Here is a 54,947-nt window from a genome sequence, read left to right as displayed (position 1 = left end):
CTGGGCCAGTTGCCTTGCGCGGCGGCGCCGAAGGCCGCGGGGGCCAGGGCGCCGGTGGCCAGGAGCGAAAGCAGGGTGCGTCGTTGCATGGTGGCTGTCTCCTCGTTCGTTGGAATGTCAGGCCGCGAGATCGCGCTGCAGGATCTTCGCGAAGGCCGCCGCGAGCTGGCCGCGCGCGCTGTCGCTGCGGCCCATGGCGCGCCAGGCCACGTGCTGGTCGGGCCGCACCAGGATCGCACCGTCCGACGAGACACCGCGCAGGCAGCGCCAAGTGCCTTCGATGTCGCGTACTGCGGCGGTGTCGTGGATCTCGACGATGTCCACCGGCAGGCCGGCACCATGCGCCAGCGTGGCCGCGGCGTCGGCCCAGGCCGAGCCCTGGCGGCCGGTCAGCAGCGTGAAGCGGCCCGGGCGCACCAGGTCGAGCGTGGAGATCTTCCTGCCGTCGCGCTCGAGCCAGGCATGCGGCAACCGATGGCCGGGCCGGGTGGTGGGCACGTAGGTCTGGCCCAGCGGATCGCGCTCGGGCGTGGGCGTGCCGTCGGGCATGACCGCGCCGAGGTCGTAGTGGTAGCCCAGCTCGATGTCGTGCGCCTGCCATTCCATGCGCTGCACTTCCATGATCTGCGCGAGACGCGCGCGCCGCGTGCGGCCCTCGGCGTCGTCGGCGAAGTAGCGGCGGAAGTTCGCCTGGCTCAGCTCGGCGTTGCCGCGCACGAGGCCGATGCCGGCATCGGTGAGCTGGTGGTTCTGGAAGGTCATCAGCGCCCACTGGATGTTGAACGCGGCCACCGGGCGGCGTTCGGCCTCGTAGCTGTCGAGCAGGCTGTCGTGCGCCTCGCCCTTGAGCACGGCCGCGAGCTTCCAGGCCAGGTTGTGCGCGTCCTGGATCGCCGAGTTCAGGCCCAGGCCGGTGGTCGGCGGATGGCGGTGCGCGGCATCGCCCGCGAGCAGCGCGCGGCCCCAACGGTAGCGGTCGACCAGCACGCCCTCGACCGTCCAGTGGCCGATGCCGATGATGTCCGGATGCAGGTCGGGGATCTTGAGCAGCTCGCGCATGCGCGGCAGCAGCGACGACTCCTCGAAGCGCGAGGGATCGTCGGGTCGGAAGCTGAAGTGGAACATCCACTCCTCGGAATGCCGGCCGAAGCGCGTGGGCCCGAGCTGGCCCAGCACGCCGCTGGCCCAGGAGCCGCCCTCGGGATTGACGAACCAGGTGGTCATCGAATGGTCGTCGTCCCAGTACTTCGAGAGGTCGGCGCGGAAGTAGACCGTGACCATGTGCGCGAGGTCGGTCGCGCCGCTCATCACCGCGCCCAGCGCCGGGCCCACGGTCTTGCCGCCGTCGGCGCCGATCAGGTACTTCGCGCGCACGCGGTATTCCTCGCCGCTGTCGCGGTCGAGCACGCGCGCGGTCACGCCGTTGTCGTCCTGCTCGAAGGACTGCAGCTGGTGGTGGTAGCGCACCTGCGCGTTCGCCTCGGCCGAGGCCAGCTCGCGCAGCAGCGGCTCCATGCGCACCTGCGGGTAGAGCGTGGATTCGCAGGGGCTGTCCTTCGCATAGTGCTGCGCGAGCGAGCCGCCGCCGAAGGATTCGATGCGGTAGAAGGTGCGGCGGTCGAGCTCGCCGTCGCCGGCCAGCGTGGTGCACCAGCGGATGTGCGAGATGTGGGCCAGCGGCATCGATCGTTCGTAGACGCGCTCGGCCACCTCGAACTGGCGCAGCAGCTCCATGGTGCGCTGGCTGATGTAGCGCGCCTTGGGCAGCCGGCCCGGCGCCGGATGGCGTTCGATCAGCAGGCTGGCGATGCCCTGGCGCGAGAGGAACAGCGAGGCCGCGAGGCCGCAGCCTCCGCCGCCGACGATGAGAACGGGAACGTCGATGTCTTGCATGGTCATTTCTGGAGCGTGGGATCGGGGCAGGAGGTCCGGGCGGTGATGCGCGCGAACAGGGCCCGGTGGCCCTGCGTCATCGCGGCATCGGTGTCGCCGCGCTGGCGCGCGAGTGCCTCGGCGAGTTCGCGCCAGTCGGCGGGCGAGAGGTAGTCGGCGGCCACGGGCAGCACATAGCTTTCCTCGACCTCCATGTGGCCGAGGTAGACGGTGGCATGCGTCTGCAGCAGCAGCTGGAAGGATTCACGGTGCACCTCTCCCATCAGCTCCCAGGCGGTCAGCGCATGCTCGAGCTCGCGCACCGACGATTCGCCGCGCTCGTGCTCGGCCTCGAGCCGGGCCAGCACCGGGCGCAGCGCCGGGCAGCGCTCGCGGATCTTCGGGAACAGCAGCTCGCTCTCGCTCGCGTGGTGCATGCGCGCGGGCATCTCGTCGAGGTAGAACAGCATGGCGCGCAGCTCGTCGAAGTCGGGCCGGCGGGCCGAGCGGCGCGCCTGCTCGACGCTGTCGCCCAGGGCCCGCAGCACCGTCGCGAGGGCCTGGTGATCCTCGAGGATCAGCTGAACGGCGGAAGGTTGGAGCAGGGGCGGCATCGGTGCGACTCGGGCATGGCCTCATTGGGGCACAGCCGGGCGCCGGGGTCAGTCCCGCTGCAGGGGACGCGTGACGTCGCGCGCTAGTGCAGCGCGCGCGAGGCCATGGTCTGGAAGCGCTCCGCGCTCCAGCGGCCCCAGCGCGCGAGATACCAGGTCAGCAGCTCGCGTTCGCTGCCGATCACCAGCCGCTGGTAGGCGCGCTTGCGGTAGGTCTTCACGGTCTCTTCGCTCACCGCGAGGTCGAGCGCGATGCCGACCGACGACAGCCCGTAGAGGATGCGCGCGCAGACCTCGGCCTCGCGCCGCGGCAGCGGGCTGGTCGCCACGATGCAGTTCTCGATCTCGTCGAGCGTGGTCAGCGCCTGCGACACGTCGGGCCGGCTCTGGCAGACGTCGGCGTGCTTCGAGAGCATCGCCAGCAGCAGCTCGGCCGCCTGCGCGAGGCGCTCGATGCCATCGTGCGCGAACGGCGTGTGCGGGTCGGCGCGCAGCACGCTGAGGCCGAAGGCGCCGTTGGTGCCGCGGCCGCACAGCAGGATGCGGTCGCGCACGTGCGGGTAGACGCGCGGGCGCAGGTCGTCGTATTCGTGGTCGCTGAAGTCGACGTGGATGATGGTCGCGGCCGCGCCGTCGACGCGGCGCTGCGCCTCTGTCATGGCCGGGTCGTGCTTCCACAGGCCCTGCTTGACGTAGCTCTCGACGCGGTCGCGCGCGGTGCGCTCGGGCTGCACGCAGCAGGCCGCCACTTCGCGCAGCTCGTCCTGGCCAAGGCGAAAGGCCGCGAAGTGATCGGCGCCGCACAGCGCATGCAGGTAGTTCGCGAGCGCGGGCGCGAAACGCTCGCTGCCCATGCCGTCGACCAGGCGCGCGAGCTGCGCTTCCGAGGTGGAGGCGACCGGGGGCCGGTCCTGGATCGTCACCGTCATCATCGTTGTCTCCTGGGGTGCTGCCATGCGCCTTCGAGGGCGCTCGCTGCCCGGACTTCTGTGTTCCGGGCAGGTTTCAAATTCCGTAATCAGATTACGCTCATCGAAATCCTGACTGTGTGAGGAGAAACCCTCCGCTGCGCTGCGGCAGGCGGTTTCAGCCCCAGCCCATGCGGCGCGAAACGTCCTCGGCGCGCGCCGACAGCACGGTCGCCACATGGCCGTCGAGCCGGGTGTCGATCAGGCCGGCCGAGCCCATCACGGTGATCACGCCGGCCACCGCGCCCGCGTGGTCGAAGATCGGCGCCGACACGCCGTGCAGCCCCGGATTGAGGTCGCCCTGGATGCGCGCGAGCTTGCGTTTGCGCACCGACTCGAACAGCGCGTCGACGTCGGCGCGCGTCATCCTGCCGGCCGCCGGGTTCGGCGTCGCGCCCGGATGCGGCACGCCCGACAGCTCGCGGTCGATCAGCGGTGCCGTCACCGAGGCCGGGAGGTAGGCGCCGAAGATGCGGCCGGTGGAGGAGGTCAGCATCGGCATCACCGAGCCGGGACGGCCGCTGATGATCAGCGCGTCGTTGGTCTCCTCGAAGCGCACGAAGGTCGGGCCGGCCGCGCCCCAGACCGCGAGGCCGACGGTGAAGCCGAGCTCGTCGCGCAGTTCGCCCAGCGTGGGCGAGGCCACCTGCACCACGTTGAGCCGGCGCAGCGCCGCGAGGCCCAGCCGCACCGCCAGCGGCCCGAGCCGGTAACCGCCGCTGGCGGCATCGCGCTCGGCCAGCCCGTTGCGGCAGAAGCTCACGAGGTAGCGGTGCGCCTTCGGCGGCTGCATCTCGGCGCGCTCGGCCACGGTCTTGAGCATCAGCGGCGCGCCGGTGTCGATCAGCGCGGACAGCACGCGCACCGCGGTGTCGACCGCCTGTACGCCACCCGCGTCGTCGTCGCCGGCACCGTGGCCCGCGCCGGTCGTCTCGTCGGCGCCATGGCCGGACTTCGCATCTTTCAGGGGGGAGGGCGGGACCATCCGCACGAGACTAGCACGCGCATAGTCGCTGCCTGCCCCCCTGCGGCGGGACAGACAGCCGCCGCGCCATGGCTATGGTGGCGGCCATGATCCATGAGCTGCGCCTTTACTCGGTGGCACCGGGCCGCATGGCCGACGTGCACGACCGCTTCAACCGCCACTTCCCGGCCCTGTTCGAGAAGCACGGCGTCGACTGCGTCGCGCGCTGGCAGGCCGTGGCCGGCCCCGACGCGCCGCGCTTCGTCTACCTGATGGCCTACCGCGACTACGCGCATCGCGAGGCCGTGTGGGCCAGCTTCTATGCCGACGCCGAGTGGTGGCGCGTGCGCGCCGAGACCAATGCGGGCCACGAGATGGTGGAACGCCACGACCTGTTCTTCCTGAAGCCGAACGCCGCCTGGCCGGCGCTCGCGACGGCCGACGCCGCCGTGCCGGTCGGTGGCCTACACGAGCTGGTGCAGCAGCAGATCGCGCCCGGGCAGAACGCCAACGCCAATGTCTTCCTGCACGAGACCTGGCTGCCGCGCGTGCGCGAGGCCGGCGCGCGCGTGCTCGCGGTGTGGGATATGGCGGCCGGCGCCGGCATGCAGAAGATCGTGCTGCTCTACGCCTGGCCCGATGCCGCGGCCTGGCACGCCGGCCGTCAGCGGCTGGACCGCGATGCCGCGGTGCAGGCCGAGTTCGCCGCGCAGCGCGCGCGGCATGGCACGGCGCTGTTCCAGCGCGCCGAGGTCAACCTGCTCGAGCCCGCGCCGGGCGCGACCCTTCGCGCCGGGCTGGGCCGCATCGCCTGATGCCGCCGCTGAAGATCGCGCTGGTGGGTGGCAGCGGGCGCGTCGGGCGCCATGTCGCGCTCGAGGCCGAGCGGCGCGGCCACCTGCTGCGGTCGTTGCCGCGCGCCGAGTTCGACGTGTTCGATGCGGCGGCGCTCGCGCGCGGGCTGCAGGGGCGGGACGTGCTGGTCAGCGCCTATGGCGCGCCGGCCGAGCTGGCGCAGCTGCTGGTGCGCGCCACGGCCTCGATGCTGGAGGCCGCGCGCACGGCGGGCGTCGCGCGCATCGTCACCGTGGGCGGTGCCGGCGGCCTCGCGGTGGCGCCGGGCCGGCGGCTGGCCGACACGGCGGACTTCCCGGCCGAGCTGTTGCCCAAGGTGCGGGCGCACGAGGAGGCGGTGGCCCTGCTCGCGGCCTCGGGGCTCGACTGGACCTGCCTCGCGCCCGCCGCGCGCATCGTGCCGGGCGAGCGCAGCGGCCGCTACCGTTGCGCGGTCGGTGCGCTGGTCAGCGATGCGCAGGGCCGCAGCGGCATCTCGTATGCCGACTTCGCCTGCGCGTTGGTCGACGAGCTCGAGGCGCGGCGGTATCCGCGGCAGCTGGTGGGCATCGGCGATTGAGTCTTCGTCCGCGGCGGGCTATGCCGGGCGCTTCGCCTTCGCCGCCTTCTTCGTCACGTTGAGCGCCACCGCTTCCTGGAACAGCGCCTTGAAGGCCTGCGCATCGACCGTCTCGCCTTCGCCGATGTCGATCGCGCGCCGCGCATTGCCCTCGAGGCTCGCGTTGAACAGGCCGGCCGCATCCGCGAGCGAGGCGCCCTTGGCGAAGGTCAGCTTCACCTTCCCCTTGTAGGACTCCCCGGTGCAGACGATGCCGTCGTGCGACCAGGTCGGCGTGCCCATCCACTTGAGCTCCTCAACGATCTCCGGATCGGCCTCCTTGATCAGTTGCCGCATCCGGCCCAGGGTCTGGGTGCGCCAGTCGCCGAGCTCGGCGATCTTCTGGTCGATCTGCGCGGAGATCGCGGGGTCGGTGGCCGACTCGGATTTCTTCATGGGTGCTCCTGGCTTTTTCCATGAGGCCCGGCGGATCCGGCGCCCCTGCGTGGGAACGCATTCTGCATACGCGTAGCGCATGCCGGAAAAAAGCACCGCAGGCGCGCGACTTCAGCCGGCCGGGCGCGGATTCGCCGCCGCCCGCTGCCGCAGGCTCAGCGCGAAGCCCGCGCCGATCGCCAGCAGCGCCACCGCGCAGGCCAGGAACACCGGCCGCGTGCCGATGCGGTCCACCGCCGCCGAAGCCACGGCCACGCCGAGCGCGATGCCGAGGAACATGGTGGAGGCGAACAGGCTCACCGCGGTGCCGCGCAGCGCCGGCACCATCTGCGTGGCATGGGTCTGCAAGGTGCCATGCAGCGCGTAGAAGCCCAGGCCCGCCACCAGGCAGGCCGGCAGCGCCAGCGCCCAATGCTGGCCGAGCGCGAGCGCCAGCCAGCCCAGGCCCAGCGCGATGCCGCCGCCCAGCACCAGCCCGCCTTCGCCGAACACCGCCAGCAGCCGGCGTGCCGCGAAGGCATAGAAGAAGCCGCCCACGCCATAGAGCGCCACCACGCCCGCCGCGCTCGAGAGCCCGAGACCGTATTCGCGCACCAGGAAGGCCGGCAGGAAGGCCAGGCCCGAGAAGGCGAAGGCGCCTTCGGCCATCACCACCAGCAGCATCCAGCGCGCCCAGGGTTCGGCCAGCACGCGCAGGATGTCGCGCAGGTGCCCATGGCCGTGGCCGGAGGGCGCGCGCACCGGCTCGGCGCGCACCTCGCGGTTGAGGCTGATCGCGAGCCCGCCGACGCAGAACACCACCGCGAGCAGCGCGAACACCGCGCGCCAGCCCAGCCATTCGGTGAGCACACCCGACACCCACTGCCCGGCGATCATGCCGCCCAGCGACAGCATCAGGAAGCGCGCCAGCACCGGCTGCCGCTCGGCGTAGGGCACGGTGTCGCCGACCCAGGCCAGCACCAGCGCGATGATGCCGGCCGCCGCAGCACCGGCGAGGAAGCGCGCCACCACGAGCATCTCGAGGCTCATCGCCGCCAGCGCGAGCAGGTTGCCGGCCACGCAGCCCAGCGCCGCGAAGCCGATGGTGCGGCGCTTGCCGAAGCGGTCGCCGAGCGGGCCGAACAGCAGTTGCAGCAGCCCATAGGCGACCGCGTAGACCGACACCGTGAGCGCCGCGCGGCCGGTGGTGATGCCGAAGTTCTGCGCCAGCGCGGGCAGCATCGGATCGCAGACGCGCATCATCGCGCTGCTGCAGCAATGCACCGTGGCCAACGCCGCCAGGCCACCGGGCCGCACGCGGGTCATCGGGCCTGCGCGTCCTGCTTCTCGAAGCCGGGGCGGGGAATCAGCGACAGCCAGGCGGTGCTGAGACCGCCGTCGACCAGCAGGTCCTGCCCGTTCACGTAGCCCGAGCGCGGGCTGGCCAGGAAGGCCACCACCTCGGCGATGTCCTTCGGTCCGCTGATGCGCCCGGCCGGCACGATGGCCTCGCGCCTGGCGAGCACCTCGGGCTGGGCATAGATGCCCTCGGTGAGCGGCGTGCGCACCATCGCCGGGCTCACCACGTTGCTGCGGATGCGGTGCTCGCCGAGCTCCACCGCCAGCAGCTGCGACAGCATCTTCACGCCGGCCTTGCTGATGCTGTAGGGGCCGCTGTAGGGCTGCGGCACGCGGCCCGAGATCGAGGCCACGTGCACCATGCTGCCGCCGCCCGCGGCGATCATCTGGCGGCCGAAGGCCTGCGCGCACAGCAGGAAGCCGTCGAGGTTCACCGCCATCAGCCGGTGCCAGCGCTCGATGTCGATGTCCATCAGCGCCGCGGCGTAGATCGTGGCCGCGTTGTTCACCAGCACGTCGCAGCGCCCGAGCTCGCGCTCGACGGTGGCCGCGGTGCGTTCCACGTCGGCCTTGTCGGTGATGTCGCAGCCCAGCGCGATCGCGCGCGCGCCGCCGCTTTCCGCGATGTCGGCGGCGGCGCGGGCCGCGCCCGCCTCGTCGCGGTCGAGCAGCGCCACCCTGGCACCCACCGACGCGAGCTCGCGCGCGATCTCGATGCCGATGCCGCCGGCCGCGCCGGTGACCACGCAGACCTTGTCTTCCAGTTGCAGCCAGTTCGCGGTCATGGCGTCAGACCTGCGGGTTGGCGATGCGCAGCACCAGGCCGTCGAGCGCCGCGCTCATCACGAGCTGGCACGAGAGACGGCTCGTGGCCTGGCGCGGCGCGGCCGTGTAGTCGAGCATCTGGTCCTCGGTCGAGGCCATGGCGGGCAGTGCGTCCGCGGGGCCGTCTTCCACGAAGACATGGCAGGTGGCGCAACTGAGCGAGCCGCCGCAGTCGCCGACGATCTCGTCGATGCCGTGGTCGCAGGCGGCGCGCATGAGGTTGGTGCCGACGGGAACGTCGACGTCGCGGCGGGCGCCGTCGGCGCAGATGAAGGTGGCCTTGGTCATGGCGCCACTGTCGGGCGCGCTCGCCCCGGTGTCAGTCCCCTCGGAGGGGACGGGCGCGGCGCGGGACTCCTGCGCACACTCGCGGCATGCAATCCATCGCCATCCATCGCCACGGCGGGCCCGAGGTCCTCGAAGCCCTGAACCTCGAACTGCCGCCGCCCGCGCCGCGCCAGGTGCGCGTGCGCCACACCGCCATCGGCCTCAACTTCTCCGACATCAACGTGCGCAACGGCGGCTTCTACCTCGGTCGCGGGCCGCGCTTCCCCGTCATCCTCGGCAACGAGGCGGCCGGCGTGGTGGAGGCCGTGGGCACCGAGGTGACCGAATGGCGCGCGGGCGACCGCGTCGCCTATGCCGGCACCGGCGGCCTGTTCTTCCAGGACACGGGCGCCTACGCCGAGGCGCGCAACCTGCCGGCCGATTGCCTGGTGCGCCTGCCCGATGACATCGACGACCGCCAGGCCGCCGCCATGCTGCTCAAGGGGCTGACCGCCTCGGTGGTCATCCACCGCTGCCACCGGCCGCAACCCGGCGACACCATCCTCGTGCACGCCGCCGCGAGCGGCGTCGGCAGCCTGCTCGCGCAATGGAGCCATCACCTGGGCGCCACCGTGATCGGCACCGTCGGTTCGCAGGCCAAAGCCGAGTTCGCACGCGCGCACGGCTGCGACCACACCATCCTCTATCGCCAGGAGGACTTTGTGGCCGCCACGAAGCAGCTCGCGCCGCAGGGCCTGGCCGCGGTGTTCGACGGCGTCGGCAAGGACACCTTCATACCGTCCTTCGACTGCATGCGCCCCTTCGGCGCCGTGGTGAACTACGGCAACGCCTCGGGCCCGGTGCCGCCCTTCGACCTGATGCTGCTGGCGCAGAAGGGCTGCCTCGCGCTGCACCGGCCCGGCTTCGGCTTCCATGCCATCACGCCGGAGACGCGAGCCCAGGCCTGCGGCGAACTGTTCGACCTGGTGCGCAGCGGTGCGCTGAAGGTCGAGGTGAGCCGGACCTACCCGCTGGCCGATGCGGCGCTGGCGCATGCGGATGTGGAGCAGGGGAAGACGGTGGGGTCGGTGTTGTTGATACCGTGAAGTGATCGTCCGGGCTGAGCTTGTCGAAGCCTCGCGCAGCGCTTTGCCGCATCGACGCGGCGGTATTCTCCTTTCATGAACTACAAGGTTTCGACCGATCGAACGGTGACGTGGCAGGAGTTTGGTGTCCTGATGGAATCGGTGGGGTGGGGCTCGGGGTACGACGAAGCGGCGTTTGCCAGTACGAGCCGGGCCTATCCGTTGATTGCCCATGCACGTTCTGAAGAGGGGATGCTTCTCGGCTATGTCTCGGCGTTCAGCGATGGCGCATTCAGCACCATGCTGGGTGAACTGCTCGTGCATCCTTCGGCACGGAGCTCCGGCATCGGACGATCCCTGCTGCGTACGGTCGAGGCCGAGTTTCCCGGCATTCCGATCTACGTGAAGGCACTGGGCGAAGCCAAGCGGTTTTTCGAGGCATGCGGCTATCGCAGGCCGCGGACCGAGATGACGGTTTTGTTCAAGGTGCCGGGTCCATCTCTATAGATCCTGGAGGCCTCGCGTCAAGCATCGCTGTTGAGCCGGTTCGAATCGGTTCCTATAGTCAAGCTCGATCGGGGCGCATTCGACTTGTCGCAGTCGAGGCCCGCGTCTAGCATGCCGTTCGTCCGCAACCACACAGCCCCGGGGAGGCACCATGGAACTTCACACCGCGCGAATCTTCGTCCAGGACCTCGGCGATGCCGCCCGTTTCTACGAACAGACACTGGGCCTGCCGCTGAAGGCCGACGGGCGCGAACATGGCTACTGCGTGTTCGGCTCGGGGCCGTTGAGCCTGGTGGTCGAGCGTGTCGACGAGGACGCCCCGACGGAGGACCAGGTGCTCGTGGGACGCTTCACGGGGTTGTCCTTCGACGTGAAGGACATCGACGCGAAGTACAAGGAACTCTCGTCGCTCGGCGTCGCGTTCAGCGGGCTTCCCGAGCGGCAGCAATGGGGCGGGATTCTCGCGACGCTGCGCGACCCGGCGGGCAACGAAATCCAGATCGTGCAGCAGCCTTGAAGGCCTGACCCAAGGAAAGAAAACGTGCCGAAGAAATTCTTCAACCTGCGCTTCGACAGCGAATCTCCGCAGGACTCCGTGGGCGGTGCCTATCTGGCGCCCGAGGGTCAAGGGCTGCCGTGTTGCACCCAGTGCGACCGGCAGATGATTCCCTTCCTTCAGTTCACGCTGCCTCGCGCGGCCGAGCTTCCGTTTGTCGACGGAAGCAGGCTGTCGGTGCTGATGTGCCCCGAGCACAACGAGATCCCGAGCTTTGAGTCCTTCGAAGCGTTGCCACCGGCCTACTGGGACCAGGGCGAAGGCCACTGGTTCGCATCGCTCGAGAAGCCGCGGGCCATGCATCGCGTGCCCAGTCCCCCGGTTCTGCAGACCGCCGAGCTCGTGGTGGTCGATGCGCCGGCCGACGAGTACTACCGCATCGCGGTCGGTGGCGAGCCCGAGTGGGTGCAGGACGAAGAAAGCTTCACTTGTTCCTGCGGTTCGCCGATGGAATTCGTGTGCCAGGTCAGCGACAGCTTCCAGTTTCTCAAGCTGCCCGATGCACCCGAGCAGCCCGACGGTTCTTCGGCCCGAGGCTATGTGCTGTTTCTGGGCAACGAGGTCTACGTGTTCGCATGCGCGCGGCAATGCGATCCGCGGGCCGTTTGGATCACGGTGCAGAACTGATCGCGCCCTCTCTGCGCTTGCGCGCAGCCGTGGCCTCTGCCTAGCTCCCCGAGCGCCATCGTCCTACCTGCTCGTCGCCCCTGTTTTCCTAGAGTGCATTCACTGCAGCCGCACAGGGCGGCTCGGTGACAAAGACACTCAACCAGACAGGGGCCTTCTCATGAAAAAACATCTTCTCGTTCTCGCCATCGCATCGTCCTTCTTCGCCATGGGCGCAGCCAACGCGGCCGACGGCATGACCAAGGACCAGTACAAGGTCGCCAAGGAAAAGATCGAGGCCGACTACAAGGTCGCCAAGGCCCAGTGCGACACGATGAAGGACAACGCCAAGGACGTCTGCGAGAAGCAGGCCAAGGGCACGGAGAACGTGGCCAAGGCCGAACTCGAACAGCAATACAAGCCGACCGCCGGCCACGCCAAGAAGGTCGCGGAGGAAAAGGCCACGGCCACCTACGAGGTCGCCAAGGAAAAGTGCGATGACCAGTCGGGCGACGCCAAGAGCGCTTGCGTGAACCAGGCCAAGGCCGATCACGACAAGGCCAAGGCCGACATCAAGGCCATGAAGGGCTGAGAAAGCCCATGAAGGTGCCCGCGCAAGCGGGCGCCTTGCAGTGGCCGCAGCCGCTGCAGGCCTAGCGTTCGCCGGGCCAGATATCCCGCATCCGCTCGGCTTCCTGCGCGAATTGCTCGGCCAGGAAGTCCAGCAGCGCCCGCACCCGCGGGACCATGTACTGCGTGGCATGCCGTATCGCGTACACACCCGGTTCCTTCGCCACGTAGTCAGGTAGCAGGATCCGAAGCCGGCCGCACCTCACATCCTCGGCCGCATCCCAGATCGTCTTGCGCGCGATGCCTCGTCCCGCCAGCGTCCAGGCGCGCACGAGTCCTCCATCGTTCGTTTCCCATGCATCGGCCATCGGCACCGTGTGCTGCCAGGTCTCGCCGTCTCGCGCGAAGTGGAATTCGTTGAGCGGCCCGGCCGCGGTCACCAGCACGATGAAGCGATGGCCCGCGAGCGCCTCGGGCGTGCGTGGCGTGCCGTGGCGCTCCAGGTAGTCGGGCGAGGCGCAGAGCACCCGGCAATTGGGTGCGAGCCGCCGTGCGACCAGGGCGCTGCTCTCGGGCTGCCCGAAACGGATCGCGAGGTCGACGTTGTCCTGGTGGAGGTTCGACACCGAGTCGGTCAAGGTCAATGCCACCCGTACGCCGGGGTGAAGGCTCGCGAACATGTCCAGCCATCGATCGAGCACCTGCCGCCCGAAGTCGGTGGAGGCCGAGATCCTGACCTTGCCCTGGACCATGCCCTGCCCCTCGCGCAGCAGGGCTTCCACCTCATGGATGCTCTGCAGCGCGACCTCGCAGTGCGCCAGATAGAGCCGGCCTTCCTCGGTCAGCCGCAGGTGCCGGGTCGTGCGGTCGAGCAGCTTCGCGCGCAAGGCCGTCTCCAGCTTCTTCAGCCGGGCGCTCGCCGCCGCGGGCGACAAGCCCAGCTTGCGTCCGGCGGCGGAGAGGCTGCCCGTCGAAGCCGTCTCCGCGAACAGGCGCATGTCGCCCCATCGATCGGCTGCCATCTTTCACTTGGATTTGAAGTTCATTCAATTTTCCGCCCAATTCTCAAAGTTGGAGCGCAGCCACACACTGCCCGCTTCCGTCCTGGCTGGCCAGGACCCCGCACACAGGAAGCATCCGACATGACACGAGCCATCGGCGCCGCGGCGCGCCCCAGCGACCTTTCCTCCGAGCCGGATGCGGCCACGCGGCTGCCCTGGGCCGCGCTGCTCGCGCTGACCCTGACCAGCTTCATGGCCACGGCGAACGAGGCGGTGCCCGCGGGCCTGCTGCCGCAGATCGCGCGGGGCTTGGGGGTGTCCGAGGCCTGGGCCGGACAGTTCGTCACCCTGTGCGCGTTCGGCGCCGGATTGGCCGCCATTCCGCTCACGGCGGCCACCCGTGCGTGGTCGCGCCGCAAGGTGCTGTTGCTCGCGCTGGCCGGGTTCTGTGCCTGCAATGCCGTGACCGCGCTCTCCACCCACCTCGCGCTCTCGCTGGCCGCGCGCCTCGTCGTCGGCCTGGCGACCGGCCTGGCCTGGAGCGAACTGGCGACCTGTGCCCGGCGCCTGGTGCCGAGCCATCTGCAAGGTCGCGCGCTGGCGATCGTCATGGTCGGCATCCCGCTGGCCTTGTCGTTCGGCGTGCCGCTGGCCGCGTGGCTCGGTCGTCAGATCGGCTGGCGCTGGATATTCGGCGGCATGTCCGCGATCGGGCTGGTGCTGGTGGCCTGGGTGCGCGCGAGCGTTCCGGACCTGCCGGGCCGTGACAGCGGCGAGCGGGCGGACTATCGCCGGGTGCTGGCCACGCCCGGTGTCGGGCCGGTGCTGCTGATCGTCATGCTCTGGATCTTCGCGCACTACCTGCTCTACACGTACATCGCGCCATTCCTTGCGCAGCGCGGCCTGCTCGACCGGCTCGATACCCTGCTGCTGAGCTTCGGGCTGGCCACGGCCATCGGCCTCTGGGGCGTGGGCTGGCTCGTCGACCGTCATCTGCGCGCGTTGCTCCTGGGGTCGCTCGGCACCTTCGCGGCGGTCGGCGTGGCGCTTGGGGAGGCCGGTTCATCCTTCACGCTCGTGTTCATCGGCGTGTGCGTGTGGGGATTGAGCTTCAGCGGCGCGCCCACGCTGCTGCAGACCGCGCTGGCCGATGCGGCCGGGGACGCGTCCGACATCGCGCAGTCGATGCTGGTCACGGTCTTCAACCTGTCGTTCGCGGCCAGCGGACTGCTGGGAGGCGTGCTGCTCGGCACCGTGGGCAGTGCGGTGTTTCCCTGGCTCATGGCGGCGTTGGCATGTGCGGGAGCATGGGTGGCGTGGCGTTTTCGGGCCAGTGCGTTCCCTTCGAATCGGCGTCGCACCTCGACGCGCTGAGATCGGGACCTGGCCCGGTGCTGACGGCGCGGCGGTCCGGAACGGGCACCCGGCTCTATGGCACGATGCGCGCCAAGAAACCCGAAGACGAGGAGACGGCCATGTCCTTGCTGCGACGCTTGCGCGGAGAGCCCCGATTCGCGATGCCCTGCCTTGGCAGAACCTTGACGCTGTATCGGCAGGGCTCGCAGCTCGGATTGCTCACCGGTCTGGGGACTGTCGCGCTGTTCAATCTTCCCTGGCATCTGGTGGCGGGAGGCGAGGAAGTGGCCCGGCCGTTGGTCGCCGTTGCCGGGGCCTATCTTGCTGCGACGCTCATCGCGTCGCGTGCGCCGGTCGAGATGGATGCGCGTGACGCCGCGTCTCGCTGGCTTTGATCACCGCTGCCGCCCTGAAGCCGGCTCTTGGATCATGAGCAACTTCGAGATCTACACCCCAACCGCTGAAGAGGTGCACTCGGGCGAGTTGGGTCGCCGCATGCGGCAGTTCAACTATCGGGTTGTCGGCGAGTATGGGCAGGTGCAGCCGGTCTGGATCAGCGCAAAGGACGACACGGGTGGGCTCGTGGGTGGGTTGCGCGGATTCGTGTTACTGCAATGGCTGAACGTGGAGTTGCTGTTCGTGGATGATGCGGCTCGGCACCGAGGCCTGGGGCGAAGGCTGCTCGAAACGGCGGAAGAGAAAGCCCGCGAGCTGGGCGCCCGCAATGTGACGTTGAATACCTTCGAATGGCAAGCGCGTGAGTTCTATCTCAAGCAGGGCTATGAAGAGTTCGGGCGGATCGATGATTACGTTCAGGGCTTTTATGTGGCGTACATGAAGAAGGCGCTCTAGTCATGGTGCTTGCTGACCATGGTGGGAATTCATTGGATGAGCGAGCGTGAAGCACATAGGGCCGGTCGAAGTGCGGGTTCCACTTCGATAATCTGGACTTCAATGTGAAGGAAGCGGCTGCTTCGATTGCCTTGATCGGCCGTAGAAAGCTTCCAGGCTGATGTGACCGGTGTCCGCTTGAGACTGCTTGCAGACCTTCGATCTGTTGCAGCTACAGGTCTGCTTCGTGGTCACTAGCAGACGAAGCTTATCGTAACATCGCGGTACCGCGCAGGTCGCTTCGACCAGGACGACCCCGGTAAGTCGCGCCAGCTCCGTCGGCGCACGGGGCCTCTGGCAAGATGAGGTGATTCGTCATTGGTTGGTACGCATGTCAACAATCCGCATTTCGGAACGCACATCGGTTGATGAGGTCATTGGCTGGGACATGTCCAGATGCCAGGCGGCGCGCATTAGCAAACGGAGCAGTTTTGAAGCTGGCGCGCAGGGCTTGGCTCTTGCCTCGTTGGCAGGGTTGTCATCTGACGGCGAAGATTTCCTCCTGGATTGCGACTTTGAAGAGCCTCGTACACCTGAAGAGCTGAACGCGACGTTGTTCTCCAGCGCCTTCGGATTTGCAATCTCCCGTAGGGCGAAGCGAATTCACTTCATGGGGAAGCCGGCAGCTCCTGATTTCAAGCCGGCTCTCGCGGATTTGTACAAGAGCAAAGGAGGAGTACTCGGCCTCGGAGCGGCTCGCTCCCTAGTCTGCGTGGACCCAATTTTCCCTCTACCCCCTGAGCTTGCTGAGGCTGGGATGGAGCAGACCGACGAAGGCTTTCCGGCCCCCTCGGTGTTCGGCGCGATGCTTCAGCGAACGGTCCAGGCAATGGGTTTTCGGCGCCTGCTCGGTTCAGCTGGTGAATCGAGCGTTGTGTCGTTCATCTACGAAGCACTCCGCAACAGCCTTGAGCATGGCATCCCATCCGACTTCGCGCGCCGCTCGAGGAGTACGCGCGCTCTGGTGGTCGAGAAGGTAGTGCTCCAAGGCTCCGACGTTGCCAGCCGCCGCCTCTCCCCCGAGTTGAAGGAATACTTGGCACGAATCTCCGAAGGCAACAAGGATCTAGGACTCGGCGCTGCATGCTTCACAGTAGCCGACCAAGGAAATGGCATTCAATTTACTCTGCCGGCAAAGCTGGAGGAGTCGGCTGAGCAACGGCTCGCACGCGCGTTCCAGCCAGGCGAGAGCCGGAAGCCTTCTGGCGTTGTGAAACGAGGGCTCGGCTTGCCTGCGGTTGTCTCGGCCGCCCATCACCTTCAGGCGCTTGTGCGTATTACGTCGGGCAATCTCGACCTCACGCAAGACTTTTCGACCGGCGAACACAAGTACCCGACGCTGGAGTTCAGTTCGGTGCGTGCGCTTCCCTCGACGTTTCTTGCTGGAACGTGCGTCTCCATCTTCGTGCCCGAGTTCTCTCGTGACCTTGACCAAGGCTCTTTGTTTGGACGATAGCTCTTCGAAACAGAATGACACTGGCGTTCGGCACCGAAGTAGTTCGCAAAGTCTCGGATATTGAGCACGTTGTTGCTCAAATTCCAGACGCTGCGCTCGTGGGTGCGAATGGCCTTGTACTTCGCTTTGATGCGGAGTTGTGGCTTTTCCTCATGACAGATGTCGGTCGAGCGGTCGAACTACTTCGCGAGCAGGCAGAGGCTGTTACGAGGCGTGCGCCCCACGTTGACATCTATGTCCTTCCTGACGGGCACTCATCGGCTTCGGCAAACCCTCCTTACGTAGCGCGTCACGGGCCGCGTTTGCTTCTCCGGGGAAGCGACGGCGAGATCGCCTTCAACACTGAGGTGGATGGGGCGCTGCTGCAATCCATACGCGAGAAAGACCTTCACGAGGTCGTCGCGGGAGCTCAGAGTAGGTGCGTTGTCTGCGCAGCGTCGAGTTACCACTTTGCCTTGCCATCTGGTGCGCACGCGTCTCAATTTGTGCGGCTCTCGGAAGCGCTGGTCGACATGCAAACCGTCGACCGTATTGCATATTGGCTGGCGCACAGAATAGAAGCGCAACTGACAGAGCTCCAGGGGAAATCGAACCTCACTCTCCTTGTTGACCATCCAAGCATGCTCGTACTCGCCGCACGAGTACGCTTGCTCGTATCGCAGTCTCTTTCCATTGCTACCTTCCCCGGCTACCCCTCGGATGTGGAAGCGCGTACATCCACGTTCTCATTCTTGAGCAAGATCGCGTCAGCGCAGACGGCGGTATTTGTTGTGGTAGGGGTCGCATCGACAGGAAGGCTAGCCAGTTTCGTTGACACATGGGCTAACGAACGCCCTGGGCTAGTCATCAAGTCCACCACACTCTATGCGGTTCAGGACATCCATGGAACCGAACCTCTTTGCCGTCTTAGCCTTCCCAATTACGAGCACTTTGAAACTGAGCAAGGATGCGGCTTGTGTGCAAACCACAGCGAGGCCATCGCCATCCACTCGACCAATTACATGATCGGCGTGGCGACTCCGAGGGCGATTCCTTTACCCCCTGAGTTATTCATGCAGCAGCGCGAATTCCTTTCGCGCTGGGGTAACAACGAGGGCGTGCTGCGCGTCCACTACGATGACCCGAACGAATCGACCGCGCGACATCATGCGTTCTATGTGGACGTAGGAACGTTGCTTGCTTTCGGGGCTTTTCAGGAAGAATTGCTTGAGAAGGTCGGTTCTCTTGATCCGAGGCCGGACGCTGTTGCGGTGCCAGAGCATCCGACGGCCGCCCGCCTTGCGAACCTCATCGCTGAACGACTAGGTGTTCCCGTCGTTACGCTAAGCAACCAGATGCTGGCGCGTCGCCAGGGAGTGCAGGACCCAATTCTCGCAACTGCAAGGTCCTTGCTGGTGGCGGACGATGTGTTCATTTCAGGTACACGCCTCGATACCATCAATCGATTTCTCCGTGAGACGAAGAACGAGTTAGCACCTGCTCTGCAGCACATTCACTTCTTCACGCCGCTGGCTACGCCATCCTCTGAACAGAAGTACTTAGAACGTGCGCGTGGTCTCGCATCAAGGCACGGCTGGGTGTCGCAACTCAGTCATCTCTACAAGTTCTGTCTTCCTGACTGGCATGACCCAAAGTCGTGCCCGTGGTGTCGGGAGCGAGACGCTCTCGGTCGGCTTGCGCAGTTGTCCGGGGTTCTTGATGGTCCTCTTGCGGACCGCGTCACCCACCTGAGCAACCGGACGGCTGGTCTCACAAACCATGTGTTCCACCTCGCCACCGGTGTGGCACAGGTTCCCGATCTAGGTGCGGAGTCTGTAATCTTGAACGGCGGGGCGACGGCCCTCCAGGTGCTATTTGCTTGCGCGAGCGCGGTGCAGCAGCTTCGGCAAAAGGCAACTGACCCATTGAATCCTGCTCAGTTCCCAACGCCGACAGGCTTGGCGGCCAGAGTCTTCTCGACGAACTACACCGAGCGCACAGTCTGGCTCGGCATCCTTCGTTCGCTTCGGAGTACTGAGCTCCATAGGGACCTAGTGCAGTTCCTAAGAGGGGCCGCGCTAGACCGGGCCGACGGCCAGCATTCGCTGGTGCACGCAGAGCTGGCGGTTGCCGTCCTCACAGGCAAGCTTGGGAGCCCAGATAGTTCAGAAGCGGGGCGTGAGCTGTTTGAAGAACTCGGAATTCCATGGCAAGCGCTGTTCGACGCTGCTTATGTATACGTGAGGTAGCCCTTTTCCTAGGCCCCTCCTCGGGGGACCAAAGGTCGACGATGGATGACCATTGCAGCAGACGAATGCGCCGTGTTGCCCAAGCTTCAGCGCGTGGCAGGAATAGCCTGCAGAACACGTTCCGCGGACGCGATTCCACACTGGCGGCGCTATGCTCCAACACCTGAACAAATTCGGACACCCCATGTTTGATCGCGAGCGGCTTTTTCAGATGCTCTTTGCCAAAGAGTGGGATGGACTTTCCGAGCAGCTCTATCTTCATAGGAATCTTCTGGGCCAAGATCCAGTTCTCCAGCAGGTTGCCCAACTTTTCGACTCTGAGTTTGTCGGTCATCTGAGAGGCCTGCCAGCATCAGAACAAGTCAAGACCACCCGCCACATCTCGATGCTGATCGCATCGAAGCGTAGCAGCTTCAAGGAGTCTTTCTGGCGGCCAGTAATCGAGATCAAGCTTGAAGCGATGTACGAAGTCAAAGACATAAGCCTGTCGGGCGTGGCATCCGAGTGGGCCAATGAAATCCCCCTAGCACGAGATCTGCTTGTGCGCCTACAGCAGGAGAGACCTGAGGAGCTCGCAGACGCTCGCAGGAGCGCTCTGAACATCAAGGCGGTGACGGCAGCACCAAGGGCCAAGCCGATTCAGCATGTCACATCGATCTTCAAGTCTCCTCAGGAGCGAGCTTTCTACTTGGCCATGCTTGAAGCCGTTCCGAAACTGCTGCCTTGTCCGAACTTGGCCATGAGTGTTGCACTGGACTACCCAGCGATCGAACCAAAAATTTCGGCCGCCGCGAGGAGCTACTTCTTCCGAGCCCAGTTCGATTGCGTCGCTGTTGATCCAGCGCAGGACTACCGACCATTGCATTTCTTTGAACTCGACAGCACGTTTCACGATACGGCTGAGGCGATCGCCCGTGACCGCATGAAGGACGAGATCTGCTCCGCCGCTGGGATCAAGCTACTGCGGTTGCGTGCCTTCGAGCAGATGGAAACAACACAGGCTGCATTTATGCAGCTGATTCGAGAGGTTCTTCCGCCTGTGTTTTCTCGAAAGTCCTCCGGCGCCTGAACCTGTTGCGGCTCTAAGATGCGTCGCGAGTTAACGTTTGAGCGATCGAATGGGTATCGCTCATGGTCCACGCAGCGCTTGGAATGTGCTTAATGCAATCGCGCGCAAGGGTAGTTGGCATGCGCCCGCATGCAAGATTGACCCTCATGCGCATTGATAGTGTAGGACCTCTACCGAGACTTCAGTTCGATGTAGATTTGGGCCCGCTTGTGGCCCCAAATGAGCCGCCGCCGCGAAATGGCGGCTGTCCGCAAACGCTGCATAGCCTCCATCATCAAACCAACGTCAAACGCCCGCAACGGGTCGACTGCGTAATTCACAGCCCAACGCAGCAGACATTTGGCCAGCGTTGACCATGCGCCAAGCAAACCAAGGCAGACAGAGCCTCCATCCACAGCCACCCGAAATCGCGCAGCAACGGAGGCTCTAGTTGCCATCGAGCCGCAGTGGCCCGAGTCGCTGAGCTCCTATCTGTCTTCGGTCAGTAGGCACCCATGTAGTCGCGCTTACCGACCTCAACACCGTTGTGGCGCAAGATGGCATAGGTGGTGGTCACGTGGAAGAAGAACTGCGGCAGGCCGTAGTGCAGAAGATATGCACTTGCGGTCAGTTTCTTTTCCTTGGGGGTGCCGGGGCGCAATACGATCTCGCGGCTCTCGCTTGAATCAAATTGCTCAGGCTTGAAGGAGCCGATGTGGGCTAAAGCTTTGGCGATCAACGCTTGCAGGTCGGCGAAGCTGACCTCGGTGTCGGGCCAGGACGGCACCTCGGCACCAGCCAGGCGGGAGGCAATGCCCTTGGAGAAGTCCGCGGCGATCTGTACCTGACGTACCAGCGGAAACATGTCGGGGAACAGCCGCGCCTGCAGCAGCGCATTTGGATCGATGTTCTTCTGCGTCGCGTGGTCTTCGGCCTTCTTGAGCACGTCGGACATGGCGCGCAGCATCTGCTGCATGACGGGAATGGAGGCGTTGTAGAGCGGGCTGGTCATAGTGAGGTCAGTTTTGAAATTGGGCGCGATGGCCGGAGTTGGCGTGGCAGAGGTCCTGCCGACCATGCAAGGCTAACAGCACAGGGTGAACTGAATCGGCCCGGCTCCTGAGGCCAGCTTTTCTTTCGGCGCTCACGCCGATCGGGACCGGCCCGCCACAGCCTCTTCGAGGTCCGTGCCCCGCGCATCGCAGAAGCTGCATTTATTGGCGCTTACCGCAACTTCATGCCAAACGGCACCGCAACCCGCCCACTTCGAAGCGCTTCTGTGGGCCTCCCACGGAAAGGACATCGATTGGTGCAGCGGTGACGGGCCTCGCCACCTGGACAACCTGCTCTGGCTCGCGGCGGACCTCGCTCGCAAGGCCGGGGAGCTGTTTCAATTGAGCGAGATGCCGCGACGTGGAGCGCTCGAGACTAGCGGGTAAGTGCTGGTCTGCGGGCCGCGGTTTCGCGGCCCGCTTGAGGGACAGGTCCTTGGTTGAACGTTTCCGGTTGCAGGGCGGGATCGACTGGCGTCTTGCGCGCTCGCGACATTGCTCTGGATGGAGAAAGACCTCCCGTCCTCGCTATTCGCAATGGCTGCCAACTGATCGCACCAGTCAGAGCCCAATAGCCCCCACGATGTGATCCGCCAACAACCCAGCCGCCCGCGGCAGACCCGCCGCCCGATGCAGCCGTATATCCGCCCCAGGCAACCGCGGCATGCCATCGCGTTCCGACAGCGCCCGCAGCGTCGGTGGAAAGGTGCCCGACTTCACCACCGTCACCGCCAGTCCCTGCGCCACAATGGATTCCACGGCCGCGAGGCTGTGGCTCACGAAAGCCAGTCGCCATGGTCGCCCCGACGCATCGAGCGCCTCGGTCGCCCATTGGCGGAACAGGCAGCCCTGCGGATACAGCGCAATCGGCAGCGGGTCCTGCGATTCCACCGAATGGGAAACGGCGGTGGCCCAGACCGCCTGTTCGCGCCGCAGCAGCTCGCCGCCGCCCTGGCCTTCGGGATGCATCGCGATCACGAGGTCGAAGTCCTCGCCCAGTCGCTCGGGCATGCGCGCCGTCAGGCCGGTCTCCATCTCGATGTGGATGCGCGGATACGCGGCCACGAAGCTGGCGAGCACCGGCGGCACGACGAAGCTGCCGTAGTCGTCCATGACGCCGAGCCGCACGCGGCCCTCGATCTTGTGCTGCTGCAGATGGCCCACCGCCTCGTCGTTGAGCAGCAGGATGCGGCGCGCATAACCGAGCAGCCCCTCGCCCGCGAGGCTCAGCTCGACGTTGACCTTGGTGCGGTGAAAGAGCTCGGTGCCCAGCCGCTCCTCGAGCCGCTTGATCTGCATGCTCACGGCCGACTGCGTGCGGTTCAGCGCCGTTGCCGCGCGCGTGAACGAACGGTGGTCGGCCACGGCCACGAAGGCCTTCAGCAGCTCGGGGTCGAGCGTAGGGATGCTCATTCGATTTGTTGATCAGAGTGACCAAATAAATTCCATTGATTGATGATAGAGGGCTGCCTACGCTGCTGTCACTTCATCGACAAGGGAGCACGGGCGTGGGAGAACTCTTGGGCATCGCGGCCGCGATGCTGTCCAGTGCGCTGGGCGGCGCGGCGGTGGGCGCAACGCGCTATGTCGCGGGCGTCATCGATCCGGTGGCGCTCGGTGCCTTCCGCTTCGGCATCGGCTTCTGCCTCTTGCTGCCGATGGCGCTGCTGCGTTCCGGCGAGTCGTGGCCCGCGCCACGCGACTGGCCGGCGGCGGCCGGGCTGGGGCTGCTGTTCTTCGGTCTGTTCCCGCTGCTCTTCAATGCCTCGCTGCACCACACGACCGCCGCGCGCGGCGCGCTGGCGCTGTCCGCACTGCCGCTGCTCACCATGGCCGTGGCGGGCGTGCTGCGCGTCGAGCCCTTCACGCGGCGCAAGACGATCGGCGTGCTGGTCGCGATGGCGGGCGTGGGGCTGGCGCTGCTGTCGGGGCTGCGCACCGCGCCGCCCGATGCCTGGCGCGGCGACCTGCTGATGCTCGCGGCCGCGCTGTGCATGGCGTTCTACAGCGTGGGCTCGCGTCCGCTGATCCGCCGTTCGGGGCCATTGACCTTCACCGCCGTGGCGATGGCGGTCGGCGCGCTGTGCCTCACGGGCATCGCCTGGCAGGGCGGCAGCTTCGCGCCCGTGGTGTCCTTCGGCACGGCCCAGTGGCTGGCCATCGCCTACCTCGGCGTGTTCGGCGGTGCGATCGTCTTCTTCCTCTGGGCTTTTGCACTGGGCCGCACCACGCCCACGCGCGTGGCGATCTCGGTGACGGTCAATCCGGTGGCGGCGGGCCTGGTGGGCGCCTGGCTGCTGGCGGAGCCGCTGCGGTGGAACCTCGTCGCGGGGCTGCTGGCCGTGCTGGCGGGGATCGTGATTGCGGCGACAGGGGCTTCGCGCGGGTAGGCCGATTGCGCACTCGGCCAGGAAGGCCGGGCTCATGTACCTCCACCGGGGGACTGCCATCCCCCCCCGCCCGGTCCTACATTCCCCTCATGACCGAGTCCTTCACCGTCCAGACCGAGTGGGTGCACCTCCAGTACGACGAGCACGCCGCCTTCACCGAGACCTACGGCTTCTCCGGCAACCAGGGCGCGGTGAACCTCGAGGCGATCCGCTTCCGGCCCGAGGGCCAGGCGTCCGACACGCTGATGGTCTTCATGCATCCCGCGTCGACGCTGCAGCTGCTGCCGGTGCCGCGCGCGATGGCGGCCACCGGCGCGCACGTGCTGTGCGCGGGCAGCCGCTACCAGCGCAACGACACGGCGCTGATCATGGAAAAGGTGTTCCTCGACCTGAGCGCCTACATCCGCCATGCGAAGCAGGTCTGGGGCTATCGCCACGTGGTGCTGGTGGGCTGGTCGGGCGGCGGGGCGCTGGCGGTGAGCTATCAGGCCGAGGCCGAGGACCCGCGCATCACGCACACGCCGGCCGGCGATGCGGTCGATCTCAAGGGCAAGGGACTGGTCCCGGCCGACGCGGTGATCTACCAGGCCGCGCACCTCTCGCGCGCGCACCTGCTGGCCGAGACCATCGATCCCTCGGTGAAGGACGAGCTGAACCCCGACGACCGCGACGTCGAGCTCGACATCTACGACCCGCGCAACCCGAACCAGCCGCCGTATTCGCCGGCCTACATCCAGCGCTACCGCGTGGCGCAGCTCGATCGCATGCGCCGCATCACGGCCTGGGCCCGGGCGAAGCTGGCCGAGCTCAAGGCACGCAACACCGGCGAGATGGAGCGGCCCTTCCTCGTGCACCGCACGCTGGCCGATCCGCGCTTTCTCGATCCCACGCTCGACCCCAACGACCGCCGGCCGCGCTGGTGCTACATGGGCAATCCCGAAACGGTGAACTCCGGGCCGGTCGGGCTCGCGCGCTTCACCACCTTGCGCAGCTGGCTGTCGCAATGGTCGCTCGACGACTCCTGCGGCAACGGGCTCGAAGGCGCGCGCCGCATCCGCGTGCCGCTGCTGGTGATCGAGAACAGCGCCGACGACGCGGTGCCGACCACGCATCCCAAGATGCTGTTCGAGGCCGCGGCCTCGCCCGACAAGCTCTTTCGCGTGGTGAAGGGCGCGACCCACTACTACGCCGGCCAGCCCGAGCTGCTGCAGGAAGCCACGGCGCTGATCCGCGGCTGGCTGCAGGAGCGCGACCTGCTCGAGCGCTGAGTCCGTGAAGACCGGCGCGGCCGCCGTCGCGGCGATGGGGCCGGCGCTGGTCGTCGGCGTGGTCACGCTCTCGACCGCGGTCCAGCCGCTGGGCACCGACCTCTACCTCGCGGCGCTGCCCGCGATCCGCAACGAGTACGCGGCGCGCGTGGGCGTGGTGCAGCTCACGCTCGCGGTGCTGGTGTTCAGCTTCGGATTGAGCCAGCTGCTGTGGGGTCCGGCCTCCGACCGCTTCGGCCGCCGGCCGGTGCTGGTGGCGGGCTTCCTGCTGTACGCGGTGGGCGCCGCGGTGGGTGCGATGGCGCCGAACATCGAGGTGCTGATCGCCGCGCGCGCGGCGCAGGGCCTGGGCATCGCGGCCTGCATGGTGTGCGGGCGCGCGATCGTGCGCGACCTGTTCGAGCAGCAGCACGGCACGCACGTGATGACGGTGGCGATGTCGGTGCTGGCCTGCCTGACGATGCTGATCCCCGTGACCGGCGCGCTGCTGGCCCAGACCCTGGGCTGGCGCGCCACGCTGTGGTCGATGGCGTTGTGCGGCCTGGCCGGCGCGCTGCTGGTGCTCGCGCGCGTGCCCGAGACCGCGCGCTCGCTCAAGCCCGATGCGCTGCGCCTCGGCCCGCTGCTCGCGGGCTATGCGCGCATCGCGCGCGATCCGGCCTTCCAGTCGTGGACCCTGCTCAACGCCTTCGGCTACGCGGCCAACTTCGGCTTCTTCTCTAGCTCGGCCTACCTCTTCATCGAGACCTTCGGCGTCTCGCGCGTGGGCTTCGGGCTGGTGATCGGCGGTGCCTCGGTCACCTACCTCGCGGGCACCATGCTGTGCCGGCGCTGGATCGCGGCGCACGGCATCGTGACCTCGGTGCGGCGCGCGGGCTTCCTGTCGCTGCTGGCGGCGCTGGTGCTGGTGGTGCCGCAACTCGCCGGCGCGCACACGGCCGGCACGCTCACGGCGGGCCTGTGGCTGATGCTGCTGGCCTACGGCATCCACCAGCCCTGCGGCCACGTCGGCATGGCCACGCCGTTCCCGCTGCAGGCCGGCGCGGCCTCGGCGCTCGGCGGCTTCATCTTCGCGGGCGCGGCCTTCCTCTGCGGCGGCTGGATGGGCCTGATGTACCGCGGCGGCAGCGCCGCCGTGCTGTCGCTCACCACGGGCGTGCTCGCGGCCGCGGCCGGCACGATCGCGCTGACCTTGGTACAACGTCATGGCCGGCCCGTGCCCGCGCGGCCCGCCGTGCCCTGAATCCCGCTTCTCACCCCCTTCCAGGAGACATCATGCGCAACGACAACGCCTACATCGTCGGCTGGGGCCACACGCCCTTCGGCAAGCTCGACAACGCCGAGCTCGAGCAGCTCATCCGCGACGCCGTGCAACCCGCGCTCGACAGCGCGGGCGTGGCGGCCGAGGACATCGACGGCATCTTCGTGGGCCACTTCAACGCCGGCTTCGTCGGCCAGGACTTCACGGCCTCGCTGCCCGCGGTGGCCATGCCCGAGTTCCGCCACACGCCGGCCGTGCGCTGCGAGAACGCCTGCGCCACCGGCTCGGCCGCGATCTGGGCCGCGCTCGACGCCATGGCCGCGGGCCGCATGAAGCGCACGCTGGTGATCGGCATGGAGCGCATGAACGGCCTGCGCACGCCCGAGGTGGCGGCCACGCTGATCAAGTGCTCGTACGTGAAGGAGGAGGGCGCCGACCCGGCCGGTTTCGCGGGCATCTTCGGCGGCATCGCGAGCAACTACTTCGAGCGCTTCGGTGACCAGTCGGACGCGCTCGCGGCCATCGCGGCCAAGAACCACGCCAACGGCATGCACAACCCCTATGCCCACATGCGGCGCGACTTCGGCTTCGACTTCTGCCGCACGCCCTCGGACAAGAACCCCTTCGTGTCGGGTCCGCTCAAGCGTTCCGACTGCTCGCTGGTGTCCGACGGCGCGGCCGCGCTGGTGCTGTCGACCGAGCCGCTCGCGGGCGCCAGGGTGCCGGCGGTGCGCTGGCGCTCGCGCACGCACGTCAACGACTTTCTGCCGATGTCGCGGCGCGACCCGACGCAGTTCGAGGGCGCGGCCATGGCCTGGAAGAAGGGCCTGGCCTCGGCCGGCGCCTCGCTCGACGACCTGGGCTTCGTCGAGACGCACGACTGCTTCACCATCGCCGAGCTGCTCGAGTACGAGGCCATGGGGCTCGCGCCACACGGCGAGGGCGCGCGCGTGATCCTCGACGGCGTGACGCGCAAGGACGGGCGGCTGCCGGTCAATCCTTCGGGCGGGCTCAAGTCCAAGGGCCATCCGATCGGCGCCACCGGCGTGTCGCAGCACGTGATGGCCGCGATGCAGCTTTCGGGCACGGCCGGTGGCATGCAGGTCGAGCGCACGCGCATGGGCGCGGTGTTCAACATGGGCGGCTCGGCGGTGGCCAGCTACCTCAGCATCCTGGAGCCGGCCTCGTGAGTGCGGCGCAAGCGATGAACCTGGGCCGGCTGCTCACGCAGACGGCCGCGCTCTTTGCCGAGCGGCCGGGCCTCATCCAGGAGGGCGGCCGCAGCTGGACCTGGGGCGAGATCGAGGCGCGCGTGGCCGCGATGACCGCGGCGCTGCGCGCGCTCGGATTGAAGAAGGGCGACCGCATCCTCGTGCAGTCGCGCAACAACCTGCAGATGTTCGAGAGCTGCTGGGTCGCGTTCCGCCTCGGCTGCGTCTGGGTGCCGACCAATTTCCGGCTCACTCCCCCCGAGGTGGCCTACCTCGGCGCGTCAAGCGGCGCGGTCGCGATGATCGTGGAGGACATCTTCCCCGGCCACACCGACGCGGTGCGCGCGGCCTCGCCGGCGCTCGGGCACGTGGTCGCGATCGGCCGCGCGCGCGAGGGCGAGCATTCGTACGAGGCGCTGCTGCGCGCGCATGAGGCGCACGACGCATCGCAGTCCGAACACGAGACCGTCGACCGCGAGGACCCGCTGTGGTTCTTCTACACCTCGGGCACCACCGGCCGCCCCAAGGCCGGCGTGCTCACGCACGGGCAGATGGCCTTCGTGGTCGCCAACCACCTGGCCGACCTGATCCCGGGCACGACCGAGAACGACCGCTCGATCGCGGTCGCGCCACTGTCGCACGGCGCGGGCATCCATGCGCTGCTCAACGTGGCGCGCGGCGCGGCCACCGTGCTGCCAGCCAGCGAGAAGCTCGACCCTGAGGCCTTCTGGGCCTCGGTGCAGAAGCACCGCGTCAGCAACCTCTTCACCGTGCCGACCATCGTCAAGATGCTGGTCGAGCATCCGGCGGTCGACCGCTACGACCACAGTTCGCTGCGCCATGTGATCTACGCGGGCGCGCCGATGTACCGCGCCGACCAGAAGCTCGCGCTGAAGAAGCTCGGCAAGGTGCTGGTGCAGTACTTCGGGCTCGGCGAGGTCACGGGCAACATCACGGTGCTGCCGGCCGCCATGCATTCGGCCGACGACGAGGATCCGAACGCCAACATCGGCTCGTGCGGCCGCGCGCGCACCGGCATGGAGGTGGCGATCCTCGATGCCGAGCTGCGGCGCCTGCCCACGGGCGAGGTCGGCGAGATCTGCGTGCGCGGCCCCGCCGTCTTCGCGGGCTACCACGGCAACGAGGAGGCCACGCGCAAGGCGCTGCGCGGCGGCTGGTTCCACACCGGCGACCTCGGCCGGCTCGATGCGCGCGGCCTGCTCTACATCACCGGCCGCGAGTCCGACATGTACATCTCGGGCGGCTCCAACGTCTATCCGCGCGAGGTCGAAGAGGTGCTGCTCACCCATCCCGCGGTGGCCGAGGTGGCGGTGCTCGGCGTGCCCGATCCCAAGTGGGGCGAGGTCGGCGTGGCCGTGGTGGTGCGGCGCGAGGGCGCGCAGGTCGACTGCGATGCGCTGATCGCGCACCTCGACGGGCGCTGCGCGCGCTACCGCTGGCCGCACCACGTGTTCTTCTGGGAAGCGCTGCCGAAGTCGGGCTACGGGAAGATCGCGAAGAAGGACATCCGGCAACTGCTGGTCGAGCGCGGGGAGATCGCACTCCCGTAGCGCGTGGCCACGGTCATCGGCGCGGGCGATCGGCGCAGGCCGTGACGGCGTAGTGGTCCTCGTCCGTCAGGACGACCTTCACCTCGGGCAGCGCCGACAGGTGCCGCAGCAGCCCGGCATCGTTGACCGTCGACAGCAGGATCGCGGCCTCGCCGAAGGTGGCGGCCGTGATCGGCGTGTAGCGCGCGGCGTTCATCGAGAAGGCATCGGCCCCCACGAACGCATAGGCCAGCTTCATGAAGGCCGCATGCAGCCGGTACAGCGGCGCGCCGTACTTGCGGTCGTTGGGGCTGATGGCATAGCTGGTGTGCACGCCCTGGTCGGCCAGCCAGGACAGGTACAGCGGCTGGCTCGATTCCACGAACGCGCGCTCGGTGAGGCCGTAGCGCTCGAGCAGCGCGCTGAGCCGGTGCGTCGCCTGGTGGGCGGTCCAGGGCGAGAGCTTTCGCAGATCCTTCGCATCGAGCCAGAAGAGGCCGTTGCGCGGGGCGCTCGACAGCACCGCTTCCAGCCGCAGCGGCCGGCCGTCGAACAGGGTGTAGGGCCGGTCGTGCGAGACCACGAAGTCGTCGAGCTCGGGGTCGAAGAGCACGTCGATCTCCACGCCGGCCGCGCCGCGCCTGAAGGCCTCCGCCACGGCCCGCAGGCTGTTCTCGCCACCGGTGGCCGCATGGCCGCGATGGGCCCAGACCTTCTGGCAGGAGGCAAAGACGAAGGCCGATGCCCGTGCCGCCGCCTGCCGGTAGAGCAGGTCGCTCAGCGACAGCAGGAGGCCGAACAGGAAGAGCGGCACCAGCAGCCATCGCCACCGGCGCCATAGAGCAGTTGCACCAGCCATGGAACCTCGCGGGCGGAAAGTGGAGGGAGTGCGATGCGGGCCAGCGGATTGGCCGGTGCAGTGTAGGTGGCTTGCGGCCGGGCCGAGGCGCGAGGCGCCTTGCCCCGCTATATTGAAAGCCTTTGGCAACTACAGAGAAATCAACATGGCAAAAGCCTATTGGGTCAGTGCATACCGTGCCGTCAAGGACGCCGACAAACTCGCGGCCTACGCGAAGCTGGCCGGTCCGGCCATCGCCGCGGGCGGCGGGCGTTTCCTGGCACGCGGGCTGCCCGCCAAGACCTACGAGTACGGCCTGGCCGAACGCACCGTGCTGATCGAGTTCGACAGCGTGGCGCAGGCGACGGCCACCCACGACAGCCCCGACTACCAGGCCGCGCTGGTCGCGCTGGGCGACGGCGCCGAGCGCGATCTGCGGATCATCGAAGGCACCTGAGCGAAGCGGGAGCGGGCCGGACCGGGGCCCGCTTCAGTCCAGCGTGATCCCCGTGCGCCTGGACAGCGCCGTGTACTTGTCGACCTGCTGGCGCAGGAAGGCGGCGAAGGCCGCCGGCGGCGCGACCGAAACCTCGACCCCGCCGGCCGCCAGCCGGTCGTGCACCTGCGGGGTCTGCAGGGTCCGGGCGAGTGCGCTGCTCAGCGCCTCGACCTGCACTGGCGGCGTGTGCGCCGGTGCCACGAAACCATAGAAGCCGATCAGCTCGAAGCCGGGCAGCGACTCCGCGATCGCGGGCAGCTGCGGATAGGACGCGGCCCGCTGCGCGCTGGTGATGCCCAGTGCGCGCAGGCGCTGCGACTGCAGGTGCGGCAGCGCGCTCTCCAGGGTGACGAAGGCCAGCGGCAGATCGCCGTTGAGCAGCGCGCGGTAGATCTGCGCGCTGCCGTTGTAGGGCACGTGCTCGAGCGTCACGTCGGCCTCGATGGCGAGCAGCTCGCCGGCCAGGTGCGACACGGAGCCGATGCCCAGCGACGCGTACTGCAGCGGCGGATCGGTGCGCCTTGCCAGTGCGATCAACTGGGCCACGTCGCGCGCGGCGAAGCCCGGCTGCGTGACCAGCACGACGATCGAATGGCCGCCGAGGCACAGGGGCTCGAAATCGTCGAGCGCGTCGTAGGGCATCTGCTGGCGCATCGCCTCGTTGGCGGCATGCGGCGAGAACACCATGCCGATGGTGTTGCCGTCGGGCGCGGCCATGGCCACGGCCTGCGTGCCGACGATCATGCCGCCGCCCGCACGGTTGTCGACCACCACCGGCCGATCGAGCACGCTCGGCAGCTCCCGGGCGATCAGCCGTGCCATGAAGTCGGCGGCGCCGCCCGGGGCCTGCGGCACGATCATGCGCAGGGGCCGGCCCGTGTCGTTGGCGGCCAGTGCGTGGTGGCCGGACAGGCCGGCGCACGCGATGGCGGCGAGCAGAGCGCGCCGCGTCGCCAGCGTGTTGCCGTTCACCGCCGCAGCCTGCGCGAGGCGCGCCGGAACTCGTCGGCCAGCGCCGCGGCCGAGGGGGTCAGCGGCCGCTTCGTCGGCGTCACGAGGTGCTGCACGGCCGGCGGCAGATCGAGCTTGATGGGCAGGACCTTGAGCAGCCCGCGTTCGCGCAAGGGCTCCAGGCCGCCCAGGCTGTTGAGCGTGACGAGGTCGCTCTGCAGCAGCATCGACACCAGCGCGCTCGAGGAATCGCAATGCGCCACCAGCGTCGGCGCCGGCAGGCCCTGCCGGGTCATCAGCGTGACGATCATCGGCCCGCCCGACTGCTGCACGCTGTAGAGCCAGCCATAGGGCACCAGCGCGGCCAGGTCGCGCGCATCGGCGGCCGGGTGGCCCGCGCGCACGACGATGCCCATGTCGGAGCTGCACAGCTGCTCGGTGTGCAGGTCGGACAGGCTCTGGTCGGTGGGCAATGGGCCGACCGCGAAGTCGATCCTGGCTTCGCGCAGCGCCGCGATGGTCGACGACGAGCGGCCGCCGAGCACGCTGATCAGCGCGTTCGGCGTGTGCTCGCGAAAGCGCGCCACCGCCGTCGGCAGCAGCATGGCCTCGGCCGTGGCCGACAGGCCCACCGTGATCAGCTTGCGGCCCTCGCCGCCGGCGCTCTCGAGCTCCTCCTGCAGATGGCGCAGCTCGGCATCGATCACGCGCGCGCGGCGCAGCACGATGCGGCCGAACTCGGTGGGCTCGACGCCGCGCGCTGAACGCACCAGCAGCGGCACGCCCAGCGACTTCTCGAGCGCGGTGAGGTTCTTGCTGACGGCCGCCTGCGCAAGGCCGAGCTTGCGCGCGGCGGATCGAACGCTGCCGGTTTCGATGACGGCTATCAGATCTCGGAGGTGGGCCTCGCGCACTTTGTCTCGTGTCTCGTTGTCGTTGTGATCGGCCGGATTATCCGGCAAGCGTTCCCGGGGCGCAGCGCGGCCGCGGGCGTGTGCTGCATGCGCCGCAACGAGGGAAACGCCAGCATCCATGCGGGTTTGCGGCGTTCGCGGTGCATCGGGAACCGATGGCATGTGCCCACCTTTGGTGAACGAGTTAACCGCCGATGTCCTTCCGGGGCGCCACGGGCCGCGACTAACCTCTGCCGCTTTCGCGCCGCGGCGCCGGCGCATCCGAACAAGAACAGAGACATGCGACTTCCCGCTACAGATCGCGCCAGGCCTTCATGAACAGGTCCCTCCTGTCGCTCGCGCTGGTCGCGGCCTTTCCCTGCGTTGCAACCGATGCCATGGCCCAGGACGCGCCCGAGCGCGCCAGGTCGCTCGGCATCGTCACGGTCACCGGCGCCCGGCCGAGTTCGCTGCCCACGCAGATACCCACCACCATCGAGGGCGTGACGCGCGCCGAGATCGAGACGCGCGTGAACGCCACCGACAGCGAGGACGCGCTCAAGTACCTGCCGAGCCTGCTGGTGCGCAAGCGCTACATCGGCGACTACAACCACGCGATCCTTTCCACGCGCGCCTCGGGCACCGGCAACAGCGCGCGCTCGGCCGTCTACGCCGACGGCATCCTGCTGTCGAACTACCTGGGCAACGGCATCGCCAACGGCACCAACTTCGCGCCGCGCTGGGGCCTGGTCACGGCCGAGGAGATCGAGCGGGTCGACGTGATGTACGGTCCGTTCTCGGCCGCGTACCCGGGCAACTCGGCGGGCGCGGTGGTCGACTACGTGACGCGCATGCCCGACAGGCTCGAGGCCCATGTGAAGGCGGGCTTCTCCTCGCAGCCCAACGAGCTTTACCGCACGAAGAAGAGCTTCAACGGCTGGCAGACCAGCGCCTCGCTGGGCAGCCGCAGCGGCGACTGGTCCTGGTGGATCGACGTCAACCGAACCGACAGCCAGGGGCAGCCGCTGACCTTCACCACGGCGACGCTGGCCTCCACCGTGGCCGGCGGCGCGGGAACGCCGGTGTTCGGCGCGGTGCCGGGCCTCAACACCACCAACGCCCCGTGGCTGATCCTCGGCGCGGGCACGCAGTACCGCACCGTGCAGGACCACGCCAAGCTCAAGCTGGCCTACGACATCTCGCCCACGCTGCGCGCGAGCTACACGCTCGGCTGGTGGCAGAACGCGGGCAGCGGGCAGAGCGAGAGCTATCTCGTCGATGCACGCGGCCAGCCGGTCTACAGCGGGCCGGTCAACATCGGCGGGCGCAGCTTCACGCTCGCGCCCACGGCCTTTCCGTGGACCGAGGACCGTGCCACGCACTTCATGCACGGGCTGTCCGTCAAGAGCAACACCCAGGGTGCCTTCGACTGGGAGGTGGCCGCCAGCCTCTACGACTACGCCAAGGACACGCAGCGCTCGCCCACGGTCGCGCTGCCGCTGGCGGCCCTCGGCGGTGCCGGCACCTTGCAGGACCAGGGCGGCACCGGCTGGAACACGCTCGCGGCCAAGGGCACCTGGCGCCCGCAGGGCGTGGGCGGCGCGCACGTGGTCGACTTCGGTGTCGGCCGCGATGCCTACAAGCTCGTCATCGCCAAGACCAACGTGCTCGGCGACTGGCAGGACGGCCCCGCGTTCACGCCCGTGAGCCAGGTGGGAGGGCGCAGCCAGACGCTCAGTGCCTGGGCGCAGGACGCGTGGTCCTTCGCGCCGCGATGGAAGACCGTGCTCGGGCTGCGCTACGAGAAGTGGAAGGCCACGGACGGCTTCACCGCCACGGCCACGAGTGCGCAGCCCTATGCCTCGCGCAGCGAGTCCGACCTCTCGCCCAAGGCCGCCCTGGCCTACCACCTCGCGCCTTCGACGGTGATCAAGGCCTCGGTGGGCCGCGCGGTGCGCTATCCGACGGTGGGCGAACTCTATGGCGCGACCTCGGGCGGCGCGCTCTCGTTCGTCAACGACCCGAACCTCAAACCCGAGAAGTCGTGGACCGGCGAACTCACGGCCGAACAGGACCTGGGCAACGGCCTGCTGCGCGCCACGCTGTTCCACGAGACCACGAAGAACGCGCTCTACAGCCAGTTGATCCCGAACTCGACCGTCTCGCGCGTGCAGAACGTCGACCGGATGCGCACCACCGGCGTGGAGCTTGCCTACACCGGGCAGGACGTCGGCATCCAGGGCCTCGATCTCGGCGGCAGCCTGACCTATGCCGATTCGAAGACGGTGGCCGACGCGGCCTTTCCGGCGGCGGTGGGCAAATGGCAGCCACGCGTGCCGCGCTGGCGCGCCACGGCCTACGCCACCTACAAGCCCGATGCGCGCTGGGCCTTCACGGTCGCCGCGCGCTACAGCGGCCGGCAGTACTCGAACCTCGACAACAGCGACGTCAACGCCTTCGCCTACTTCGGCGCGAGCCGCTACTTCACGGTGGACCTGCGCATCCGCTACCAGATCGACAAGCAGTGGTCGGCGGCCTTCGGCATCGACAACGCGAACAACGACCGCTACTGGAACTTCCACCCGTACCCGCAACGCACCTACACGGCCGAACTGCGCTTCGACCTGTGAGGGGCCGCGCTGCGCTCAGGGCGCGGCGGGCCGCGGCGGCTGCGCCCAGAGCTTGTCGCTCGACCAGTGCAGGTGGACGATGCGGAAGCTGTCGCCGGCACGGCGCACGATCGCCGTTTCCTGCATCACCTGGTCGATGGGCTTGCCGTCGGGCAGCTTGCCCGTCACGTGGTAGGTGCTGAGCACCCAGCGCTCGTTGCCGCTGCCGCCGAGGCGGCGCGCCTGCAGGGTCCAGGTGGACACGGCCGCCATGTCGATGTCGCCCGGCAGGTGGCTCAGCGCATAGGCCTCGATCGTCGGGTCGGTGACGCCGAACTCGAACACCACCAATGAACGGTCGAGGTAGGAGAGCGCGCCGCCCGTGTCCTTGCGCTTGAGCGCGGCGTGGAAGCCGTCGACCGCGTCGGCCGGCAGCTTCACGGTCTGCGCTCCCGCTGCGGCGGCCAGGACCAGGCTCGCGGCGGCGAGCAGCAGCCTACGCATGGGGGTCGACCAGCTTGGGGTCGATCAATTCGATGATGACGATGTCGCCGGCGTTCACGCCTTCCATCGAGGGATCGGTGGCGCGCACCGTGAGCTCGTCGGGCGTATTGCTCTTGAGCCACAGGGTGCGGCCGAACATCTTGCCGCGGATGAAGGTGAGCCGCCAGCCGCGCATCTCGTTGCGCTGGGGCGCCACCATGCCCGGGCCGATCGGTTCGAAGCGCAAGGTGGCGATGCGGCCCGCCTTGCCGGCCTGGCCCACGCCGGTCACCTTGGCCGTGAAGCGCCGCAGCGCGGGGTCGACCGCGTCGTGGCCGGCCACCGCGTGCTGTGCGAGCAGCAGGGCCGCGGCCATGGCCGAGGCCCGCGCGCCGGCGAGGATCCATGTCGTCAGCAACATCGCTGTCCCTTGCCTCCATTCAAAGAAGCCGGCGATGTTATCGACGCGGCGCGCGCGCGCAAGGGATCACGATGCATCGCGATCGACGTCCGCATGCGATGAAAACACGCGGCTTTCGTGCCGCGACGCCAGTGTCGGCGAGGGTCCCGGGCAGGGCCCGCGACGCGATTCATGCGCTCACCTGCGACGAACGTTTTAACCGTTGGTCGTCTTCTGACGCAGGGCTTTCACAACTAATCTCTGCGCCCACTCCACAACCACATCGACATCCATGCAGGCTTCCGTGACGCATCGCATCCGCTGGCCCTGGTGGCTCGTGGCGGTGCTCGCCGTCGCGCTGTCGGCCACGTGGTGGTGGCCGTCGTCCGATGAGGCCGTCGTGCCGATGCCGCCGGTCGCCGTGGCTCCCGCACCTGCGATGGCACCGGCACCGAAGCCCGTGCCGGTGGCCGCGAAGCCGATCGATGCCGCGCTGTCGGTCTCGGCCTTCAAGCTCGTCGGCACGGTCGTGGCGGCCGATGGCGTGGACAGCTTCGCGCTGATGCGCCGCGCCGGCGATTCGCAACTGTTGCAACTGCGTGTCGGTGGCCACGTCGAGGGCCTGACCGTCAGCGCGATCCAGCCCGACAGCGTCGTGCTCGCGGGCGCGGGGCAGTCGGTCGTGATCGAGACCGACCGCACCGTCGCGTCGCCGCTGCCCTCCCGCCCGGCCCACCCGCCGGAGCCGGACGTGGAACCGGCATTCGCGGGAGACCCCGCCCCCTTCGGACATTGACGCGAAGACTTTCCCCTGGCCCCGTGTTTTTTGACAGAGAAAGAAGAACCATGAAGAGAAGACAAGCCCCCAGAGCCAACCTGCTGTTGGTTGGCGCCCTCGCCAGCGCCTTGCTGCTCGCCGCGTGCGGCGGCAGCAACGACAGCGCGCCGCTCATCGTCGGCTCCGCGCCGCCACCCGCGGGGTCCACCGACCAGCCGCCCACCGACACCGGGCCGGTGGCCCAGGACTACGTGACACCGCCGCGGCTGTGCGAGCCCGGCCCCGGGGACCAGGGAGAGCCGGGCGTCAATGGCCACATCCCCAAGTCGGCGATGTACGACGCCACCGCCAATCCCGATGGCTTCCAGGGCTACTGGTGCGGCGCGCGCAAGGTCGCGCAGAACACGCTGTTCGGCCGCGGCGCCTTCGGCGACCTGCAGATCAAGGCCAAGGGCTCGACGCGCTGCGCCTATGCCTCCAACCGCGATGGCGCGGCCGGCGGCGATGCCGCGCTGACCACCGGCATCATCGTGTTCGACATGAAGACGCCGACGAAGATGCAGGTCGTGCCCGCGAGCGGCGACACCACGGTCGTCGGCACCGCGCCGTCGGCCAGCGTCAAGGCCACGAGCACCAACAAGTGGGGCGAGGAAACCACCGCCGCCACGCCCGTCAATCCGAACGGCAAGATCCTGCGCACCCCGGCCGCGCTCGAAGCCTATTCGGGCCTCGAGCTGTCGGGCGACCTGCTGGTGGCCGGCTACAAGGACAACAAGATGGTGGACGTCTACGACGTCAGCGACTGCCTGCACCCGGTGCCGCTGAACGCGAGCTACCAGTCCTCGGGCGGCCACCACGACGGCTGGCTCTCGCCCGACGGCAAGACCTGGTACGGCGTGCCCTTCGGCACCACGGCCAAGGACGGCGGCACCACGCTCATCACCGGCGGCACCTCGCCCACGGACGACAACTTCGCCAACTACACCATCGACAACAAGCGCGTCGACCTGCACATCACCAACCTCGACGATCCGAAGAACCCGAAGCTGCTGCTGAGCTGGAACCGCTCGCAGCTGCCCGACGAGGTGAAGAACAACAAGAACTGGCGCATCATGGCCGCGACCAACATCCATGACGTCAGCACCAACCCCGACGGCACGCGGCTCTATCTCGCGGTGTACGGCGGCGGCGGCCAGGTGGCCGGCAACCTGCCGACGCCCACCACCACCTTCTGGCGCGACCAGACCTGCGCCAACGGCCTGCTGATCATGGACTCGAGCGACATCGTCAAGCGCGCGGCCGATCCGAAGCTGAAGTACGTCAGCTTCCTCTCGTGGTGCGACCAGCAGCCCAACCCCGAGTTCGAGCAGGGCGGCTATGCGCGCATGACCTCGACGGCCGCGACGCACGCCACCGAATGGGTACGGCACGTCAACGGCAAGGAGTACATCGTCTCGACCGACGAGTCGTACGCCCTGACGACCAGCGACACCAACGGCCTGCCGAACCAGTGCAAGCAGCAGAGCTTCGGCCGCATGATCGACATCTCGGACGAGAAGCATCCGAAGATCGTCGGCACCTACGAGCAGGATGCCAACAAGGCCAGCGTCTGCCCGACGCTGGTGGCCGAGGGCGGCAACGTCCCGATGGTTCACTACCTGAACTTCGACGACCGCAACCACATGCGCGTGGCCGTCTACGCGGCCGCATCGGGCGGCATCCGCTTCGCCGACTGGACCGATCCGACCAGCCCGAAGGAGATCGGCTACTACGTCGCGCGGCGCAACACGCCGAGCAAGATGGACTTCACCCGTCCCGACCCGCGCTACGACGCCGAGAACTGCCTCTACTACACGGGCTGGAACCAGGGCGGCCTGGTCTCGCTCGAGCTGACCAACCCGCAGTACAACCCGTGCATGAGCCGCAGCGCGAACGTCAGCGGCAAGGTGGCGACGGCGCAGGGCGACATCACGGTGGCGCTGAAGGCCGGGCGCGACAGCAAGGGCCCGAGCGTCAGCCTGAGCATCGAAGGCCTGGGCAACAAGGTGCAGCTGGGCGCGGTGACGCGCCTGGGCTCGGCCATCGACGCCGATGGCGCGCAGGTCACGGCCACCAGCAACTCGGTGCAGATCGACGCCGACGGCAGCTTCGACGGCCAGCCCGCGAAGTTCCGCTTGCAGGTGACCGACAACGGCGGCAACAAGGGCTTCTTCTCGCTGAGCTGCACCGAGGGCTGCTCGTTCACGACCAATGGCTACCTGCAAAGCGGCGGGAAGCTGACGGTGGCGAACCTCAAGAGCTGACGATGCGAAGGACCGCGCATGCCTGTTGACCTTCGCTCGCGCGGTCGATAGCATCGCGGCACTTTCAAAACGCCCTCCCGGTTCGCCGGGAGGGCGTTTTCTTTTTGTTCCGCAACTTCCATGGAACCCAGAGATGAAAGCACCCCTCGAGATTCGCCCCGCATCGCACGCCGGCCTCGGATACGTCCGGCATGGCCATGGGCCGATCCCCGTGCTGGTCCTGCACGACTGGCTCGGCGACCACGCGAACTACGACGCGCTCCTGCCCTGGCTCGACGGCCAGGCGTTCACCCATGTCTTCGCCGACCTGCGCGGCTATGGGCTGTCGATCGCACTGCCGGGCGAGTGCACGGTGAAGGAGATCGCCGCGGACTGCCTCGCGCTCGCCGACCGCCTCGGCTGGCGGCGCTTCCATGTCCTCGGCCATTCGATGACCGGGATGGCCACGCAACGCCTCGCGGCGGACGCGCCCTCGCGCATCGCGAGCGCGATCGCCGTGTGCCCGGTTTCAGCCGCCGGCAACAGGCTGGGTCCGGAGGCCTTGGCCTTCTTCGCGAGCACGGCCGACGACGATGACGCGCTTCGGCGGCTGTTCAAGTTCGTCGGCGGGGGCTTGCCCGACGAATGGGTCGAGGAGCAGCTGCGGCACCACCGCGAGGCGGTGGCGCCAACATGCCGCAGGCGCTACCTCGACATGCTGGTCACGGCCGATTTCGTCGACGAGGTGCGAGGGCTCGACACGCCGTTCCTGGTCGTCGTCGGCGACAGGGATCCGGGGCTCGATGCGGAGGCGATGAAGCACACCTTCCTCGCGTGGCATCCGAACGCGGAGCTGCGGGTGGTGCCCGATTGCGGGCACTACCCGATGCAGCAGCATCCGTCGTACTTCGCGGGCGTGGTCGAGGGCTTTCTGAAGCGCCAGGCCGCCTTGGCTTGACGCCGCTCACCCCACGATCGGCTGCGCCATGATCCAGAGGCTCAGGCTCGTATAGGCCACCATCAGCACCAGCATCGGCAACTGGCTCAGCATCGCCGCGCGGTGGTTCGCGAAGCGGCGCGTGGCCTCGACATGGGCGACGACGACCGCGAGCACATGGCCGACGACGATCAGCGTCACGGCCGTGTACCAGTAGACGGCCGGGCTCACGATGCCGAGGTCGACCGTGCGGCCGCGCGTGCCGAACAGGTTCCAGCCCCAGCCGAAGGGATCGGAGGCGAGCGGAACGATGAACTGCCCTGTCGTCAGCAACAGCGAGGCGTAATGCGCGAGGTGGTAGGCCACGGCGATCGGCACCAGGCTCCAGACCATCGCGTTCACGGCCGCGCGTTCGGTGCTGCCGGCCAGCCGCAGCATCCACGCGCCCACGCCGCGAAAGATCAGCACGAAGGCCACGGGGAACAGCAGCAGCATGACGCTGTTGAGCCATTGCGTCTCGTCCATGCCGGTCGCGGAAGACAGCGTGAACAGCGTCTCGGCCACCGTGCGCGAGGTCTGCGCGGCGGTGCCGATGCGGTCCATCAGCGGGGTTTCGTGGAAGCCGTCGAAGGTGACGGTCGCGAGCATCAGCAGCACGAAGGCCGCCACCGAATTCGGCACCGGCTCGGTCGTGAGCAGCCCCGCGCCATAGGGCCGCAATCGCAGGCGCGCGGGCTCGGTCGGCGTCGAGCCGCGCAGCTCGAGCGGCGCGAAGCGGCCCAGCACGCGGAAGGCCATCGCGAAGGCATCGGCCCGGTGGCGCCAGGCCTCCACGCCGAACAGCAGCATGCCGACCCAGCTCAGCAGCGCATAGCCCAGCAGGGCGCCGGCGAGGGCGGAGGGCAGGTCCTTGTCCTGCCACACCAGCTCGGTCCAGGCGAAGGCGAAGAACAGCGCGACCGCCGGCCAGGCGCCCAGCCATTTCGGCCAGGGCAAGCCCAGCGATTCGCGGCCGCCGCCGACCAGGCGCGCGGCGGCGCGGTACAGCGTGGGCAGCGGGTTGACGATCTCCCACAGGTCGCCGACCAGCGCGCAGAAGAAGGCCATGCCGACCCACCACAGCACCCAGACCATGGTGACGATCAGGTTCGCATAGGCGTCGGAATTGCCGAGGAAGCCGGTGGCCAGCGTCAGCACGAACAGCGCGCAGCCCAGCGTTCGCAGCACCACCGCGAGCGGATGCGCGAGGCGGCGCAGCGGTGCGAAGCGCAGCAGGTCGGTGTCGCGCAGGAAGGAGGAGCCGAAGTCGTGGCGCCGCGCGAACAGCGCGAGCGCCGCGAAGGTCAGCACGAGGGTCGCGCCGGCCCCCGTGAGCCACAGCCACAGCGGCAGCGGCAGGTCGAAGCGCTGGCCGAAGCCGTGCGCCTGTACGCCGGCCGTGGCGCACGCGATCGCGAGACCGGTCCCGAAGCGAAGCGTTTTCAGGGCGCGCCTAGGGATGGACTTCGATGAACATCACGGCGCGGTGGTTGCCCGGGCCGTGGCGATGCTCGTGCACCGGGAAGCGGCCCGCGAGGCTGGCCTTGAAGCTCAGCAGCGCCGGCGCGGGCGGCGTCACCTGGGCCTCGATGTCGTAGCCGTGCAGGTGCAGCACCAGCGGCTGGTCGCTGACCACGCTGATCTGCACCTGGTCGCCCTGGCGCACCTTCAGCGTGTCGTCGCCCTTGATGCGGCCGCCCACGAGCTCGACCGAGAACTTCGGCGAGGCGGCCGCGGCGGCGCCCGCGAGCGGCGCCAGCGCCGCGAGGGCGATCAGCCGCAGGCGCAGGCGGTTCGGATTCGTCGTCATGGCGCGGTCCATGCTCAGTCCGCGTACTGGCCGGCCGCCTTGATGACCGCGCCCCACTTCTCGATCTCGGTCTCGACGAACTTCTTGTGCTCCGGACCGTTGACGCGCGCGTCGGTGATGATCACGGCGCCGAGCCCTTCCTGGCTCTTGATGAAGGCCGGGTCCTTGAGCGCCACCTTGAGCGCGGCATTGAGCTTGTCGGTGACCGCCTTGGGCGTGCCCGCGGGCGCGAACAGGCCATGCCAGATGCTGACGTTGAAGCCCTTCAGGCCGCTCTCGTCGAGCGTGGGCAGGGCGGCCAGCACCGGCGTCTTCAGGCGCTGCTGCGTGGTCACGGCATAGGCCCTGACCATGTTGCCCTCGATCTGCGCGGTGGTGTTGGTGGTCTGGTCGCACATGATGTCGACCTGGCCGCCGATCAGGTCGGTCATGGCCGGTGCCGTGCCCTTGTAGGGAATGGTCTGCGGCGCGATCTTCAGTGCGCTCTGCAGCATCAGGCCGCACAGGTGCGAGGCCGAGCCGATGCCGGCGTTGGCGAGGTTGGTCTTGCTGCCGTTGGTCTCGAGCCACTTGCGCAGCTCGGTGAAGTTGTTCGCGGGCACCGACTTCGAGCTGATGAGCGTCATCGGCACTTCGTTGATCAGGCCCAGGTATTCGAAGCCCTCGAGGGTCTTGTAGGGCAGCTTGCGGTACAGCGAGGGCGAGGTCGCCATGCTCACGTGGTGCAGCATCAGCGTGTAGCCGTCGTTGGCCGCGCGCGCCGCCTTGGCGGCACCGAGCGTGCCGCCGGCGCCGCCGGTGTTGTCGATGGTGATCGCCACGTTGCCCAGCGGCTTGCGCAGCGCCTCGGCGAAGTCGCGCGCCACCTTGTCGGTGGGGCCGCCGGCCGCGAAGGGCACCACGATCATGATCGGTTTGTCGGGATACTCGGCGAACGCAGGAAGGGCGGCGAGGGCCGCGATCGCGATCGTGAACAGGCGCTTCATTGATGTCTCGTTGTGGGTGAAGCCGAAAATGCTATAGCCCACCCACGCCGCGCAGAAGACGCCTGGTTGTTAAGGCGGTCACCTTAGGTGAACACCGACAGCCTGGGCATCGGTGGCGCCCGATGCCCGGCCGTTCGAACTCAGAGGCTCGCGAGCGGCAGCCGCGACCGATAGCGCGAGCGCCCCTGCGGATAGAGGCCGACCGAGCACTGCACCAGCTTGCCCGCGCCATCGAACCAGTGGCGCGTGACCTGCAGGCAGGGCGAGCCGGGCACTGCATCCAGGCGCTCGGCCAGGCGCGACTCGAGTGGCGCCGCGTCGATCTCCTGTTCCACCACCGCCACGCCCACGCCGTAGAGCCGCTCGATCAGCTTGAAGACCGGGCCGTTCCATGCTTCCAGCCGCTCGGCCACGCCCGCGAACTCGGGCCGCATGTAGAGCCACAGCGCGCCGGTCGGGCGCGCTTCGCCGCGCAGGTAGCGCAGCGTGTCGAGGAAGAGCCACTGGCTGCCCGGCTCGGCCTGCAGCAGGCCAGCCAATTGCTCGTCGGCGGCGACGAGCCCGGCGCGCTCCAGCTTGAGCTGCGTGGTGCGCGCGGCCTCCATGATGCTTTCGAGCGTCTGCTGCGAATGCACGAAGAAGGGCGTGGGATTGCGCGCCAGCACATGGGTGCCGATGCCGGCGCGCGAATCGATCACGCCGAGCTTGCGCAGCGCGCTCATGGCCTCGCGCAGGCGGTAGCGCGTGGCACCGAACTGCGCCTGCAACTGGGCTTCGGAAGGCAGCAGGCTGCCGACGGGATAACGGCCTTCGTCGATCTCGCGGACGATGGCGTCGACGATGTCCTGGATGGTCAACGCCGCGCCGGCACTTGTTGGATGCGCCATGAAGAGATAATATTCGAATATTCGACTAATTAGGCGAAGCAGACGCCACTGGAGACAAACGCATGCATCGTAGAGACTTTATCCGCGCGCTGTCCGCAGGCGCCGCACTGCCGCTGGCCGGCGTGGCACCGCTGGCGCTGGCCGACACCTACCCCAGCAAGCCGATCCGGCTGGTGGTGACGCAGGGCACGGGCTCGGGCAGTGACGTGATCGGGCGCCTGCTCGCGAGCAAGCTCGGCGAGCGGCTCAAGCAGAGCGTGTACGTCGAGAACAAGGCCGGTGGCGGCGGCATCATCGGCCACCAGTTCGTGCTCGACCAGCCGGCCGACGGCTACACGCTGCTGCTGAGCACCACCGCGCCGCTGGTGGTGGTGCCCGCGATGAACCGCAACGCGAAGTTCCACCTGCGCGACTTCACCGCGGTGGCCGCGGCGCTGCGCAGCCCCTACATGGTGCTGGTCGGCACCCAGCCCGACAGCCCGCGCAGCCTGCAGGAACTGACGAAGCGGCTGGCCGCGGCGCCATCGAGCTATTCGTCCTCCGGCACCGGCACGCTGACGCACCTGGCGACCGAGATGTACCTGCAGCAGGTCCATGCCAAGGCCACCCACGTGCCCTACAAGGGCAGCGGCCAGTCGCTGGCCGACCTCGCGGGCGGGCAGGTGCTGTTCTCGACCGACTCGCCGATCGCCGCGGGCGCGCTGATCCGCGGCGGGCGGCTGCGGGCCCTGGCCGTCACCTCGGCGCAGCGCCTGGCCACCTATCCTGAGGTGCCGACGATGGCCGAACTCGGCTACCCCGGCCTCACGCTCAACACCATGGGCGGATTGTTCGGTCCCTCGAAGCTGCCCGCGCCCATCGTCGAGCGCATCAGCACCGAGATGGCGGCCGTGATGTCCTCGCCCGAGGTCAAGGCCCAATTCGCGAGCATGGAGACCGAGCCGCTGGTGATGCCGGTCGAGAGCTTCCGCACCCAGATGCTGAAGGACGCGCCGGTGTGGGAAGGCGTGGTGGCCCGCCTGGGCATCACCGCCGATTGAGGAACGGCCGATGGACGCCCACCGCATCCGCTGCGCGCTGTTCGTGCCGGTGCTCGAGCCGCGCTTCTTCGCGCGCGCGGGCGAGCGCGGCGCGCAGGCGCTGATCCTCGACCTCGAGGACGCGATCGCGCCGCAGCGCAAGGCCGAGGCGCGGCTTGCGCTGGCGCATGCGGCCGGCGCGCTGCGCGGCACCGGCCTGCCGCTGATGGCGCGCGTGAATGCCGAGGCCGAACTGCTCGACGCCGACCTCGAGGCCTGCGTGGCCGCGGGCGTCGATGCCGTCATGCTGCCCAAGGTCGAGTCGCCGAGCGAGGTGCGCGCGGCGGTCGTGCACCTCGAGCGGCATGCGCGCGAGCGCGGCTCGAACGGACCGCGCTCGCTGGTCGCGCTGATCGAAACCCCGCGCGGCGTGCTGCGCGCCGATGCGATCGCGGCGGCCCATCCCGCCTTGCGTGCGCTGGGCTTCGGCGCCGAGGACTATGCGGCCGCGATCGGCCGGCCGCCGCATGCCGACCTGCTGGTGCCCGCGGCCGCGCGCGTCGCGATGTGTGCCGCAGCCGAGGGCCTGGCCTGCTGGGGACTGGCCGCCTCCATCGCCGAGCTCGACGACCTGGATGCGCTCGAAGACGCGGCGCGGCTGTCGCACCGGCTCGGCTTCGGCGGCACGCCCGCCGTGCATCCGGCGCAGGTGCAGGTCTTCAACCGCGTGTTCGCGCCCACCGAGGCCGAGATCGCGCAGGCGCGCAAGGTGCTCGAGGCGCATGCCCGCGCCGACGCCGAGGGCCTGGGCGCGCTGCGGCTCGATGGCCGCATGATCGATCGCCCGATGGTCGATCGCGCGCGGCGCCTGCTCGCCTGAGCCTTCACACCACAAGACCCGAAACGACGACATCGATGGCGCAACAGATACTCGACGGCATCCAGGTGCTGGACTTCACCACCTACATCGCGGGCCCCTACGGCGCGAGCCTGCTGGGCGACCTGGGCGCCGACGTGATCAAGATCGAGGCGCCCGAGGGCGACCCGATGCGTTACTACCCCTCGACCCTGCCCGGCGAGAGCCGCGCCTTCATCGGCGTGAACCGCAACAAGCGCAGCATCGTGCTCGACCTCAAGCAGCCCGCGGACCGCGAGGCCTGCCACCGGCTGGTGGCGCAGGCCGACGTGGTGCTGCACAACTTCCGCCCCGGCGTGGCCGAGCGGCTGGCGCTGGACTGCGACACGCTGACCGCGATCCAGCCGCGCCTGATCTATTGCAGCTTCACCGGCTATGGCCCCGACGGCCCGCAGGCGCAGCGCCCCGGCTTCGACCAGGTGCTGCAATGCCGCACCGGCATCGCCAAGGCGCAGGGCTATCCGGGCGACGAGCCGCGCGTGGTGTGGGGATCGGCCGTCGACTTCTACGGCGCGAGCCTGATCGCCACCGGCATCTGCGCCGCCTTGTTCCAGCGCGAACGCACCGGCCTGCCACAGCGCGTCGATACGTCGTTGCTGCAAGCGGCGCTCGCGATGCAGGCGGGCCGCATGGTGTGGGCCGAGGGCGAAAGCCCCGGCGTCGATCGCGACCTGCGCGGCGGCGCGCTCTCGGGCATCCACCCCACGCGCGAAGGCTACGTCTACCTGCAGGCCCAGACCCAGCCGTTCTGGGAGGCGCTGTGCGAACTCACGGGCCTCGCGCATCTGGCGCGCGATCCGCGCTTTGCCGACATGCGCCTGCGCAAGGCCAATGAGGCCGAGCTGGTGCCGCAGTTGCGCGCCGCGCTGATGCGGCACGGCGCCCGCGAATGGGAAGCGATCTTCGGCACGCGCGTGCCATGCACCGTGGTGCGCGGCATCGAGGAGGTGTTCGACGACGAGCAGGTCGCCCACCAGGGGCTGCTGGCGACGCATGCGCATCCCACGCTGGGCAGCTACCGCGCGGTGGTGGAGCCGATCCGCTTCAATGGCGAGCGCGGGGTGAAGCGGGAGGCGAGGGCGCCGATGCTGGGGGAGCATACGGTGCAGGTCGTGGGTGGGCGGAGCGAGCGCACCTGACGCGGGAGCGCTGCGGCGGTTGCTAGACTGAGATCGACGCACCGCCTTTCCCCTGCATCACATGACCGCCGACCCCGACCTCAACGTCGCCGAGATCCCCTACGAATCGGGAACCATCCGATTCCGCTACGCGAGGGTGATGTCGCCCGACAGGACGCGATGGATCCGGCATGGCTCGTTCGTGGCCTATCACGAGAACGGCACGGTGGTATCGGAAGGCCACTACGTCGACGGGAAGGAAGACGGGCTCTGGCGCGACTTCCATCCCGATGGCCGGCCGGCCTCCGAGGGCCACTATCGCGATGGGCGCGAAGTCGGCGTGTGGCGCTTCTGGAATGCCGACGGGACTGAAGGGCCGAGCGAGAGCCACGACGCTTGAGGGCAGAGGCCGCGCCGAGGCCGTCGATCCCTGCGAGAAGACGACGGTGGCGTGCTGCGTCATGAGCTTCCCTGTCCCGACCGGCGCTCCCTGCCGCAGCAGGTGATCCCGGCAAAAGCATCCGTCCCATTGGAACCTCTTCCACCCTCCAACCCATTGGAAGATCCTTCCAGCCCCGATCCCCGCCGATCTCGTTGACCCTGCCTGGCGCATCCGTTCGAATGCCTCACGTTTCGAACCCGCACCAACCCATCGCCAGGAGTCACACCCCATGCAAACCCAACGCACCCGCATGACGCGGGACAACACCGCCGTTCTGCTCATCGATCACCAGGTCGGCCTGATGACCGGCGTGCGCGACATGACGGTCAGCGATCTCAAGCACAACGTCGTCGGCCTCGCGAAGGCGGCCAAGGTCCTGGGCCTGCCGATCGTCGCGGTGACGACGGCGCGCGACAGCATGTGGGGGCCGACGGCCTCCGAGCTCAAGGAAGCCTTGGGCGGCGGCGAGATCATGGACCGCTCGACCGTCAACGCCTGGGACTATCCGCCCTTCGTGGAGGCCGTGAAGGCGACGAAGCGCGATCACCTGATCATCGCGGGGCTGTCGTTCGAGGTCTGCGCCTCGCTGCCGGCGATCTCGGCGCGCGAGGAGGGCTATCAGCCGATCATCGCCATCGACGCCTGCGGCACCTTCTCGGCCGCCAAGCGCGAAGCAGGCATCGCGCGGCTGACGACGCTCGGCATCGAGATCTCCGACTACGCGACCCTGATGGTCGAGATCATGGGCGACAACGCCGATCCGAAGGCGCTCGACGTGTATGCCGCGCTCGACATGCCGTTCGCGGTGCTGATGGGCCAGGTGGCCGGAGCGCTGTCGCGATGAGCGCTGCCTTCGACGTCATCGTCGTCGGTGGCGGTTCGGCGGGCGCGGTGCTCGCGCATCGGCTCAGCGCCGATCCGGCGCGCAAGGTGCTGCTGCTCGAAGCCGGCGAAGCCTACCGGCCGAACGTGTTTCCACGCGACCTCGCGGATGCCGACACGGCCGGCGGACCCGATGGCCACGACTGGGGCTACCAGGCCGAGACCGGCCTCGCGGGACGCAGCATCCATGCACCGCGCGGCAAGACGCTGGGCGGCAGCTCGGCCGTCAACGCGGCGGTGGCGATGCGCTCGCGGCCCGAGGACTTCGCGAAGTGGCGCGCGCTCGGCATCGAGGGCTGGCAATGGCCCGAACTGCTCGAGGCCTTCAAGGCGATCGAGAACACGCCCGACGGCGACGACGCGTTGCGCGGCCGCGCGGGTCCGCTGCCGATCCGCAACCGGCGGCGCGACGAGCTGACGCCGGCGCTCAATGGCTTCGTCGATGCGACGGCCGCGCTCGGCTTCGCGCGCGTCGCGGACTTCAACGGCGAGCAGCAGGCCGGCGTCGCGCCCTATCCGCTCAACGTGATCTCGGGCCGGCGCATCAACACCGGCATCGCCTTCCTCGGCGAGGACGTGCGTGCGCGACCCAACCTCACGATCCGCGGTGGCGTGGAGATCGACCGCGTGCTGTTCGAGGAAGGGCGCGCGGTCGGCGTGGTTGATGCCGAGGGCCGGAGCCATCGCGCGGGCCAGGTGATCCTCAGCGCGGGCGCCTTCGGCAGTCCGGCGATCCTGCTGCGATCGGGCATCGGTCCCGCGCCGCACCTGGCGTCGCTGGGCATTCCGCTGGTGGCGGAACTGCCGGTGGGGCAGGGCCTTCAGGAGCATCCGTTCTATTACAACGTCTACGCGCTGACGCCCGAGGCGGCCGGCATGCATCCCGCGGCGGGCGCGATCCTCTGGGCCGCGTCCTCGCAGGCCGAGCCCGGCGACCTCGACCTGCACATCTCGGCCACCCACCTGTTCGATCCGGCGCTGAGCCCCACGGGCGGCGCGATCGTGCTGGCGGTGTCGGTGACGCAGCCCGAGGCGACCGGAAGCCTCGAGCTGGCCGACCGCGATCCGCGCAGCGCGCCGCGCATCCGCTACAACCTGCTGGGCACGCCACGCGACATGGCGCGCATGCTCGAGGCCGTGCGGCTGTCGCGCGCGATCGGGCGGCAGTCGCCGTTCGCGCAGATGGTTGCGGCCGAGATGGCGCCGGGGCCTGAGTTCTCGGATGGCGACGACCTGCAGCGCGCGATCGAGCAGCAGCTCGACGGCTATGCGCACCCGACCTCGACCTGCCGCATGGGGCCGCCCGGTCAGAGCGTGGTCGATGGCGGTGGCCGCGTGCATGGCGTGCCGGGCCTGTTCGTGATCGATGCGTCGATCATGCCCAGGGCACCGAGCGCGCCGCCCAACATCACCACCATGATGATGGCCTGGCATCTCGCGGGCCATGGCTTCGGAGTCCGCTGATGGCCCTCGTTCCCATCGATCCCCAGGACATCGCCGCCGCGCGCGCGCTGCGCCTCGAGTTCGGCCGCTTCTGGTCCACCGCGCCCGGCACGCCGCGCGACATCTACGACCGCTTCATCGCGCAGACGCCCACCGCTTCCGAAGTCGCGGCGCGCGAGGCCGTCGACGAAGCCGCTTCCGGCTGGTGGGTGGAGCCCGCGCAGGCCGTGCCCGGGCGCGCGCTGCTGTTCATCCATGGCGGCGGCTATGGCCTGGGCCATGCGAGCGCCTATGTCGGGTTGGCCAGCCAGCTCGCGGCACGCACGCGCGTGCCGGCCTTCGTGCTCGAGTACCCGCTGGCGCCCGAGGCCGTGCTGCCCGCCGCGCGCGACCTCGCGCTGCGCACGCTCGCGGGGCTGGCAGCGCGCTTCGGCGCGGTGGCGGTGGTGGGCGACTCGGCCGGTGGCGGCCTGTCGCTCGCGACCGTGCTCGAGGCCGCGAGGCAGGGCATCGCCGTGTCCTCGCTGGTCGCGTTCTCGCCCTGGACCGACCTGAGCCTGAGCGGCGCGAGCGCGCAGGAACTGGCCGTCGGCGATCCGCTGCTCGACGTCGGCTACCTGCGTGCTTCGGCCGCGGCCTATCTGGGCGGCGCGCCGGTCAGCGATCCGCGTGGCTCGCCGCTGTTCGATGCGGACCTGCGGCGCCTGCCGCCCACGCTGGTCCAGGTCGGCTCGGACGAGGTGCTGCGCGACGATTCGCGCCGTCTCGTGGAAGCGGCCAGCGGCGCGGGCGCGCGGGTCGAGCTCGAGGAGTGGCAGGGCATGCACCACGTGTTCCAGCTCAACACCCGCGAGCTGGCCAGCGCGCGCAAGGCACTCGATCGCGCGGCCGCGTTCGTGTCGCGCCACTGGAACGCCTGACCCTTTGCCCGGGTCCGCGCGTGGCCCGTGCGCGCGGAACGTGCTAAGTTGCCGCGGACTCGGAAGAACCCATCGGCGAAAGACACGCGTGCTCGACCTCAACGACTTTCGGTACTTCGTGGAAGTGATCGACCGGGGCAGCCTCTCGGCCGCGGCGCGCGCGCTGCAGCGGCCGGTCTCGACGATCAGCTACCGCATCCAGCAGCTCGAGGCCGAGCTCGGCCTGACGCTGCTGGCGCGCACCTCGCGGCGCATCACGCTGACCGAATCGGGCGAGGCCTTCTATGGCCACGCGGTCGCCACCATCGCGCGCGCCAACGAGGCCGAGGCGGCGATGCGCAGCCGCAGCACGGAGCCGACCGGCACCGTGCGCTACACGGTGTCGGTCGCGACCTCGCAGTTCGCGATGACCGAGATGGTCGCGAGCTTTCTCGCGAAGTACCCGAAGGTCAACCTGCTGCAGGACGCGAGCGACGCCAACGTCGACATCGTGGCCGACCGCTACGACTTCGCGATCCGCGCCTATTCGGGCGCGCTGCCCGATTCGAACCTGGTGCAGCGCGCGCTCGCGGAAGCGCCCTGGCACCTGTTCGCGGCGCCCGAGTTCCTCGAAACCGCCGGCGCCATCGAGACGCCCGACGACCTGCTGGGCTGCGCCACGCTGTTCATGAAGCGCGGCGGCCTCGCGCCCCTGTGGCAGCTCAAGCGCGAGGACGACCGCGCGCAGACCGCGCAGGTCGCGATCCGCCCGCGCATGGAGGGCACCTGCATGGTGACCCTGAAGCGCGCGGCCGAGGCGCGCATGGGCGTGGTCGCATTGCCGGCCTACATCTGCCGCGACGAGCTGCGCGCCGGCCGCCTGCGGCGCGTGCTGCCCGACTGGGTGGCGGCCGACTCGACCATCTCGGCGCTGATGCCGAGCCGGCGCGGCATGAGCGCGGCCGCGCGCGCCTTCATCGAGCATCTCGTCGAGGCCTTCCCCGCCGCCGTCCGGCTCGACTGAGCGCAAGCGCAACCCCCGTGATCCGACCCGCCGCGCCGATGCGGCGGCGCAGTCGCGCGCGCCATCAGGGTTTACGCAAAGACGTGGCCTCGGCATCGATGTCTACAATATGGACATACATCCACAATATGGACAAGCGACATGCCCCTCGATGATTCGGATCCGACCCCGAAGATGCCCTACCAGTACCCGAATCCTCCGGACGCGTTGCCCGAGATCGTGGTGCAGCACGCGATCCCGAGCGACGAGCGCCTGTGGGTGCCGCAGGCCGAGAACGTGTGGTTCCGCCCGCTGTGCCTGAACGCGAGCCAGGGCTACTGGATGAACCTGCTGAAGGTGCGCAAGTCGGGCGTGCTGAGCCGCCACCGCCATCCGCAGGCGGTGCACGGCTTCGTGCTCAAGGGGCGCTGGCGCTATCTCGAGCACGACTGGGAAGCCACCGAGGGCAGCTACGTGTTCGAGCCGCCGGGCGAGACGCACACGCTGTACGTGCCCGAGGACGTCGAGGAAATGATCACCTACTTCCAGGTCAACGGTGTCATGTACTACACCGACCCCTGGGGCAAGGGCATGGGCTACGAGGACGTGTTCACCAAGATCGACATGTGCCGCAAGCACTTCGACAACGTCGGCCTCGGCGCGGACTACGTCAAGCAGTTCATCCGATGAGCACGACGGCCTACGGCCGCGCCGGCTACGACTTCGCGGGCGCGGTGGCGGTGGTCACCGGCGGTGCCAGCGGCATCGGCGCGGAAGTCGCGGCGCAACTGCGGCGCAGCGGCGCGCGGGTGGCGGTGTGGGACATGGCCGAGGCCACTGCGAACGACGACGCCTGGCAGGTCGACGTGAGCGATCTCGCCACGGTCGAGCGTGCCGCCGCCGCGGTGGCCGCGCGCTTCGGCCGCATCGACTTCGTGGTCAACAGCGCGGGCTTCGCGGGACCGACGGTGCCGCTCGATGCCTACGACCCCGCCACCTGGCGCCGCATCGTCGACGTGAACCTGGTCGGCACCTTCAACGTGTGCCGCGCCGTGGTGCCGCACCTGCGTGCCGCGGGCGCGGGCCGCATCGTCAACATCGCCTCGCTGGCCGGCAAGGAGGGCACGCCCAATGCCTCGGCCTACAGCGCGGCCAAGGCCGGCGTGATCGCGCTGACCAAGTCGCTCGGCAAGGAGCTCGCGACCACCGGCATCCTGGTGAACGCGATCGCGCCGGCCGCGGTGCGCACGCCGATCCTCGAGCAGATGTCGGCCGAGCACGTGCAGACCATGATCGGCAAGAGCCCGATGCAGCGCCTGGGCGAGAGCGCCGAGGTGGCCGAGATGGTGGCCTGGCTGTGCTCGGGCTCGTGCAGCTTCAGCACCGGCGCCACCTTCGATCTCTCGGGCGGTCGGGCCACGTACTGAAGCGCCGCCAAGTTTTTTCGGTCCCATTCCTTTTCAAACCACGGAGACACACCCCATGATTCGCTTCGCCTCGAAACTGCAACGCCTCGCGGCGCTGTCGCTGCTGCCGGTGGCGGCGCTGCTGGCCGCCGCGCCCGCCTCGGCGCAATCGCGCGACTATCCCAACAAGCCGGTCGAGCTGGTGGTGCCGTTCCAGCCCGGCGGCGGCACCGACGCACTGGCGCGCGCCTTCGCCGATGCCACGCGCAAGCACATGCCGCAGAGCATGATCATCGTCAACAAGCCCGGCGCCAGCGGCGCCATCGGCTGGCAGGACGTGATCAACGCCAAGCCCGACGGCTACCGCCTCGCGGTGGTCACGGTGGAACTCACGACGCTGCCGCACATGGGCCTCGCCAAGTTCACCTACGAGGACCTCGCGCCCATCGCGCGCCTCAATGCCGACCAGGCCGCAATCACCGTGCGCGCCGATGCGCCGTGGAACACCATCGAGGAATTCCTGGCCGCCGCGAAGAAGGACAGCGGCAAGCTCAGCGTGGGCAATGCCGGCAACGGCTCGATCTGGCACCTGGCGGCCGCCGCGCTCGAGGACAAGACCAGCGTGAAGTTCAACCACACGCCGTTCCAGGGTGCCGGCCCCGCGGTGCTCGCGCTGATGGGCGGCCACATCGACGCGGTGGCGGTGAGCCCGGCCGAGGTCACGACCTACGTGCAGGCCGGCAAGCTCAAGACGCTGGCGGTGATGGCCGAGCAGCGCGTGAAGGGCTTCGAGAAGGTGCCCACGCTCAAGGAACGCAACATCGACCTGGTGATCGGCACCTGGCGCGGCATCGCGGCGCCCAAGAACACGCCGCCCGAGGTCATCGCCTACCTGAAGACCGTGAGCCAGCAGGCCGCCAACGAGCCGGCCTTCCGCGAGGTGCTCGACAAGCAGAACCTGGGCTTCGCCTATGCCGACGACGTCGCCTTCAAGGCCACGATGGCCAAGGACAGCGCCTACTTCAAGACGCTGATGGGCAAGCTCGACATCAAGAACTGATCCACGCAAAGGCAACTCCCTTTTCATGACTTACGAGGCAGCACTCTTCAAGGGCAAGCGGGCACTGGTGTCCGGTGCCACCCAGGGCATCGGCGCCGTGATCGCCAACCACCTGGCCGCGCTCGGCGCGCAGGTCACGGCCATCGGCCTGGGCAACGGCGACGGCACGCTCGATGCCGCGGTCGAGGTCCGGCAGGCCGACGTGACCTCGGACGCGAGCCTCGAGGCCGCGATCGGCGGCATCGAGCGCCTGGACATCGTCTTCAACTGCGCCGGCATCATCCAGCGCGGCGCGGAGCACGACCTCGCGGTGTTCGAGAAGGTGCTGGCCGTGAACCTCACGGGCACGATGCGCGTGTGCGGCATGACGCGCGAGCGCCTCAAGGCGAGTGGCGGCTGCATCGTCAACACGGCCTCGATGCTGAGCTTCTTCGGCGGCGGGCTGGTGCCCGGCTATGCCTCGAGCAAGGGCGGCGTGGCCCAGCTCACCAAGTCGCTGGCGATCGCCTACGCGGCCGACGGCATCCGCGTGAACGCGATCGCGCCGGGCTGGATCGCGACGCCGCTCACGAAACCGCTGCAGGACGATCCCGCGCGCGCGGGCCCGATCCTCGCGCGCACGCCGCTGGGCCGCTGGGGCACGCCCGACGACGTGGCGCGCGCCGCGATGTTTCTCTGCACGCCGGCCGCGTCGTTCATGACCGGCGTGGTGCTGCCGGTCGACGGCGGCTACATGGTGAGCTGAGGGCGCGCCCGATGCGCGTGGACTGGATGGAGGGTATGGATAATGGCCCGGCCCTCGTTCCCGCCGGTGCCCGCGCCGGCCTCGTCCCTTCGTCCATGCCTGCTCCCCGGTCTTCCTCCGCCGCTCCCGCTTCTTCCGCCGCTTCCGCGAACCAGGTCGCGGGCACCGCGTCGTTCTCCAAGTTCATGCACGTGCTGCAACTGGTGGCCGATGCGCAGGAGCCGGTCAACGTCGCGGCGCTGATGCGCGCGAGCGGCTATCCGCGGCCCACGGTGCACCGCATCGTCGCGGCGCTGATCGCCGAGCGCCTGCTGGTCGAGCACCCGCACAGCGCGACCCTGGGGCTGGGCCCGCGGCTGATCCAGCTCGCGAGCCGCAGCTGGGGCCGTTCCGAACTGCGGCTGGCGGCCGTCGACGAGCTCAAGCGGCTGCGCGATCTCACGGGCGAGACCGTGCACCTGGCCGTGCCCAACGACACGACCATGGTCTACATCGAGAAGCTCGAGAGCCCGAGCGCGGTGCGCATGGCCTCGCGCATCGGCACCAGCGTGTCGCTGCATGCCACCGCCGTCGGCAAGGCCTACATGGCGGCGCTCGACGACGGCGCGCTCAAGGCGCTGGTCAAGCGCCTGCCGATGCCGCGCTACACGCCCAACACCACCGTCGATGCCGCCGCGCTGCGCGCCGAGGTACAGAAGACGCGCGAGCGCGGCTGGTCGGTCGACAACGAGGAGAACGAGGCCGGCATCTTCTGCTTCGGCGCGGTGATCCGCGGCGTGGGCGGCGTGCCGGTGGCGGCGATCAGCGTCAGCACGCTGGTGTTCCGCCAGAAGGAAGATCCGGCGCAGGCCTACGTGGCGCCGCTGCTTGAGGCCTGTCGCGTCATCTC

The 54,947-nt window shown here is 68.6% G+C and carries 57 protein-coding genes (2 of these 57 running past the window's edge); 36 read left to right on the top strand and 21 right to left on the bottom strand.

Going from position 1 to position 54,947, the window contains the following annotated elements; genetic code table 11:
* The 5 genes from AC07RV_RS05125 to AC07RV_RS05105 all read right to left on the bottom strand — a co-directional run.
* Positions 1-89, bottom strand: the 5' end (the start) of a protein-coding gene (locus tag AC07RV_RS05125; protein WP_296785975.1) for a Bug family tripartite tricarboxylate transporter substrate binding protein. Its footprint begins 895 nt before the window's first position; only the first 89 of its 984 coding nucleotides appear in the window; it begins with the start codon at positions 87-89; its stop codon lies beyond the left edge, outside the window.
* A 28-nt stretch (positions 90-117) separates the two neighbouring features.
* Positions 118-1,899, bottom strand: a complete 1,782-nt coding sequence (locus AC07RV_RS05120) for an FAD-dependent monooxygenase (protein WP_444814002.1) — start codon at positions 1,897-1,899, stop codon at positions 118-120.
* Positions 1,896-2,486, bottom strand: coding sequence for a hemerythrin domain-containing protein (locus AC07RV_RS05115; RefSeq protein ID WP_296785946.1), 591 nt, complete (start codon positions 2,484-2,486; stop codon positions 1,896-1,898). The genes AC07RV_RS05120 and AC07RV_RS05115 overlap by 4 nt, the downstream gene beginning before the upstream one ends.
* Positions 2,487-2,569: 83 nt before the next feature.
* On the bottom strand, positions 2,570-3,418 hold the full coding sequence (locus AC07RV_RS05110; RefSeq protein WP_208514085.1) for a helix-turn-helix transcriptional regulator: 849 nt from the start codon (positions 3,416-3,418) through the stop codon (positions 2,570-2,572).
* Positions 3,419-3,572: 154 nt separating this feature from the next.
* Entirely contained in the window at positions 3,573-4,439 is an 867-nt protein-coding gene (locus AC07RV_RS05105; protein WP_296785940.1) for an IclR family transcriptional regulator, read from the bottom strand.
* A gap of 86 nt (positions 4,440-4,525) precedes the next feature.
* On the opposite strand from AC07RV_RS05105, the gene AC07RV_RS05100 reads away from it, so the two are divergent.
* Positions 4,526-5,233 carry an NIPSNAP family protein gene (locus AC07RV_RS05100; protein ID WP_296785937.1) on the top strand — a complete coding sequence of 236 codons (708 nt, stop codon included), beginning with the start codon at positions 4,526-4,528 and terminating at the stop codon, positions 5,231-5,233.
* A complete protein-coding gene (locus tag AC07RV_RS05095) occupies positions 5,233-5,832 on the top strand; it encodes an NAD(P)-dependent oxidoreductase (protein ID WP_296785934.1) in 600 nt (199 codons plus the stop codon). The genes AC07RV_RS05100 and AC07RV_RS05095 overlap by 1 nt, the downstream gene beginning before the upstream one ends.
* Before the next feature lie 18 nt (positions 5,833-5,850).
* On the opposite strand, the gene AC07RV_RS05090 is transcribed toward AC07RV_RS05095, so the two are convergent.
* The 4 genes from AC07RV_RS05090 to AC07RV_RS05075 form a co-directional block, all read right to left on the bottom strand.
* Positions 5,851-6,267 carry a DUF1801 domain-containing protein gene (locus AC07RV_RS05090; protein ID WP_296785931.1) on the bottom strand — a complete coding sequence of 139 codons (417 nt, stop codon included), beginning with the start codon at positions 6,265-6,267 and terminating at the stop codon, positions 5,851-5,853.
* Between the two features lie 111 nt (positions 6,268-6,378).
* On the bottom strand, positions 6,379-7,572 hold the full coding sequence (locus AC07RV_RS05085; protein WP_296785927.1) for an MFS transporter: 1,194 nt from the start codon (positions 7,570-7,572) through the stop codon (positions 6,379-6,381).
* Complete coding sequence (locus AC07RV_RS05080; protein WP_296785924.1) at positions 7,569-8,390, bottom strand: SDR family NAD(P)-dependent oxidoreductase; 822 nt, start codon at positions 8,388-8,390, stop codon at positions 7,569-7,571. Before AC07RV_RS05080 ends, AC07RV_RS05085 begins: the two co-directional genes overlap by 4 nt.
* 4 nt (positions 8,391-8,394) lie before the next feature.
* Entirely contained in the window at positions 8,395-8,718 is a 324-nt protein-coding gene (locus AC07RV_RS05075; protein WP_057594183.1) for a 2Fe-2S iron-sulfur cluster-binding protein, read from the bottom strand.
* An 86-nt stretch (positions 8,719-8,804) separates the two neighbouring features.
* Here AC07RV_RS05075 and AC07RV_RS05070 point away from each other — a divergent pair, with 86 nt between their 5' ends.
* From AC07RV_RS05070 to AC07RV_RS05050, 5 genes are all read left to right on the top strand, one after another.
* Positions 8,805-9,803 carry a quinone oxidoreductase family protein gene (locus tag AC07RV_RS05070; protein ID WP_296785921.1) on the top strand — a complete coding sequence of 333 codons (999 nt, stop codon included), beginning with the start codon at positions 8,805-8,807 and terminating at the stop codon, positions 9,801-9,803.
* Positions 9,804-9,878: 75 nt separating this feature from the next.
* Positions 9,879-10,289, top strand: a complete 411-nt coding sequence (locus AC07RV_RS05065; RefSeq protein WP_296785918.1) for a GNAT family N-acetyltransferase — start codon at positions 9,879-9,881, stop codon at positions 10,287-10,289.
* A gap of 151 nt (positions 10,290-10,440) precedes the next feature.
* Positions 10,441-10,806: a VOC family protein gene (locus AC07RV_RS05060; protein ID WP_093347087.1), complete on the top strand. Its 366-nt coding sequence runs from the start codon at positions 10,441-10,443 to the stop codon at positions 10,804-10,806.
* 24 nt (positions 10,807-10,830) lie between these two features.
* A complete protein-coding gene (locus tag AC07RV_RS05055; RefSeq protein ID WP_296785913.1) occupies positions 10,831-11,472 on the top strand; it encodes a hypothetical protein in 642 nt (213 codons plus the stop codon).
* A 160-nt stretch (positions 11,473-11,632) separates the two neighbouring features.
* Positions 11,633-12,043: a hypothetical protein gene (locus AC07RV_RS05050; RefSeq protein WP_057594179.1), complete on the top strand. Its 411-nt coding sequence runs from the start codon at positions 11,633-11,635 to the stop codon at positions 12,041-12,043.
* 61 nt (positions 12,044-12,104) lie between these two features.
* On the opposite strand, the gene AC07RV_RS05045 is transcribed toward AC07RV_RS05050, so the two are convergent.
* The gene (locus AC07RV_RS05045; protein WP_296785908.1) at positions 12,105-13,043 is read right to left on the bottom strand and encodes a LysR family transcriptional regulator; all 939 of its coding nucleotides are present in this window, start codon (positions 13,041-13,043) and stop codon (positions 12,105-12,107) included.
* 120 nt (positions 13,044-13,163) lie between these two features.
* Between AC07RV_RS05045 and AC07RV_RS05040 the strand changes: the two genes are divergently transcribed.
* The 6 genes from AC07RV_RS05040 to AC07RV_RS05015 all read left to right on the top strand — a co-directional run bounded on the left by AC07RV_RS05040 (position 13,164) and on the right by AC07RV_RS05015 (position 20,022).
* Positions 13,164-14,396: an MFS transporter gene (locus AC07RV_RS05040; protein WP_296785905.1), complete on the top strand. Its 1,233-nt coding sequence runs from the start codon at positions 13,164-13,166 to the stop codon at positions 14,394-14,396.
* A gap of 65 nt (positions 14,397-14,461) precedes the next feature.
* Positions 14,462-14,773, top strand: a complete 312-nt coding sequence (locus AC07RV_RS05035; protein WP_493196302.1) for a hypothetical protein — start codon at positions 14,462-14,464, stop codon at positions 14,771-14,773.
* Between the two features lie 34 nt (positions 14,774-14,807).
* On the top strand, positions 14,808-15,230 hold the full coding sequence (locus AC07RV_RS05030; RefSeq protein WP_296785899.1) for a GNAT family N-acetyltransferase: 423 nt from the start codon (positions 14,808-14,810) through the stop codon (positions 15,228-15,230).
* A 370-nt stretch (positions 15,231-15,600) separates the two neighbouring features.
* The gene (locus AC07RV_RS05025; protein ID WP_296785896.1) at positions 15,601-16,725 is read left to right on the top strand and encodes a hypothetical protein; all 1,125 of its coding nucleotides are present in this window, start codon (positions 15,601-15,603) and stop codon (positions 16,723-16,725) included.
* Between the two features lie 14 nt (positions 16,726-16,739).
* Positions 16,740-18,953 (top strand): hypothetical protein, encoded by a 2,214-nt coding sequence (locus AC07RV_RS05020; RefSeq protein WP_296785893.1) that lies wholly within the window; start codon positions 16,740-16,742, stop codon positions 18,951-18,953.
* Positions 18,954-19,137: 184 nt separating this feature from the next.
* A complete protein-coding gene (locus tag AC07RV_RS05015) occupies positions 19,138-20,022 on the top strand; it encodes a DUF2726 domain-containing protein (protein WP_296785891.1) in 885 nt (294 codons plus the stop codon).
* Positions 20,023-20,503: 481 nt separating this feature from the next.
* Here the strand turns inward: AC07RV_RS05015 and AC07RV_RS05010 are convergent, their stop codons facing one another.
* Together AC07RV_RS05010 and AC07RV_RS05005 are read right to left on the bottom strand one after the other, a co-directional pair.
* Positions 20,504-21,013: a DUF1993 domain-containing protein gene (locus AC07RV_RS05010; RefSeq protein WP_296785888.1), complete on the bottom strand. Its 510-nt coding sequence runs from the start codon at positions 21,011-21,013 to the stop codon at positions 20,504-20,506.
* A 601-nt stretch (positions 21,014-21,614) separates the two neighbouring features.
* Positions 21,615-22,466, bottom strand: coding sequence for a LysR substrate-binding domain-containing protein (locus AC07RV_RS05005; RefSeq protein WP_296785885.1), 852 nt, complete (start codon positions 22,464-22,466; stop codon positions 21,615-21,617).
* Positions 22,467-22,561: 95 nt separating this feature from the next.
* Between AC07RV_RS05005 and AC07RV_RS05000 the strand changes: the two genes are divergently transcribed.
* From AC07RV_RS05000 to AC07RV_RS04980, 5 genes are all read left to right on the top strand, one after another.
* Complete coding sequence (locus tag AC07RV_RS05000) at positions 22,562-23,443, top strand: DMT family transporter (protein ID WP_296785880.1); 882 nt, start codon at positions 22,562-22,564, stop codon at positions 23,441-23,443.
* An 89-nt stretch (positions 23,444-23,532) separates the two neighbouring features.
* Complete coding sequence (locus tag AC07RV_RS04995; RefSeq protein ID WP_296785879.1) at positions 23,533-24,711, top strand: alpha/beta hydrolase family protein; 1,179 nt, start codon at positions 23,533-23,535, stop codon at positions 24,709-24,711.
* Between the two features lie 4 nt (positions 24,712-24,715).
* The gene (locus AC07RV_RS04990) at positions 24,716-25,954 is read left to right on the top strand and encodes an MFS transporter (protein WP_296785876.1); all 1,239 of its coding nucleotides are present in this window, start codon (positions 24,716-24,718) and stop codon (positions 25,952-25,954) included.
* Between the two features lie 32 nt (positions 25,955-25,986).
* Entirely contained in the window at positions 25,987-27,162 is a 1,176-nt protein-coding gene (locus AC07RV_RS04985; protein WP_208509615.1) for an acetyl-CoA acetyltransferase, read from the top strand.
* Positions 27,159-28,754 (top strand): acyl-CoA synthetase, encoded by a 1,596-nt coding sequence (locus AC07RV_RS04980; RefSeq protein ID WP_444814001.1) that lies wholly within the window; start codon positions 27,159-27,161, stop codon positions 28,752-28,754. Before AC07RV_RS04985 ends, AC07RV_RS04980 begins: the two co-directional genes overlap by 4 nt.
* Before the next feature lie 13 nt (positions 28,755-28,767).
* Here the strand turns inward: AC07RV_RS04980 and AC07RV_RS04975 are convergent, their stop codons facing one another.
* Positions 28,768-29,547, bottom strand: coding sequence for a glycerophosphodiester phosphodiesterase (locus tag AC07RV_RS04975; protein WP_296785872.1), 780 nt, complete (start codon positions 29,545-29,547; stop codon positions 28,768-28,770).
* A 190-nt stretch (positions 29,548-29,737) separates the two neighbouring features.
* On the opposite strand from AC07RV_RS04975, the gene AC07RV_RS04970 reads away from it, so the two are divergent.
* Positions 29,738-30,028: a DUF1330 domain-containing protein gene (locus tag AC07RV_RS04970; RefSeq protein ID WP_093347137.1), complete on the top strand. Its 291-nt coding sequence runs from the start codon at positions 29,738-29,740 to the stop codon at positions 30,026-30,028.
* 33 nt (positions 30,029-30,061) lie between these two features.
* On the opposite strand, the gene AC07RV_RS04965 is transcribed toward AC07RV_RS04970, so the two are convergent.
* Entirely contained in the window at positions 30,062-31,042 is a 981-nt protein-coding gene (locus tag AC07RV_RS04965; RefSeq protein ID WP_296785869.1) for a tripartite tricarboxylate transporter substrate-binding protein, read from the bottom strand.
* The gene (locus tag AC07RV_RS04960; RefSeq protein ID WP_057594162.1) at positions 31,039-31,935 is read right to left on the bottom strand and encodes a LysR family transcriptional regulator; all 897 of its coding nucleotides are present in this window, start codon (positions 31,933-31,935) and stop codon (positions 31,039-31,041) included. The genes AC07RV_RS04965 and AC07RV_RS04960 overlap by 4 nt, the downstream gene beginning before the upstream one ends.
* Positions 31,936-32,249: 314 nt before the next feature.
* Between AC07RV_RS04960 and AC07RV_RS04955 the strand changes: the two genes are divergently transcribed.
* Positions 32,250-34,544, top strand: coding sequence for a TonB-dependent receptor (locus AC07RV_RS04955; RefSeq protein ID WP_296785866.1), 2,295 nt, complete (start codon positions 32,250-32,252; stop codon positions 34,542-34,544).
* A 15-nt stretch (positions 34,545-34,559) separates the two neighbouring features.
* On the opposite strand, the gene AC07RV_RS04950 is transcribed toward AC07RV_RS04955, so the two are convergent.
* Positions 34,560-35,027, bottom strand: a complete 468-nt coding sequence (locus AC07RV_RS04950) for a YybH family protein (RefSeq protein ID WP_093347148.1) — start codon at positions 35,025-35,027, stop codon at positions 34,560-34,562.
* Positions 35,020-35,427, bottom strand: a complete 408-nt coding sequence (locus AC07RV_RS04945) for a hypothetical protein (protein ID WP_093347152.1) — start codon at positions 35,425-35,427, stop codon at positions 35,020-35,022. The genes AC07RV_RS04950 and AC07RV_RS04945 overlap by 8 nt, the downstream gene beginning before the upstream one ends.
* A gap of 271 nt (positions 35,428-35,698) precedes the next feature.
* Here AC07RV_RS04945 and AC07RV_RS04940 point away from each other — a divergent pair, with 271 nt between their 5' ends.
* The 3 genes from AC07RV_RS04940 (at position 35,699) to AC07RV_RS04930 (ending at position 39,424) form a co-directional block, all read left to right on the top strand.
* Positions 35,699-36,202 carry a hypothetical protein gene (locus AC07RV_RS04940; RefSeq protein ID WP_296785864.1) on the top strand — a complete coding sequence of 168 codons (504 nt, stop codon included), beginning with the start codon at positions 35,699-35,701 and terminating at the stop codon, positions 36,200-36,202.
* Between the two features lie 50 nt (positions 36,203-36,252).
* Complete coding sequence (locus AC07RV_RS04935) at positions 36,253-38,487, top strand: LVIVD repeat-containing protein (protein WP_296785860.1); 2,235 nt, start codon at positions 36,253-36,255, stop codon at positions 38,485-38,487.
* 133 nt (positions 38,488-38,620) lie between these two features.
* Positions 38,621-39,424: an alpha/beta fold hydrolase gene (locus tag AC07RV_RS04930; protein ID WP_296785857.1), complete on the top strand. Its 804-nt coding sequence runs from the start codon at positions 38,621-38,623 to the stop codon at positions 39,422-39,424.
* A gap of 6 nt (positions 39,425-39,430) precedes the next feature.
* Here the strand turns inward: AC07RV_RS04930 and AC07RV_RS04925 are convergent, their stop codons facing one another.
* From AC07RV_RS04925 to AC07RV_RS04910, 4 genes are all read right to left on the bottom strand, one after another.
* Positions 39,431-40,753 (bottom strand): hypothetical protein, encoded by a 1,323-nt coding sequence (locus AC07RV_RS04925; RefSeq protein WP_296785854.1) that lies wholly within the window; start codon positions 40,751-40,753, stop codon positions 39,431-39,433.
* A 142-nt stretch (positions 40,754-40,895) separates the two neighbouring features.
* Positions 40,896-41,252, bottom strand: a complete 357-nt coding sequence (locus AC07RV_RS04920) for a hypothetical protein (RefSeq protein WP_143129245.1) — start codon at positions 41,250-41,252, stop codon at positions 40,896-40,898.
* Positions 41,253-41,266: 14 nt separating this feature from the next.
* The gene (locus AC07RV_RS04915) at positions 41,267-42,238 is read right to left on the bottom strand and encodes a tripartite tricarboxylate transporter substrate-binding protein (protein WP_093347169.1); all 972 of its coding nucleotides are present in this window, start codon (positions 42,236-42,238) and stop codon (positions 41,267-41,269) included.
* Positions 42,239-42,378: 140 nt separating this feature from the next.
* Positions 42,379-43,125, bottom strand: a complete 747-nt coding sequence (locus tag AC07RV_RS04910) for a GntR family transcriptional regulator (protein ID WP_093347174.1) — start codon at positions 43,123-43,125, stop codon at positions 42,379-42,381.
* A 62-nt stretch (positions 43,126-43,187) separates the two neighbouring features.
* Here AC07RV_RS04910 and AC07RV_RS04905 point away from each other — a divergent pair, with 62 nt between their 5' ends.
* The 13 genes from AC07RV_RS04905 to AC07RV_RS04845 all read left to right on the top strand — a co-directional run.
* On the top strand, positions 43,188-44,165 hold the full coding sequence (locus AC07RV_RS04905; RefSeq protein ID WP_296785849.1) for a Bug family tripartite tricarboxylate transporter substrate binding protein: 978 nt from the start codon (positions 43,188-43,190) through the stop codon (positions 44,163-44,165).
* A gap of 10 nt (positions 44,166-44,175) precedes the next feature.
* Entirely contained in the window at positions 44,176-45,024 is an 849-nt protein-coding gene (locus AC07RV_RS04900) for an HpcH/HpaI aldolase/citrate lyase family protein (RefSeq protein WP_093347180.1), read from the top strand.
* Between the two features lie 35 nt (positions 45,025-45,059).
* A complete protein-coding gene (locus AC07RV_RS04895) occupies positions 45,060-46,199 on the top strand; it encodes a CaiB/BaiF CoA transferase family protein (protein ID WP_296785846.1) in 1,140 nt (379 codons plus the stop codon).
* Positions 46,200-46,260: 61 nt separating this feature from the next.
* Complete coding sequence (locus AC07RV_RS04890; protein WP_296785844.1) at positions 46,261-46,578, top strand: toxin-antitoxin system YwqK family antitoxin; 318 nt, start codon at positions 46,261-46,263, stop codon at positions 46,576-46,578.
* Between the two features lie 271 nt (positions 46,579-46,849).
* Entirely contained in the window at positions 46,850-47,464 is a 615-nt protein-coding gene (locus AC07RV_RS04885) for an isochorismatase family protein (RefSeq protein ID WP_281081570.1), read from the top strand.
* Positions 47,461-48,966 carry a GMC family oxidoreductase gene (locus AC07RV_RS04880; RefSeq protein WP_296785841.1) on the top strand — a complete coding sequence of 502 codons (1,506 nt, stop codon included), beginning with the start codon at positions 47,461-47,463 and terminating at the stop codon, positions 48,964-48,966. The genes AC07RV_RS04885 and AC07RV_RS04880 overlap by 4 nt, the downstream gene beginning before the upstream one ends.
* The gene (locus AC07RV_RS04875) at positions 48,966-49,865 is read left to right on the top strand and encodes an alpha/beta hydrolase (protein ID WP_296785839.1); all 900 of its coding nucleotides are present in this window, start codon (positions 48,966-48,968) and stop codon (positions 49,863-49,865) included. The genes AC07RV_RS04880 and AC07RV_RS04875 overlap by 1 nt, the downstream gene beginning before the upstream one ends.
* 88 nt (positions 49,866-49,953) lie before the next feature.
* The gene (locus tag AC07RV_RS04870) at positions 49,954-50,868 is read left to right on the top strand and encodes a LysR substrate-binding domain-containing protein (RefSeq protein WP_296785837.1); all 915 of its coding nucleotides are present in this window, start codon (positions 49,954-49,956) and stop codon (positions 50,866-50,868) included.
* Positions 50,869-51,009: 141 nt separating this feature from the next.
* Complete coding sequence (locus AC07RV_RS04865) at positions 51,010-51,537, top strand: 2,4'-dihydroxyacetophenone dioxygenase family protein (protein ID WP_296785834.1); 528 nt, start codon at positions 51,010-51,012, stop codon at positions 51,535-51,537.
* Positions 51,534-52,274: an SDR family NAD(P)-dependent oxidoreductase gene (locus AC07RV_RS04860; protein WP_296785832.1), complete on the top strand. Its 741-nt coding sequence runs from the start codon at positions 51,534-51,536 to the stop codon at positions 52,272-52,274. The genes AC07RV_RS04865 and AC07RV_RS04860 overlap by 4 nt, the downstream gene beginning before the upstream one ends.
* A 55-nt stretch (positions 52,275-52,329) precedes the next feature.
* A complete protein-coding gene (locus AC07RV_RS04855; protein WP_093347213.1) occupies positions 52,330-53,313 on the top strand; it encodes a tripartite tricarboxylate transporter substrate binding protein in 984 nt (327 codons plus the stop codon).
* A 25-nt stretch (positions 53,314-53,338) separates the two neighbouring features.
* Positions 53,339-54,058: an SDR family NAD(P)-dependent oxidoreductase gene (locus tag AC07RV_RS04850; protein WP_057591225.1), complete on the top strand. Its 720-nt coding sequence runs from the start codon at positions 53,339-53,341 to the stop codon at positions 54,056-54,058.
* 95 nt (positions 54,059-54,153) lie between these two features.
* A protein-coding gene (locus AC07RV_RS04845; protein WP_057591224.1) for an IclR family transcriptional regulator crosses the window boundary here: on the top strand, positions 54,154-54,947 show its 5' portion. The gene runs 49 nt beyond the window's last position; the window shows 794 of its 843 coding nt (coding positions 1-794); its start codon is at positions 54,154-54,156; its stop codon lies beyond the right edge, outside the window.

This window comes from Variovorax sp. GW821-FHT09B01 (assembly GCF_059418345.1).
This window is presented reverse-complemented; position numbering and strand designations above follow the sequence as displayed.

Bases quoted from the DNA above. Each gene is read 5' to 3' on its own strand.
- AC07RV_RS04905 (WP_296785849.1), top strand. From the start codon at position 43,188: ATGCATCGTAGAGACTTTATCCGCGCGCTGTCCGCAGGCGCCGCACTG.
- AC07RV_RS04880 (WP_296785841.1), top strand. From the start codon at position 47,461: ATGAGCGCTGCCTTCGACGTCATCGTCGTCGGTGGCGGTTCGGCGGGC.
- AC07RV_RS05030 (WP_296785899.1), top strand. From the start codon at position 14,808: ATGAGCAACTTCGAGATCTACACCCCAACCGCTGAAGAGGTGCACTCG.
- AC07RV_RS04940 (WP_296785864.1), top strand. From the start codon at position 35,699: ATGCAGGCTTCCGTGACGCATCGCATCCGCTGGCCCTGGTGGCTCGTG.
- AC07RV_RS04950 (WP_093347148.1), bottom strand. From the start codon at position 35,027: ATGCGTAGGCTGCTGCTCGCCGCCGCGAGCCTGGTCCTGGCCGCCGCA.
- AC07RV_RS04860 (WP_296785832.1), top strand. From the start codon at position 51,534: ATGAGCACGACGGCCTACGGCCGCGCCGGCTACGACTTCGCGGGCGCG.
- AC07RV_RS04890 (WP_296785844.1), top strand. From the start codon at position 46,261: ATGACCGCCGACCCCGACCTCAACGTCGCCGAGATCCCCTACGAATCG.
- AC07RV_RS04910 (WP_093347174.1), bottom strand. From the start codon at position 43,125: ATGGCGCATCCAACAAGTGCCGGCGCGGCGTTGACCATCCAGGACATC.
- AC07RV_RS04955 (WP_296785866.1), top strand. From the start codon at position 32,250: ATGAACAGGTCCCTCCTGTCGCTCGCGCTGGTCGCGGCCTTTCCCTGC.
- AC07RV_RS05075 (WP_057594183.1), bottom strand. From the start codon at position 8,718: ATGACCAAGGCCACCTTCATCTGCGCCGACGGCGCCCGCCGCGACGTC.
- AC07RV_RS05050 (WP_057594179.1), top strand. From the start codon at position 11,633: ATGAAAAAACATCTTCTCGTTCTCGCCATCGCATCGTCCTTCTTCGCC.
- AC07RV_RS05105 (WP_296785940.1), bottom strand. From the start codon at position 4,439: ATGGTCCCGCCCTCCCCCCTGAAAGATGCGAAGTCCGGCCATGGCGCC.
- AC07RV_RS05040 (WP_296785905.1), top strand. From the start codon at position 13,164: ATGACACGAGCCATCGGCGCCGCGGCGCGCCCCAGCGACCTTTCCTCC.
- AC07RV_RS04970 (WP_093347137.1), top strand. From the start codon at position 29,738: ATGGCAAAAGCCTATTGGGTCAGTGCATACCGTGCCGTCAAGGACGCC.
- AC07RV_RS04900 (WP_093347180.1), top strand. From the start codon at position 44,176: ATGGACGCCCACCGCATCCGCTGCGCGCTGTTCGTGCCGGTGCTCGAG.
- AC07RV_RS05085 (WP_296785927.1), bottom strand. From the start codon at position 7,572: ATGACCCGCGTGCGGCCCGGTGGCCTGGCGGCGTTGGCCACGGTGCAT.
- AC07RV_RS05035 (WP_493196302.1), top strand. From the start codon at position 14,462: ATGCGCGCCAAGAAACCCGAAGACGAGGAGACGGCCATGTCCTTGCTG.
- AC07RV_RS05025 (WP_296785896.1), top strand. From the start codon at position 15,601: ATGTCAACAATCCGCATTTCGGAACGCACATCGGTTGATGAGGTCATT.
- AC07RV_RS05070 (WP_296785921.1), top strand. From the start codon at position 8,805: ATGCAATCCATCGCCATCCATCGCCACGGCGGGCCCGAGGTCCTCGAA.
- AC07RV_RS04995 (WP_296785879.1), top strand. From the start codon at position 23,533: ATGACCGAGTCCTTCACCGTCCAGACCGAGTGGGTGCACCTCCAGTAC.
- AC07RV_RS05005 (WP_296785885.1), bottom strand. From the start codon at position 22,466: ATGAGCATCCCTACGCTCGACCCCGAGCTGCTGAAGGCCTTCGTGGCC.
- AC07RV_RS04920 (WP_143129245.1), bottom strand. From the start codon at position 41,252: ATGACGACGAATCCGAACCGCCTGCGCCTGCGGCTGATCGCCCTCGCG.
- AC07RV_RS04935 (WP_296785860.1), top strand. From the start codon at position 36,253: ATGAAGAGAAGACAAGCCCCCAGAGCCAACCTGCTGTTGGTTGGCGCC.
- AC07RV_RS05010 (WP_296785888.1), bottom strand. From the start codon at position 21,013: ATGACCAGCCCGCTCTACAACGCCTCCATTCCCGTCATGCAGCAGATG.
- AC07RV_RS05120 (WP_444814002.1), bottom strand. From the start codon at position 1,899: ATGACCATGCAAGACATCGACGTTCCCGTTCTCATCGTCGGCGGCGGA.
- AC07RV_RS05020 (WP_296785893.1), top strand. From the start codon at position 16,740: ATGACACTGGCGTTCGGCACCGAAGTAGTTCGCAAAGTCTCGGATATT.
- AC07RV_RS05115 (WP_296785946.1), bottom strand. From the start codon at position 2,486: ATGCCGCCCCTGCTCCAACCTTCCGCCGTTCAGCTGATCCTCGAGGAT.
- AC07RV_RS04850 (WP_057591225.1), top strand. From the start codon at position 53,339: ATGACTTACGAGGCAGCACTCTTCAAGGGCAAGCGGGCACTGGTGTCC.
- AC07RV_RS05065 (WP_296785918.1), top strand. From the start codon at position 9,879: ATGAACTACAAGGTTTCGACCGATCGAACGGTGACGTGGCAGGAGTTT.
- AC07RV_RS04915 (WP_093347169.1), bottom strand. From the start codon at position 42,238: ATGAAGCGCCTGTTCACGATCGCGATCGCGGCCCTCGCCGCCCTTCCT.
- AC07RV_RS05045 (WP_296785908.1), bottom strand. From the start codon at position 13,043: ATGGCAGCCGATCGATGGGGCGACATGCGCCTGTTCGCGGAGACGGCT.
- AC07RV_RS05110 (WP_208514085.1), bottom strand. From the start codon at position 3,418: ATGATGACGGTGACGATCCAGGACCGGCCCCCGGTCGCCTCCACCTCG.
- AC07RV_RS04985 (WP_208509615.1), top strand. From the start codon at position 25,987: ATGCGCAACGACAACGCCTACATCGTCGGCTGGGGCCACACGCCCTTC.
- AC07RV_RS05080 (WP_296785924.1), bottom strand. From the start codon at position 8,390: ATGACCGCGAACTGGCTGCAACTGGAAGACAAGGTCTGCGTGGTCACC.
- AC07RV_RS04865 (WP_296785834.1), top strand. From the start codon at position 51,010: ATGCCCCTCGATGATTCGGATCCGACCCCGAAGATGCCCTACCAGTAC.
- AC07RV_RS04875 (WP_296785839.1), top strand. From the start codon at position 48,966: ATGGCCCTCGTTCCCATCGATCCCCAGGACATCGCCGCCGCGCGCGCG.
- AC07RV_RS04885 (WP_281081570.1), top strand. From the start codon at position 46,850: ATGCAAACCCAACGCACCCGCATGACGCGGGACAACACCGCCGTTCTG.
- AC07RV_RS04895 (WP_296785846.1), top strand. From the start codon at position 45,060: ATGGCGCAACAGATACTCGACGGCATCCAGGTGCTGGACTTCACCACC.
- AC07RV_RS05090 (WP_296785931.1), bottom strand. From the start codon at position 6,267: ATGAAGAAATCCGAGTCGGCCACCGACCCCGCGATCTCCGCGCAGATC.
- AC07RV_RS05095 (WP_296785934.1), top strand. From the start codon at position 5,233: ATGCCGCCGCTGAAGATCGCGCTGGTGGGTGGCAGCGGGCGCGTCGGG.
- AC07RV_RS04930 (WP_296785857.1), top strand. From the start codon at position 38,621: ATGAAAGCACCCCTCGAGATTCGCCCCGCATCGCACGCCGGCCTCGGA.
- AC07RV_RS04855 (WP_093347213.1), top strand. From the start codon at position 52,330: ATGATTCGCTTCGCCTCGAAACTGCAACGCCTCGCGGCGCTGTCGCTG.
- AC07RV_RS05015 (WP_296785891.1), top strand. From the start codon at position 19,138: ATGTTTGATCGCGAGCGGCTTTTTCAGATGCTCTTTGCCAAAGAGTGG.
- AC07RV_RS05060 (WP_093347087.1), top strand. From the start codon at position 10,441: ATGGAACTTCACACCGCGCGAATCTTCGTCCAGGACCTCGGCGATGCC.
- AC07RV_RS04945 (WP_093347152.1), bottom strand. From the start codon at position 35,427: ATGTTGCTGACGACATGGATCCTCGCCGGCGCGCGGGCCTCGGCCATG.
- AC07RV_RS05100 (WP_296785937.1), top strand. From the start codon at position 4,526: ATGATCCATGAGCTGCGCCTTTACTCGGTGGCACCGGGCCGCATGGCC.